Consider the following 55,349-nt stretch of genomic DNA (forward strand, 5'->3'; position numbering starts at 1 on the left):
GACCGGCCAGATCCCACTGCAGATGGTCGTGTACGCCGCCACGGCCAGCCCCAGCAGCACGAGCAGCCGGACCGCCGGCACCGACTGCGACAACTCGAACAGCGGCGTGGTGAACAGGGCGAGCGAGGGCACCGTCGCGGTCACCAGGCCCAGCCAGGCCGGTGGCCGCCACGGCCGCCACGCCATCGCCAGCATGGCCGGGACCAGCACGCCCACGATCGCCCACTGCACGAGCTGCGCCGACACCATCGCGCGGGCGTAGGTGCCCAGGCCGCCCACGGTCGCGTAGGCGAACAGGGCCAGGCCCGCCGCCCACATCACCGGACGCCGCCGGTCGGACCAGCGGAAGTAGGCCGCGCAGGCGAGCGCGACGGCCAGCAGCAGGATCGGGTCGGGCCGCCACTCGGTGACGAACCGTCCGGGAGCCAGGATCGGCAGGTAGAAGCCCAGCACGCCGTGGGCCGGCGACTCCCCGGGCGGCGGCGGGGTGCGCGAGAGCGCCACGGCCAGACCCATCGTGGCGGCCATCAGCACGACCTCCCCGGCGGCCAGCCGCAGGAAGGGACGCCTGGTGGTGGTGAAGGCCGCGATGGTGCGGGTCCGGTGGCGCAGGCCGAACCACCCCAGCGCGCCCATCGCGGCCAGCTTGAGGAGCACGAGCACGCCGTACTCCGACGTCCAGAGCAGCTCAACCCGGCCCAGCCGCACCCACGCGTTCAGCAGGCCCGACAGGGCGACCGTCACGTAACACCACAGGGCGAGCGTGCTGAACCGCTCGACCGCCCTGACCGGCGCGCCCCGCATGAACACCAGCAGCCCGAACAGCCCGCCGACCCACAGGACCACCCCGCCGAGGTGGACGAGCAGGCTCGACACCGCGAAGTCGTGGTCGACGGCCGAGGCGGAGTGGCCCGCGTAGGCGGGCGGCAGCACCGCGGCCACCGCCACGGCGAGCAGCACCCACGGCCGCCCCCGCGCCACGAGGCTCAGGAGGACGATCGCGAGCGCCAGGACGTACACGACCAGGAACGACAGGCCCTGCGGGACGTACAGGACGAAGGTCGAGAGCATGCCCGACCGCAGCGCTTCGAGCACCGGCGCGCCGACGAAGTCCGACAGCGTGAGCAGCACGGTCGCCGCCGCGCTGCCCGCCCATGCCAGCGCCCAGCGGGGGACCGCCCGCGCCACGACGTCCTTTTCGCCGAGCAGCACCGCCGCCAGCAGCGACCCGACCGTGCCGACCGCGCACAGGTCGTGGACCAGCCGCATGATCGGCAGCCCCCACGTGGTGAAGGCGCCCGGCGACGGGAGCCCCCGGATGGCGGGCAGGTCACGCGGCCCGCCGAACAACTGGACGAGCACGAGGGCGCCCAGCCCCGCGGCCAGGGCCAGCGCGCACACGAGCACGGGTCGCCTCACGCCCGGAGATACGCCGCCCGGCGCGATCGGGTTCGGCCAACGAAAAGGTAACAATGTGCGATGCCTGCCGCCGACCGGTCCGCGCCCGCATTGAGCTGCGCTTTTCCGCCACGCACAGTGGAGGCATGGTGACCTCCTACCGCGAAGTCGTCGACCGCATCTACACCCTGGCCCGGTTACATGCGCTGTCGGTCAGATGGCGCGAAACGACGACGGCGAGTCGCCTACTCTTGCTGTACGACGGAACCGAGGTGGTCGTGGGGCGGTCGTTGGTCCCGATACGGAACATCACCCGTGCGGCTCTTGACGACGTCGAGCACGACCTTGAACACGTCTTCGGAAGGGGCTGGTTGCGGTGACCACCGCCGTCCACCGGCTGACCGTCAGGGTCAGCAGGGAACGTGCTCTCGACCGGGACGTCGAGGTCTGGTACGCCCGCCCGGTGGATGCCCCGATCCGCTCCGGCGTGTCGGCCGAGACCCTGACCGAGCTCCGCGAGGCCGTCGACGGCGTGAAGCACTTCATCCTCGACGTGTCCGCCGACACCCTGGTCGAGGTCGACTACCACTACGACCTCCCGGGCGTCTCGCCCGAGGTGTGGCAGGCCCACCGCGAACTGCTCGCCCACCTCGACAAGGCCGGTCTGTCGGCCGCCGACAGGGCGGCCCTGCTCGCGGGGTGACCCGGGTGTTTCACGTGAAGCCGAGTCGCCGTCTGATCTCCGTGATCTGCTTCGGCGTCGTGCGGCAGCAGCCGCCCACGTGGGTCGCGCCCGTCCAGTCGCCGACGGGGAAGTCGTCGCCCACACCCTCCCATGTGCGCTCCTGGGCGTTCCAGGTCTCGCCCGAGTTCGGGTAGACGACCCGCGCCCCCAGCGTGATCAGGTTGGCGATGTATGCCGGGTTGGTGCAGTTGGCCCCGACCGGCACGTCCATGGCGGCGGCGGCTTCAATGAACGGGGTTCCGTCGCTGATGGTGTGGTCGTCGCGGCACGAGAAGCTGATCCAGCCGTCGACACCGGTCTCGTGGAAGAGGCGCAGCAGCGCTCTGGCCTCGGGCAGCGAGGGGATGGTCTCGGCCACCACCAGGTCGGCGCCCGCCCCGGCCAGCAGGTGGAAGCGGTCGCGGTGCCAGGTGTACAGCTCGTCTTCGGTCAGGCCGCCGTAGTCGCCCGTGTACTCCTGGCCGTCGGCCAGGTAGGCGCCGTAGGGCCCGACGCTGGCCGCGACCAGGCCCGCGCCGTGTTCGTCGCGGGCCTGCCGGGCCAGCTCGACCGACGACACGATCAGCGCCTTGGCCTCGGCGACGGACGCGCCGTGCCGGGTGAAGCCCTCGACCGTCGCCTGGTAGCTGGCCGTCGTCGCGACGTCGGCCCCGGCGGCGTAGAAGTCGAGGTGGGCCCGGCGGATCACGCCGGGGTCGTCGGACAGGAGCCGGGCCGACCAGAGGTCGTCGCTCAGGTCGGCGCCGAGGGTCTCCAGATGGGTCGCGAGCCCGCCGTCGAGGATCATGCGAGCGCCTGCATGACGGGCGTGTAGACGCGGGAGACGTCGGTGGTCATCGGGGTGCCGTATTCCATGATGGTCGTGCTGAAGGCGGGGGTGAGGCCGTGGTCGCGGGCCCAGCGCGCGGCGGCGGGCAGGAACGCCTCGACGCGGATCGGGCCGGTCGCCTCGGCGGCCAGGTCGGAGAGCAGGTCTTCGGCGTCGGCGGCCGACGCCGCCACCACCGGGCCGAGGATGGTCATGTGGCCGTTGTGCCAGGAGGCGCCGAAGCCGCCCTCGGTCACCCGGAAGCTCTCGCAGAAGCCCGGCAGCCGCGCGAACAACTCGGCCCGGGGAGCGCCGTAGACCTCCTCGTCGAGCTTGACGACCGCCGCGAGGTCGGTCAGTTCCGCGGTGCGCCGGGACGCCGTGCCGGTGAACGTGCCGGTGTAGACGTCGCAGACGCCGGTCGCGCGGAAGCCGAGGCGTTCGTACAGGGGGCGGCCGTAGGCGGTGGCGGTCAGGGTCGCGGTGTCGGTGCCGGCCACGTCGAGGGCGTGGCGCATCAGCCGGCCGCCGAGGCCCTGGCGTTCGTAGCGGCGGGCCACCAGCATCATGCTGATCGCGGTCACGCGGGTGCCGAACCGGACCAGCGCGACCGTGGCCGCCAGGCCGTCGCCGTCGGGGGCGTCGACGCCGTGGACCTCGCCGATCTCGTAGAGGAGACGGCACTTCTCGCGTTCGGGCGTCCAGTCGCGCTGGACCGCGAGGTCGAGGAAGTCGTCGAGCCGGTCGACGCCGAGCCGGTGGATCGAAAACGTCATTCGTCAATCAATCGGTCGAAATAGACACGGTCCGCACCCGGGCCATCGTAGTCGGCGATCGGTTCGCTCACGCGGAACCCCATCGCGGTGTGGAAGGCGATCGAGCGTGTGTTGCGCGGCGAGGTGATCGCGGCGACGCGGGTCCGGCCGGCCGAGTGGACCAGGGAGAAGAAACGTCGGTAGAGCTCGCGCCCCACGCCGCTGCGCCGGAAGGTCGGGGCGACCCCGACGTAGTGGATGTACGCGAGGTCGCGCTGCCCCTGCGAGAGGAAGCCGACGAGGAAGGCCACGAGGTGGCCGTGGGCGTACACGACGAAGCTCGTGTTGTGGAAGTGGTCGAGGAACAGACGCGTCAGCCCACCCTGGACCGGCGCGCCCCACCACTCGTCGACGACCGCCTTGATGGCGTCGTAGTCGGAAGGTTTCGCCGGGCGAACCTCTATCTCGGACACGACCCTATTGTGGGGCGCATGCGACAGATCAGGGCCAACGACCTCGGGGTGGCGGCGATCAGCTTCGTCGAAGGGGTGCGCGACGGCCGCCCGTGGGCCGACTACCTGGAGGTGATCGGCCCCGGCGCCGTCGAGGTGATCCTGACGCAGCTCAAGGGCTGGGCGGTCTCCACCGACGTCGACCTCGGCCGCGAACTCCTCGCGCGGGGCGCCCGCAGGCTCCGGCACGCCCACTCCATGTACGCCGACCTCACGGCCCTCCCCTCCGCCCCCGGCACCCCGCCCGAGGGGGTGCGGTTCACCACGGTCGACCGCTCGCCGGAGGACATCTATCCCGCCATCAGCGCGGCCTACCCGCCCGGCCACGTCGACCACCACGCGCACGACCGCGACCAGGCCATCGCGACCGAGCTGATCCCGCTCCTCGACGGCACCATGGTCGGCCCGCTGATGCCGTGCAGCGCGCTGGCCGTGAACGACGCGGGCGCGGTCGTCGCGGGCGTGTTCGTGAACGACTTCAAGACCGTCCCGTGGGTGACCGAGGTCTTCCGCCACCCCGGCCTGTCGGTCCCGGGCACCGGCGGGCGGCTGCTCCGGCACGTGCAGCTCAAGGCCGCCGCCGACGGGCTCGACCGGCTGGGCCTGGCCGTCAGCGACGGCAACCCGGCCCAGCGGGTCTACAGCCGGCTCGGGTTCGCCGTCACCCACACCTCGTTCACCGTGGTGATCGGAGAAAGTCCCTGACCGCCCGCTCGTAGGCGTCGGGGTCGACGTTCCACGACCCGGTGTGGCCGCCGCCCTTGGTCTCGACCAGCGTGGTGAGGTCGGGCCTGGCCCGCGCGAACGCCTGCGCCCGGTCGACCGGCACGGTCGCGTCGTCGTGGTCGACGAAGATCAGGATCGGCAGGTCGAACTCGGCGGCGTGCTCGACGTGGTCGAGGTCGTCGAAGCTCAGCCCGGTACGGGCCATGATCACCCACTGGCCGACCGTGGTGAGGAAACCGGGCACCCCCATCTGCCGCGCGCCCAGCGCGATCGGCGAACGCCAGTCGAGGACCGGGCTGTCGAGGATCAGCGCCGTGACGCCCGCGCCGGGCAGCCGCCTGGCGGTCATCGCGGAGATGCCGCCACCCATCGACCAGCCGTAGAGGACGAACTTCTTCGCGCCATGGCTGCGCGCGTAGTCCATGGCCGCCCGAACGTCCTCCCACTCGGTGTCGCCGAGGTGGAACCGGCCGTCGGGGCTCGCCGGGGCGCTCTCGTCGTTGCGGTAGGTGATCGCGAGCACCGGATGGCCCAGGTCGTGGAGCGTGGGCAGGATGCGCAGCGCCTCGCCTCGGCCGCCGTTGCGGCCGTGCACCGCGATCACCCACGTGTCCGACGTGCCCTCGGTCCGCCAGGCGGGGAACACGCCCAGCGGCGACTCCACCCCGACCTCCTCGTAGGGCACCCCGACCGACTCGGGGGTGCCCGCACCCCACATCCAGCGGTCGAGATAGGCCGACACGCCCGGCCGCAGGTCGCCGCTGCGCACCTTCTCCACTTCGCGGGTGACCGTGCCGGCCCCGACGGAGATCGCCTCGCCGAGCACCGCGTTGCCGCCGGCCCAGGTCAGGCCGTAGGTCCCCGGCGCGTCGGTGTCGCCGCCGCCCTTCAGCGTGACCTGGCCGTCGCCGACGGCGGTGACCTCGATCGGATAGTTCGAGGTGTGGACGGGATCGATCACGAGACCCGAGTAGTAATAGCCGGCCGCGCCCAGGGCGAGCGCCACGACGACGACCGTGCCGGTCGTGCCCAGCAGCACGCGGCGCCGCCATTTCGTCCGCATGGGTGCAATTTATACGTGGGCCTAGCATCGCTGGCATGGAAAAGCACGAGACCAGAGCCTTCTTCGCGGCCCGCGCCGCGACCTGGGACGACACGTTCCCCGACGACGGCCCGGCCTTCGCCGCGGCCATCGCGCACCTGGGGCTGCGACCCGGCCAGGTCGCTCTGGACGCGGGCTGCGGCACCGGCCGCGCGATGCCGTTGCTGCGCGAGCACACCGGTCGGGTCGTGGGGGTGGACCTGACGCCGGAGATGGCCTCCAAGGCTCGGGAACGCGGGCCGGCGCTGATCGGCGACGCCTCCGAACTGCCCTTCGCCGACGCGACGATCGGCGGCATCCTGGCCGCCGGTCTGATCGGTCACCTGGGCGACGCCCGGGTGACGCTGCTGGAGTTCGCCCGCGTCGCCCGCCCGGAGGCCCGGCTGGCCCTGTTCCATCCGGTCGGCCGCGCCGTGCTCGCGGCCCGGCGGGGCCGCGAACTGTCGCCGGACGACATCCGCGCCGAACACCGGATCACCCCGCTGCTCCGGGCCACCGGCTGGGAACCGGTGCACTTCCACGACGACGACGACCACTACCTGGCCGTGGCGCGCAGGGCCGCCTAGACGTCGGCCGCCGACGCCGGAGCGGCCGGTTGGCGCCGGACACGGCGCGGGCGGAGCCGTAAACGGATGACCTCGCAGAAGCGAGGCTATCGCTCGATTAGTGTGGCAATTGCGACGCATCCACGTAATCTTGGAAGGATTCCTCCGGTAGGGAGTGCTCGGTGCTGAAGCGTCTGGTCGTCGTCGTGTCGATGTTCGTGCTCGCGGCCTGCGGGTCGTCGTCGGCGCCCGCCGAGACCGAGCTGACGGTCTTCGCGGCGGCGTCGCTCACCGGGACCTTCACCGAACTCGGCAAGCGGTTCGAGGCCGCGAATCCCGGCACGAAGGTGACCTTCAACTTCGGCTCCAGTGCCACGTTGGCCCAGCAGATCACCCAGGGCGCGCCCGCCGGCGTGTTCGCCGCCGCTTCGCCTGCGACGATGAAGACCGTGGCCGACGCCGGCCTCGCGGGCACGCCGACCGTGTTCGTGAAGAACAAGCTGGAGATCGCGGTGCCGCCGGACAACCCCGCCAAGGTCGAGAACCTCAAGGACCTGACCGATCCCGAGGTCAAGGTCGCCCTGTGCGCCGAGCAGGTGCCGTGCGGCGCCGCCGCCGTCAAGGCGCTCGACGCGGCCGGGCTGAAGGTCACGCCGGTCACGCTGGAGCAGGACGTCAAGGCCACCCTCACCAAGGTCGAACTCGGCGAGGTCGACGCGGCGCTCGTCTACAGGACCGACGTCATCGCCTCCGCCGGGAAGGTCACCGGCATCCCGTTCCCCGAGGCCGACCAGGCGGTCAACGACTACCCGATCGCCACCCTGAAGGACGCCTCGCCCCTCGCTCGGCGGTTCGTCGACCTCGTGTTGTCCAAGCAGGGCGAGGACGTGCTGACGAAGGCCGGATTCGAAGCGCCGTGAGAAGCCGTGTCCCCTGGCTGCTGGTCGTCCCGGCCGTACTGGGGATGGCGTTCCTCGTCCTGCCGCTGGCGGGGCTGCTCGTCCGGGCGCCGTGGTCGACGTTGCCGCAGCGGCTCTCCGAACCCCAGGTGCTGGAGGCGCTGCGGTTGTCGCTGGTCACCGCGTCCGTCGCGACGGCGGTCTGCCTGGTGCTCGGGGTGCCGCTGGCGTGGTTGCTGGCCCGCACCGACTTCCCCGGCCGCCGGCTCCTTCGTGCGCTGGTGACCGTGCCGCTGGTGCTGCCGCCGGTGGTCGGCGGGGTGGCGCTGCTGCTGGTGCTCGGGCGGCGCGGGCTGGTCGGGCAGTGGCTGGAGTCGGTGTCCGGGTTCTCGTTGCCGTTCACGACGGCCGGGGTGGTCGTCGCGGAGGCGTTCGTGGCGATGCCGTTCCTGGTCATCGCGGTCGAGGGGGCGCTGCGCGCGGCCGACGTGCGTTACGAGGAGGCCGCCGCGACCCTGGGCGCCTCCCGTTTCACCGTGTTCCGCCGGGTGACGCTGCCGCTGGTCGCGCCCGGCGTGCTGGCCGGGGCGGTGCTCTGCTGGGCGCGGGCCCTGGGGGAGTTCGGCGCGACGATCACGTTCGCGGGCAACTTTCCGGGCCGCACCCAGACGATGCCGCTGGCCGTCTACCTCGCGCTGGAGACCGAGCCCGAGGCGGCGATCGTGCTCAGCCTGGTGCTGCTGGCCGTGTCGGTGTTCATCCTGGTCGCGTTGCGCGACCGGTGGGTGGGGGCGGCGGCATGACGCTGCGCGCCCGGATCGTGGTGCGACGACCGGCCTTCCGGCTCGACCTCGACCTGACGGTCGGCCGCGGTGAGGTCGTCACGCTGCTCGGCCCCAACGGCGCCGGCAAGACGACGGCCCTGCGTGCCCTCGCCGGTCTGATCCCGCTGACCGAGGGGTCGATCGAGCTCGACGGTGTGCGCATCGAGCGTGAACCGGCCGAGCGGCGTCCCGTCGGCGTCGTCTTCCAGGACTACCTGCTCTTCCCCCACCTGTCCGCGCTCGACAACGTCGCCTTCGGCCCCCGCTGTCAGGGGAGGTCGAAGGCCGAGGCCCGGTCGCTGGCCCGGGAACTGCTCGACCGCATGGGGCTCGCGGAGTTCTCCTCGGTACGCCCCCGCCGCCTCTCCGGCGGACAGGCCCAGCGGGTGGCCCTGGCCCGCGCCCTCGCGGTCGAGCCGCGCCTGCTGCTGCTCGACGAGCCGCTGGCCGCCCTCGACGCCCACACCCGCCTGGAGATCCGCTCCGAGCTCCGCCGCCGCCTGACCGGCTTCGACGGCGCGACCGTGCTGGTCACCCACGATCCGCTCGACGCGATGGTGCTGGCCGACCGGCTCGTGGTCGTCGAGAACGGCGCGGTGGTCCAGGAGGGCACGCCGGCGGAGATCGCCCGCCGTCCCCGGACCGACTACGTGGCCCGGCTCGTCGGCCTCAACCTCTTCCGGGGTGAGGGCGACGGCGACCGGGTGAGGGTCGGCGACCTGGTCTTCGCCGCCGAGGAACGGGTGAGCGGCCCGGCGTTCGTGGCGTTCGCGCCGGGCGCGGTGGCGCTCTACCGCACCCGTCCCGACGGCAGCCCCCGCAACCTGTGGGAAGGCCGGATCGACGGCATCGAACGGCACGGCGACCACATCCGCGTCCACGTCGACGGCCCGGTGCCGGTCGCCGCCGACGTCACCCCGGCCGCCGTGGCCGAGCTCGACCTCACGCCCGGCCGTCGCATCTGGGTCTCGGTCAAGGCCACCGAGACGCACGCCTACCCGGCCTGAAGCACCTCGTCGGCGAGCCGCTCGGCGGCGTCCGGACGACCGTGCAGCCGCGCCTGGGCGGCGAGCGCCGCACGGTGTGCGGGGTCGGCCAGCAGCGGGGCGACCGCCGCCTGCAGCTTCTCGGGCGTCACCTCGCCGAGCAGCGCGACCGCGGCCCCGGCCCGCTCCAGATAGGAGGCGTTGTGGGCCTGCTCGTTCCCGGCCGAGGTGGCCAGCGGGATCAGCACGGCCGCCTTGCCGAGCGCCGTGACCTCGGCGATGGTGCCGGCGCCACTGCGGGAGACCACCACGTCGGCGAGCGCCAGCACGTCGGGCAGCTCCGCGCCCACGAAGCCCTTGACCTGGTAGCGGGCCGCCAGGGCGGGCGGCAGGGTGCGCGCCGCGGCGGCGACCTGCTCCTCCTCGGCCGGGCCGCACTGGTGGATGACGTTCGCCCGCTCCAGCAACCACGGCAGGATCGCGGTGACGAGCCCGTTGATCTGGCGGGCCCCCTGGGCGCCGCCGGTGACGTACACGGTCGGCAGGGCGCGGTCGAAGCCGTCGACCGGCGCGCGGTCGGCCCGACCGGTGAGCACCTCGGCCCTGACGGGGTTGCCGGTCACCACGGCCCGTCTGCGGGCCGGGCCTGACAGCAGCTCCAGCGACGCCTCGGCCGTCACCGCGACGCGGGCCGCGCCCCGGGCGAGCACCCGGTTGGCCAGCCCGAGCCGGACCGTCTGCTCGTGGATGACCAGCGGCACCCGGCACACCCGCGCCGCCACGCCGACCGGCACCGCGACGTAGCCACCGGTGCCCAGCACCACGTCGGGACGGAACCGGCGCACGATCGAGACGGCCTGGAAGACCCCGAGCGGCACCCGGAACATGTCGCGCACGTTCTCGGCCGACACCATCCCCAGCACGCTCCGGGCCCGGCGCACCTTGCCCGTCGCCACCGGGGCGAACGGGATGCCCTCGGCGGTGGCGACCCGCTCCTCCAGGCTCCCGGCCGCGCCGACCCAGAGCACCTCCAGCCGCCCGCCGGTCCGGGCCCGCAGCGCCCGGACGGTGGTCAGCGCCGGGAAGGTGTGCCCGCCGGTGCCGCCCCCGGAGACGATCAGGCGGAACGGTTCTGCCTCGAAGATCACGACCTGGGACGATAGCAGTCAGATCCGCCAGAGTCGGTCATCGGCCCGGATCCCTGTCCGGGTGGTTCTCGGCTCGCAGAATGGACGAACGGCGGCCACCAGCGCAGGCGGCCGCCGTCCGTCGGGTCGGTCACTCCTCTTCGAAGACGTCCTCGAAGACCTCTTCCACGACCTCGCCGAGGATCATGCCGCCGACGACGCCCGCCGCGGCCCCGGCGACCACGCCGCCCATGCCCATGCCGCCACCGTGGCTGTAGTGACCGCCGTGGTGGCCGTAGGAGCGCTGGGCCAGCCAGTCACCGAAGACCGACGTCCAGTCGGTGCTCAGGGCCTCCTGGTGGGTGGTGGGGAAGCGGCCGATCGTGTCGTGGCCGCCTTCGATCACGATCTCCAGGTGGTGGGGGTCGGAGATGAAGGTCACCTCGATCTCGCCGTACTGGTGGGAGGTGAACTCGATCTCCTGGTAGAACGGCAGCGTCTGGCGGGAGCCGGCGATGTGCCCGGCCTCCAGGTCGGCCGAGCGGAAGTGGAATCCCAGCCGCGACAGCGACTCCAGCACGTGCACCTGCGCGGGCAGCGGCGCGACCTCGATCATGTCGAGGTCGCCCTTGTCGACCGCCTTGGCGATGGCCAGTTCGGTGCGCACGCCGACCGCCATGCCGCGCAGGCCCTCGCTGATCGGCGTCTCCCACGGCACCGGGAGCTGGAACGGGATCGTCCGCTCCTCGCCGGTCCGGAGGGTGAACGGCCCGGAGACCGGGAATCCGAAGAACTCGCGCAACCCGCTGCTCTCGCCTTCGCTGTGCTCGATCTCGACGCGGGCGACGAGGCTGAGGGTGATGTGCTCGATCTCCGCGTCGACCTCTCCACCCTTGATCCGCACCTCGCCGGAAAGGGCGCCGCCGGGCTGGGTGCGGGGGGTGTGCAGAACGGTGTCCACCGAGGGGGCGCCGACGCCGAATGCGCTCAGCATCCGTTTGAAGACCACGATTTCTCCTGTCGAGTTGGACGTCTCGGCCGCACGCCAGAACGCTCAGCGGCGGCGTACGGTTCCGCGTTCGAGAAGAAGATCGAGTTTGGCGTGGAGTGCGGCGACCTCTTCGCGAAGTTCGACCAGCTCGGCCTGGGCCAGCTCCTCCGACGGCGACGGTTCGGCGTCGTTCATGGCGTTGACCACGACGGCGATGAAGAGATTCAGGGCGACGAAAGTCGAGATCAGGATGTACGAGATGAAGAACACCCAGGCCCACGGCTTGTGCTCCATGACCTCCTTGGCGACCGTGCCCCAGTCGTCGCCGGTCATGATCTGGAACAGGGTGAACAGCGAGTCGGGCAGCTCGTCGAACCGCACGGGCGCGATCTCGCCGAACAGCTTGGTCGCGATCACGGCCGCGATGTAGATCATCAGGAGCAGCAGCCCGATGATCGACGCCATCCCCGGCACGGCCGTGAGCAGCGCGCTCACCACCCGCCGCATGCTCGGCACGGCCGACACCAGTCGCAGCGCGCGCAGGATGCGCAGCGCCCGGAGCACCGATGTCGGCCCGGACGCGGGGACCAGCGCGACCACCACGATGATCAGGTCGAACCAGTTCCACGGGTCGGTGAAGAAGTCGCGGCGGTAGGCGTAGAGGCGGGCGAGGATCTCGACGGCGAAGACGGCCAGGGCGATGTGGTCGATCGTGACGAGCAACCAGCCCACCTGGGCCATGAGGGTGGCGCTGGTCTCGCAGCCGATGGTTATGGCGTTGACGACGATGAGGACGACGACGGCACGCTGGACGGCCGGGCGTTCGAGGAACCGGCGAACACGTTCATGTCTGGCTAATTCCACGCGAAAGATCATCCCACCGGACGGGTCGGTCAACCCTGCCGGGTCAGAGCGCGGAGCCGCCGCCGTCCACGGGCACCACGGCCCCGGTCATGTACGACGCCTTGTCGGACGCCAAAAACGCCACCACCTCGGCGATCTCCTTGGGCGCCGCGGCGCGGTGCAGCATCGTGCCCTCGTCGAACTCCTTGGCCCGCTCGCCCAGGCTGTGGTACATCGAGGTCTCCACCGGGCCGGGCGCGACGGCGTTGACCCGCACGCCCCGGTCGGCGAACTCGGCCGCCCAGGTGCGGGTGAGCTCGTTGATGGCGGCCTTGGTGGCGCCGTACACCGACAGGAACGGCACGGCCACCACGGCGGCGATGGTCGAGATGTTCACGATCGCGCCGCGCCCGCGCTCCATCATCCCGGGGACCAGCGCCTGGGTGAGGAAGTAGGGCGCCCTGAGGTTGAGCGCGAGGGTCTTCTCGAAGACCTCGGGATCCTGGCCGACGGTCGCGGAGACCGGCGCCATCCCGGCGTTGTTGACGAGAACGTCGACGTCGCCCGCCTCGGCGGCCAGGTCATGGAGCTCGTCGAGGTCGGTCAGGTCGGCGGGCACGAACCTGGCCGAGCCCCCGTTCTGCACGATGTCGTCGACGACCATGGCGCCCTTGGCGGCGTCGCGCCCGGACACGATCACGTCGTCGCCCTGGGCGCCGAAGACACGGGCGCTCTCGGCGCCGATGCCCTCGGTGGACCCGGTGATAAGCACAGATCTCATAACAGACATAACCGGCAAATCGGTCAGCTCAGTTCCGTCCGGATAAGTGTTGGCACCCGATCTCCCGTCTCAATACCCTCGACCGCATGGCCCACGTCGAGATCGCCCATATCACCCATGTCCTGCCCGACGGCCGGCCATTGCTCAACGACGTCTCCTTCCGCATCGGCGAAGGCGTCAAGGCCGCCCTCGTGGGCCCCAACGGCGCGGGCAAGACGACGCTCATGCGGCTGATCGCGGGCGACCTCCAGGCGGTCGAGGGCACGGTCGCCAGTTCCGGCGGCCTCGGTGTGATGCGCCAGTTCATCGGCAGCATCCGCGACGGCCGGACCGTCCACGACCTGCTCCTGTCGGTCGCCCCGACCCGCGTCAGAGACGCCGCCGAGCACCTCGCCAAGATCGAGCTCCTGATGATGGAGCGCGACGACGAGAAGACGCAGATGCGCTACGCGCAGGCGATCACCGACTACACCGACGCGGGCGGTTACGACATCGAGGTCCTCTGGGACACCTGCACGATGGCGGCGCTGGGCATCCCGTACGACAACTGCAAGTACCGCGAGGTCAACACCCTCAGCGGCGGGGAGCAGAAACGGCTGGTCCTGGAGGCCCTGCTGCGCGGCCCCGATCAGGTCCTCCTCCTCGACGAGCCCGACAACTACCTCGACGTGCCGGGCAAGCAGTGGCTGGAGCAGGTCCTCCGGGAGACCCCGAAGACGGTCCTGCTGGTCTCGCACGACCGCCAGCTCCTCGCCAACGCCGCCGACCGCATCGTCACGGTCGAGTCGGGCAACATCTGGGTGCACGGCGGCGGCTTCACCACCTACGCCCAGGCCCGCAGGGAGCGCAACGAGCGCCTCGACGAGCTGCGCAGGCGCTGGGACGAGGAGCACGCCAAGCTGAAGCGCCTGGTCAACATGCTCAAGCAGAAGGCCACCTACAACGACGGCATGTCGGCCGCCTACCACGCGGCCCAGACCCGGCTCCGCAAGTTCGAGGAGGCGGGCCCGCCCGAGATGGCGGCCAAAGACCAGAACATCAACATGCGGCTGCGCGGCGGCCGCACCGGCAAGCGGGCGGTCATCTGCGAAGGCCTGGAGCTGACCGGCCTGATGAAGCCGTTCGACCTGGAGGTCTGGTACGGCGAACGGGTGGCCGTGCTGGGCTCCAACGGCTCCGGGAAGTCCCACTTCCTGCGGCTCCTCGGCGGCGAGGAGGTCGCCCACACCGGCGTCGCCCGGCTGGGCGCCCGGGTCGTCCCCGGGCACTTCGCCCAGACCCACTCGCATCCCGAGCTGATGAAGCGCACCCCGTGCGAGATCGTGATGACCGAGCACGCCCGGCTGAAGAACGAGGCCATGAAGATCCTGGCCCGCTACGAGCTGGCCGGGACCATCGCCGAGCAGCGCTTCGAGACCCTGTCGGGCGGCCAGCAGGCCCGTCTCCAGATCCTCCTGCTGGAGTTGTCGGGCGCGACGCTGCTGCTGCTCGACGAGCCGACCGACAACCTCGACCTGGCCAGCGCCGAGGCGCTCCAGGAGGGCCTCGACGCCTTCGACGGGACCGTCATGGCGGTCACCCACGACCGCTGGTTCGCCGCCGACTTCGACCGCTACCTCGTCTTCGGCGCCGATGGGAAGGTCTACGAATCGTCAGAGCCCGTCTGGGACGAGGGGCGGGTCGTCCGCGCGCGTTAAAGATTGGGTCCGCTGTTGGCGGGTCGAGGTGAACGGGGCCGCACGTACGCGTTATCACGGCCTGGTGACGCACCGTATGACAGCCCTGGCCCTGTCGTTCCTCTCCGTGACGCTCCTGGTCTCCGGGTGCTCGGGGGACGAGGAGACCAAGAAGACCGAACTCGCCCCGCTCGCACTGAAGGAGCAGACCTCCTCGGTCGTGCAGGCCAGCGGGGGCTACCTGGTCAACTGGGCCGCCGTGCTCAACAACGGCAACAAGTGGCACTTCGGCGAGAACGCGGTCGCCACGATCACCGGGAAGGACGCCGCCGGCAAGGAGGTCGTCCGGATGGAGCAGCCGCTCGACGCGGTCGCGCCCGGCGGGTCGCTGGCGTTCACCGGTGAGGCGCTGGCGGTCGAGAAGCCGGTCAGCGTCAAGATCGACTACAAGCCGGCCTCGTGGCACCAGGCGGCGCGGGTGCCGTCGGCGTACAAGACGTTCCCGGTGACCCGGGTGTCGACCGAGAAGCTGGGCGCCTCGTCCTACCTGATCACCGGCTACGTCGAGTCGCCCTACACGCGGCCGGCCGGGAGCCTGGTGGTGACGGGGCTGCTGCGCGACGCCGCTGGCAAGCTGATCGGCGGGGGCACCGCCTTCGTCGACGACGTGCGGCCGGGGGCGAGCCGCCGGTTCATCATCACGGTCGAGAGCGTCAGCGCCGGGGTCGCCGCCGCCACCGCCGTCACGGCGCGCACGTGGGGCGCCACCGCCAAGCCCTACGAGGACCTGGCCGCCGGCGGGGCCGCGCCGATCTTCACCCAGGCCCCCAAGACCGCGCCGTTCGCCAAGGACCGGGGCTACACCGTCATCACCGAACAGAAGCCGTGAACCGCTGAGGTTACGGTAATGGCATGACCACCCCCCGTATCGTCCTGTTCGGCGCCACCGGCTACACCGGGCGGCTCACGGCGAAGGCGCTGGTCGCGCTGGGCGCCGAGCCTCTCCTGGCCGGGCGGGACCCCGCCCGGCTGGCGGATCTCGCCGCCTCGCTGCCGGGCACGCCGCCCACGGCGGTGGCCGACGCGACCAGGCCGCGCTCGGTGGCGCGCCTGCTCGAACCCGGCGACGTGCTGGTCTCCACGGTGGGACCGTTCCTGCGGTGGGGCGACGCGGCGGTCATGGCGGCCGTCGAGGCGGGCGCGGTCTACCTCGACTCGACCGGCGAACCGCCGTTCGTCAAGCGCGTCTTCCAGCGCCACGGCCCCGAGGCGGCCGCGGCGGGCGCGACCCTGATCCCCGCCTTCGGGTACGACTACGTCCCCGGCAACCTCGCCGCCGCCCTCGCCCTCCGTAAGGCCGGCAACGACGCGGTCCGGGTCGACGTGGGCTACTTCCTGCGCGGCAACGTGGCCAAGAGGGCCAGTGCCGGAACCCGCGCCTCCGCGCTGAGCATGATCCTCGAACCCATGTACGGTTTCCGCGACGGCCGCATCGTCCGAGAGACGGGCCGGACCCGGGCCTTCGCCTTCGGCGCGCGCAGACGTCACGGCATCGCCATGGGGGCCAGCGAACACTTCGCCCTGCCGCGCACCCACCCCCGGCTGCGCGAGGTCAACGTCTACCTGGGCTGGCTCGGCGGCCTGACCCGCGCGGCCGGCGTCTTCGCGAGGGCCACCCCGATCCTGAGGGCGCTGCCCGGGTCGAGGCGGCTCATGGCGGCCATGGCCGAGCGGGCGGCCCGCTCGGCGAACCAGGAGGCCCAGCCGATCGCCTCCCAGACCATCGCCGAGGCCTACGCCCACGACGGCACCCTCCTCGCCACCGTCCGCCTCAACGGCGGCGACCCCTACGACCTCACCGCCAGGCTGCTCGCCTGGGGCGCGACGAACGCCCTGGTCGGCGGGGTGGGCGGCATCGGCGCGCTCGGCCCGGCCGAGGCGTTCGGCCTCGACGCGCTCACCGAGGGGTGCGCGTCCGTCGGGCTGACTCCGTGAATCACCAAGAAACCGCGCGTCGCGGAGGTATCACTCAGCGTTCGTGATATTCCCCCGAATAAGGCTCGATCTTTCTTCCGGGGGCGATTGCCATGAAGAACCTCAAAGTACGGCCTACACCGCGATTCGGGCGTGGCACCGCCTCCACGAAGGACCTCATGACCTCCTGGGCCCTCGTCGAGGCGGCGGTGGCGCGGCGCGACGCCCCGTACACCTCGGTCGTCTGGACCGCCCGGCTCGGCTACCTCTCGCTCCCGCTGCTGTTCCTGGGCGGCGTGGGCGTCTTCCTGGCGATCGGCGCACTGGTCATGGGCGTGCGGGCGCTGCGCGAGATCGCCGACGACCACCCCCGGTCGATCAACCGGGGCGTGGTCGAGACCGCCATGGTCTGCGCCGGGGTGACCCTCGCGCTGGGCGCCTCGGCCGCAGCCGCGGCGGGCCTGGCGATCGTGGCCGGCGGGCTGGCGTGAGACCTCGCCCATGGGCTGGGGCGGTGTCTTACAGGCGGATTCGCCGCGCGTGCCACGGCCGTGCTCCGGCCGTCCGGGTCTCGCTGGCCCTCGCCATCGTGGTGGCGCTCGGCTGCGGGCCGGTCAGCCACGTCGAACCGCCCCCGCCGAAGCCGGTGCCGAAGGTCCTGGTGATCGGCGTGGACGGGGTGCGCACCGACCGCGTGCTCACCACCGGGGCGACCTATCTGCGCGCCCTGATGAGCGAGGGCCTCTACGCCACCGGGCAACTCGATCTGGCCCCCGGCGTGAAATCGCTGAGCGGCCCGGCGTGGTCGACCATTCTCACCGGCGTCAATCCGGAAAAGCATGGCGTACGCGACAACACCTTTGCCGGACGCCAATACACGAGATATCCCGATTTCCTGACCCGGCTGGAAAGGTTGCGGCCCGACCTCGACACCCTGGCGGTCACCCTCTGGCGGACCTTCTTCGACACCGGCCTGCTCCACCAGGTCGACTGGCACGCCACCCTGCGCCCCGGCGTCGACTACGCCGAACACCTCAAAGACGAGATGATCATCCGCCGGATGACCGACCTGATCTCCCGCCACCGGGTCGACGTCGTCTTCCTGCACCTGGTCAACCCCGACAAGGTGGCCCACAAGCACGGGCCTCTCGGCCCCGAGTACGTCACCGCGCTCGACACCATGGACCTCGGCATCGGGCGCCTCGTCGACGCCGTCAGGCGGCGGCCGACGTACCGGAACGAGAAGTGGTCGGTCATCGTGGTGACCGACCACGGGCACCGCGACGAGGGCGGCCACGGCGGCCTCTCGCCGGAGGAGCTCCAGATCTTCCTGCTCGCCGCGGGCCCCGGAATCCGGCACGAACGCCGCCACGAGGCGAAACTCGTGGACGTCGCGCCGACCGTTTTCGCCCAATTGGGGATGCGAATTCCGGCCGACTTCGAAGGCGTTCCGCTCGGTGGAGAATTGCCGGGAAAATAGCGGCGGAGAATGCAACGGAAAGCCTGAACTCCAAGTTACGGATCCATTACCTTCGGTGACATGACCGATCGCGATCTGGTTCAGGCCCTGCGCGCCCGCGATCCGGGTGCTCTCGCGGCTCTCTACGACGCCCACGCCGAAGGCGTCTATCGCTTCTGCTGGTTCATGCTCGGCCCCGAGGGCGCCCAGGTGGCCTTACGCGACACGATGATCGCCGCCGAGGCCCACGTCGACGCCCTGCGCGACCCCGACCGCCTCTACGTCTGGCTGCTCGCGCTGGCCCGCGCCGAGTGCCGCCGCAGATGGCAGGCCGGTTCGCCGGCCGAACCCGAGGAGGCCCCCGACGCCGCCGCCTGGCACGCCGTCCACGGCCTGCCCCCGGACGACCGGGAGATCCTCGAACTGTCCCTGCGCCACGGCCTGGCCGCCGCCGACCTGGGCACGGTGCTCGGGCTGAGCGCCCGCCACGCCGAGGCCCTGCGCGAGTCGGCCTCGCTCCGGCTGCAGGACGCGATCACCGCCGAGGTGCTGGCCCGCCGCGACCCCGGCGACTGCCCGGCCCGGTCGGTCCTGGTCGCCGACGCCGAGGGCGGCGACCCCGACGAACGTCGCGCCCGCGTGGTCAACCACATCTTCAGCTGCGAGACCTGCCGCCCCCACCGGGCCCGCCAGGTCTCGGCCGGCAAGGTCTTCGCCCTGCTGCCCCTCCCGGTCATGCCCGACACGGTCCGCGTACGGGTGATGAGCTGCTTCATCGACCCCGAGCTGCTGGCCTACCGCCGCTACGTCGCCCGCCGGGCCGGGCCCCTCGATCCCGACGGCTTCCCCGGCACCCGGGTCCGGCGCGGGCGCCACCTGGCCGTGGGCGCGCTGGCCGCCGTGGCCGCCGCGGCCGTGGTGGTCGTGCTGGTCATGCAGGTCACCGGTGAGCCGATGGAGAACCGCGCCGGCGTGGCCGCGCCGACCGCCCGGCTCTACACCCCCGCCGCGACGGTCAGCGACTATCCGCCGAAGGTGCCGCCCAAGGTGCCGCCGCCGGTCCGCACCCTCGACCCCGTCGAGGAGTCGCCGGAGAGCGCGACGGCCCGTCCCCGCCCGACCGTGCTCGGCGTCCGCTACCCCAGGCCCGCCCGCGCCGTGGTGCCCCGACCGCGTCCCACCAGGACCGCCCAGGGCGAACCTCCGCACACCCGCCCGCCGGGCCCCCGCCCGTCGCCGACCCCGGTCGCCACGGTGACCCCGGCGCCCGAACCGGTCGACCTCGAACTGGCCTCCACCACCCAGACCGACGACAGCGACCATGAGCACGAGCACGTGAAGGACGAACGCCATGGCCGCCGACGGCTTTGCCGTTCGTGATCGCCGGGTCTACCCCGATCTGCCGCCCGCGCGCCTGGCCGATCTCGTCACCAAGGCCCACGAGGCGGCCTGGCCGGTCTGGCTCGACCCGGGGCCCCGGATGCTCCGCGACGTGCTCGACCTCAGCCGCCTCCAGGCCGCCAGGGCCCTGGCCATCCTGACCTGGCTGGCCGAGGCCCACACCCCCGACGACGTCGCCTGGCTGCTCTCCCCGCGCCGCCTGACCGGCCCCCGCCAGGACCGCATGTACGGCGAGGCCGCCCGCCTCCCCGACCCCGTGCTCAACCTGGTCGTCGCCAACTGGACGTGGGTGCAGAGCACCCCCCACGGCGGCAGGGTCACCGCCCCCTACCTGGCCGGCACCGCCTACCCCGACGACGGCTATGCCGCCGCCCACGCCGCCATCACCCTGGCGCAGATCCACGAACGCCACCCGGAGGCCCGTCCGGCCCTGTCGGTCGCGTGGGCGGCCTGCCGGACCGCCGCCGACTGGTGCAAGGCGGCCGAACTGAGGGCCACCCACGGCGGCGACGCCCCGGTCTTCGCCTATCCGCGCGGCCCCGACCCGGTGACCACGGGCATGCGCCCCTGGATCGCGCGGTTGCTGAAACTCATGTGAACGTATTTGCAATTGGGGCCGGTGTTCCTTGAGTGACCTGCGGGAATGGGCTTGCGCATGCCGAATCGCAGGTCACGGGCGCTGCCCGCGACACTCGTGGTCGCGGGTCTGCTGGCCGGGACGCCGGGCGCGGCCGCCGCGACGCCGGGCCCCCGCGACACGATCAGCGCGCAGGTCCGGGAGCTCGCCCGCCACCAGGTGAAGCTGGCGCGGGCCAAGGAGCGCCGCCGCGAGCTCGTCAGAGACGCCGAACGCCTCATCGAGGCCTACAACGGCGAGCTCGTCACGGTACGGCGGGCCCAGGCCGAGCACGCCGAGGTCACCAGTGACCTGAAGACGGCGGAGCAGGCCGTCGAGGAGGCCAGGAGCCGGGCCGCCGCCCTCGCCGCGGACGCCTACGGCGTCGACCTCGCCAACCCGATGATGGCCCTGCCGGGCGCCCCCGACGCGTTGATGCGCCGGGCCAGCCTGGTCACCCAGATCGGCGACGAGCGCGCGGCCGTCATCGACCGCCTCGACGACAGCCGCGAGGTGCTCCGGATCCTGCAGAACCAGGCCGCCGACATGCTCGACGAGGCCCATCGGGCCGCGGCGGAGGCCGAGCGTCTCAAAACGGCGGCGGAGGAGGCCGTGAAGACGCAACTGGCGGAGACCAGGGAACTGCGCAGGGAGCAGCGGGAGATCGAGGAGCGGCTCGACCTGGCCGGGTTCCGGCTCGGGGCCGCCAGGGCGGCTCCCGCCTGGGCGCTCACCGCCGGGGGCGCCGGTGGGGAGGCGGCCCGGTGGGCGCTGGCCCAGCTCGGCAAGCCCTACGTGTGGGCGGCCGACGGCCCGGAGAGCTTCGACTGCTCAGGCTTGACGATGCGGGCCTGGGAACGGGCCGGGGTGCCCCTCGACCACTGGACCGGCACGCAGTGGACCGCCGGGCCGCACGTCGAGTCCGACGACCTGCGCCCCGGCGACCTGGTCTTCTTCGGCGACCCGATCCACCACGTCGGCCTGTTCATCGGACGCGGCCTGATGGTCCACGCCCCCCAGACGGGAGACGTGGTCCGCATCGCGTCGATGTGGCGGCCCGACTACGTCGGCGCCACGAGACCGGGCTGAATCAGTGCTTGGCGCGCTTGTAGGAGCGCTCGATCTCGGCCTCGGCCTCGGTCCGGCCGACCCAGTTGGCGCCCTCGACCGACTTGCCGGGCTCGAGGTCCTTGTAGACCTCGAAGAAGTGCTGGATCTCCAGCCGGTCGAACTCCGGGACATGGTGGATGTCGCGGATGTGCTCCTGGCGGGGGTCACGTGAGGGAACGCAGAGGACCTTGTCGTCGCCGCCCTTCTCGTCGGTCATCCGGAACATCCCGACGGCGCGACAGCGGATGAGACACCCGGGGAAGGTCGGTTCCTGGAGGAGGACGAGGGCGTCGAGGGGGTCGCCGTCCTCGCCGAGGGTGTTCTCGATGAAGCCGTAGTCGGCAGGGTACTGAGTGGACGTGAAGAGCATCCGGTCGAGTCTGATCCGGCCGGTCTCATGATCCACCTCATATTTGTTGCGTTGCCCTTTGGGTATCTCAACGACAACGTCGAACTCCACTGCCATTTCCTCCGCTCAAGCCATCCGAGTGGTCCCGGAGTGGCGTTAGTGTCTCGTAGGCGTAACTAGGGAGAGGTCACGTGGTGCGACGCGAGCGTTGGGTGGTTGTCGCCACCCTCGCGCTGCTACAGATGTTCGTCATCGCCGCTGGCGTCTACCTCGTGGTCAACGGCACCGAGCGGATTCCGATACAGGCCGCGGCCCCCAAACCGGCCCCCACACCGATCGTCACGGCACCGCCTGTTCTGGTCGCCGCGCTCGACGGCCCTCTCCCGGCTAAGAGTACTTTGACCACCCTCCTTCGTGACGCCATGGGTGACCCGGGAATCGGTGGCAAGGTCGCAGGTACCGTCATCGACACCGAAACCGGGCAAACGCTGTTCGATGAGGGTTCGACCACCGCGCTGACCCCGGCGTCCACCACCAAAGTGGTCACCGGCGCCGCGGCGCTGGCCTCGATCGGCGCCGATGTGACGTTCGCCACGACGGTCGTCCAGACCGCCCCCGGCAAGATCGTTCTGGTCGGCGGCGGCGATCCGACCCTGGCCGGACCCAAGGCCGACCCCCGCGACCACTATCCGCGCGCGGCCAGCCTCCAGACGCTGGCCTCCCGCACCGCCAAGGCCCTGAAGGCCGCCGGGGTCAAGTCGGTCACCCTGTCCTACGACGCCTCGCTCTTCCAGGGCCCGGTGACCGCCCCCGGCTGGAAGCCGACCTACGTGCCCGAGGGCAGCGCCTCCCCGGTGACCGCGCTGGCCATCGACGAGGGCCGCGTGGTGCCCCGCCAGGACGCCCCGCGCTCGGCGAACCCGCCGGCCGACGCGTCCAGGGCGTTCGGCGACCTCCTCGCCAAATACGGCATCAAGGTCGGCAAGACCATCAAGCCCGTCAAGGCCGCGCAGCCCGGCCAGGAGCTCGCCCGGGTCGAGTCGGCCCCGGTCTACGCCCTGGTCGAGCGCATGCTCACCGAGAGCGACAACGACCTGGCCGAGGCGCTGGGCCGCCACGTGGCCATCGCCGAGAAGCAGCCCCACACCTACGCCGGCCAGGCCAAGGCCTACCGGGCTGTGCTGACCCGCCTCGGCGTCACACAGGGCGTGGAGGTCCACGACGGCAGCGGCCTGTCGACCGCCAACAAGATCACCCCGGCGGCGCTGGCGAAACTCGTCGCGCTCGGCGCCTCCCCGCAACACCCACAGCTCCACTCGCTGATCAGCGGAATGCCGGTCGCCGGCTTCACCGGCACCCTCCACGGCCGCTACGGCGACGGCGACTCGAAGGCCGGCGCCGGATTGGTCCGGGCCAAGACGGGCACGCTCGACGGAGTGAACACACTGACGGGCCTGGTCCACACCGCCGACGGAAGGCTGCTGAGCTTCGCGTTCATGGCCAACGGCGTCACCGACCCCGGCAAGACCGTCAAGGCGCTCGACCGGCTGGCGACCCTGGTCTCGCGCGCCGCCTGAACCGACGACATACGGTGGTGAACATGCAGGTGATCGACTGGGATCTCGCCGTCGCTACCGGAGTCCGGCTCGTCCGCCCGGGGCCACAGGTGAGTCGTGAAGAGGCCAGACAGGCCGTCAGCGAGCTTCGGCGCCTGTCGCGCGAGGCCGAGGTCCACGTCAAGGAGTTCACCGGGATCGACTCGGCGCCTCCTGAGGAGGCCACCGTCGTCGACCGCCCCGGCTGGATCCGGGCCAACGTCGAGGGGTTCAAGGTCGTCCTCGAACCGCTGTCCGAGAAGGTCGGCAACATGCCGGCCATCGTCAGCGCCGTCGGCTCCCGGATCACCGGCGTCGAGGTGGGCGCCGTCCTGGCCTTCCTGGCCAGCCGGGTCCTCGGGCAGTACGAACTGTTCCTGCCGCCCGACCCCGAGGGCAACGCCCCGACCGGCCGCCTCACCCTGGTGGCCCCCAACATCGTCAACACCGAGCGCGAGCTGCGTGTCGACCCGCGCGACTTCCGCCTCTGGGTCTGCCTCCACGAGGAGACCCACCGGGTCCAGTTCACCGGCGTCCCGTGGTTGCGCGAGTACCTCCAGGCCCAGATGAAGGAGTTCCTCACGATCTCCGACATGGACCTGTCGACCCTCCTCGGCCGCATGCGCGACGTGACCGACGCGGTCGCCGACGCCTTCCGCGGCGGCGAGGGCAACCTGATCGAGGCCATCCAGACCCCCGAGCAGAAGGCCGTGCTCGACCGGGTGACCGCCGTGATGACCCTGGTCGAGGGCCACGGCGACTACGTGATGGACGCCGTCGGCCCCAGCGTGGTGCCCTCGGTGGCCGACATCCGGGCCAAGTTCCAGCAGCGGCGCGCGGGCGGCTCCCGCGTCGACCAGGTGATCCGCCGCCTGCTCGGCGTCGACCTGAAGATGAAGCAGTACGCCGAGGGCTCCACCTTCGTGACCACCGTGGTCCAGGAGGCCGGCATGGACGGCTTCAACCGGGTCTGGACCTCCCCCGAGACCCTGCCCACCCGCCAGGAGATCGCCGATCCCCACGCGTGGATGCGCCGGGTCCTCGCTACCAACACGCTGGAGCCCGACCACAAGTCCGCCTGATGGGTCCTCATCCGGCGGTCGCCGACGTCCGCCGCGCGATCCGCGAATCGCTCTCCGACCTCGACGAGGGCAGCCTGGTGCTCGTCGCCTGCAGCGGCGGCGCCGACTCCCTGGCCCTGGCCGCCTGCCTCGGCTTCGTCGCTCCGCGACTCGGCCTCCGCGCCGGGCTGGTCACCGTCGACCACGACCTCCAGCCCGGTTCCCGGTCAAGAGCCGATGATCTTGTACGGCTCTCGCCCAGCCTGGGCCTCGACGTCGCCGAGGCGGTGACGGTCCAGGTCGGCACCCTGGGAGGCCCCGAGGCGGCGGCCCGGATCGCCCGCTACGCCGCCCTCGACGAGGTGTCGGCCCGCCTCGGAGCCGTCGTCCTGCTGGGCCACACCCGCGACGACCAGGCCGAGACCGTGCTGCTGCGACTGGCCCGCGGCAGCGGTGCCCGCTCGCTCTCGGGGATGGCCGAGGTCTCGGGCGTCTACCGGCGGCCGCTGCTGGGCGTCAGCCGTACCAGAACCGAGGAGGCCTGCGCGGCGCTCGGCCTCATCCCCTGGCACGACCCCCACAACGACGACCCGAGGTTCACCCGGGTCAAGGTGCGGCAAACCCTGCTGCCCCTCCTGGAGTCCGACCTCGGCCCCGGCATCGCCGACGCACTGGCCCGCACCGCCCGGCTCTGCCGCGACGACGCCGACGCCCTCGACGACTGGGCCGACCGCGTCTACGCCGAAGCGAGAGACCTCGGCACCGGCCTGTCCACCGCCCTGCTCGCCGAACTGCCCGCCGCCGTACGCCGCCGGGTGATCCACCGGGCCGCTGTCGCCGCCGGGTCGCCGCCCTCGGCGCTCGCGGCCGTGCACATCGAGGAGGCCGAGCGGCTGATCACCCGCTGGACGGGGCAGAAGGGGGTGGACCTACCCGGAGGGGTGGGTGTGGTGCGCCGATATGGCAGGCTGATGTTCACCAGCTCCCTCTCGTAAGGAATTCGCAGGTGGACGCAGCCGACATGGGCAGAGACCTGTCCAAGGTCCTCATCTCCGAGGACGAGCTCCAGACCAAGATCAGGGAACTCGCCGGGAAGATCGACGCCGACTACGCGGGCCACGAACTGCTCATCGTCGGGGTGCTGAAGGGCGCCGTCATGGTGATGGCCGACCTCGCCCGCGCGCTCCACGTGCCGGTCCAGATGGACTGGATGGCGGTGTCGTCCTACGGCGCGGGCACCAAGTCGTCGGGTGTGGTGCGGGTGCTGAAAGACCTCGACACCGACATCGCGGGCCGTCACGTGCTGGTCGTCGAGGACATCATCGACTCGGGCCTGACTCTGTCGTGGCTGCTCAACAACCTCCAGTCGCGCAACCCGGCGTCCGTGGAGATCTGCACCCTCCTCCGCAAGCCCGACGCGGTGAAGGTCCCCCTTGACGTCAAATACGTGGGATTCGACATCCCCAACGAGTTCGTCATCGGCTACGGGCTCGACTACGCCGAGCGCTATCGAAACCTCCCATTCATCGGCACTCTGGCGCCACATGTCTATGGCGGCGAATAAGCCCTGAGCGAAGTGGCCCCTCCGGAGGCTTGATATTTGCTCTCCGCGAAGGGAACACGCCTGTCCCTGACGTACGTTGGATGAGCAATGCCCGAGCCTGCCGGGCGGTGACCCTCACCGGCGGCTCGGTGTACCTTCTGATAACCCGGGGGCGGCCCTGGGTAGTCAGAAGGAGCGGCAAAGGGTGCCGCGACCCCCTTTACCCAAAGGGGGCCAGGCCTTGGTCAGGAAGGGACGGGCCCGCCGGGGTTCCGCATCGGATGGATCTCAAGCGATTTACACGTGGGCCACTGCTGTGGATCCTGGGCATCGTCGTGCTTCTGCTGCTCGTCACGACGTTGATGAACACCGGCGGCAATTACACCACCGCCGACACCTCCACTGTTCTCCAGCAGATCAACAGCGGCAATGTGGTCAGCGCCAAAGTGACCGACAGAGACCAGGTCGCGCAGGTGACCCTGGCCAAGCCCATTCAGGTCGGCACCAAGTCGACCGACCGCATCCAGGCCTCCTGGGTGACCGGTCAGGGCGTTCAGATCACCGAGGCCCTCGCGAAGGCGAACCCGAAGAACGGGTGGACGGTCGAGGTTCCCAAGGAGAACTTCTTCGTCACCCTGCTGTTGAGTTTCCTGCCGATCATCCTGATCGTGCTCTTCTTCTTGTTCTTCCTGAACCAGATGCAGGGCGGCGGCTCCCGGGTGATGAACTTCGGCAAGTCGAAGGCCAAGCTCATCACGAAGGACACCCCCAAGACCACGTTCGCCGACGTGGCCGGCGCCGACGAGGCCATCGAGGAACTCCACGAGATCAAGGAGTTCCTGCAGGCACCCGCGAAGTTCCAGGCCATCGGCGCCAAGATCCCCAAGGGCGTCCTGCTCTACGGCCCGCCCGGAACCGGTAAGACGCTGCTCGCCAGGGCCGTCGCCGGCGAGGCCGGGGTGCCGTTCTACTCGATCTCCGGCTCCGACTTCGTCGAGATGTTCGTGGGTGTCGGCGCGAGCCGCGTCCGCGACCTGTTCGAGCAGGCCAAGGCCAACGCCCCCGCCATCATCTTCATCGACGAGATCGACGCCGTCGGCCGTCACCGAGGCGCGGGCCTCGGCGGTGGTCACGACGAGCGCGAGCAGACCCTGAACCAGCTCCTCGTCGAGATGGACGGCTTCGACGTCAAGGGCGGCGTGATCCTCATCGCCGCGACGAACCGGCCCGACATCCTCGACCCCGCGCTGCTGCGTCCCGGCCGGTTCGACCGGCAGGTCACCGTCGACCGTCCCGACCTCGAGGGCCGCAAGGGCATCCTCAAGGTCCACGGCCGCGGCAAGCCGTTCGACGACAGCGTCGACCTCGACGTCATCGCCCGCCGCACGCCCGGCTTCACCGGCGCCGACCTGGCCAACGTGATCAACGAGGCGGCGCTGCTGACCGCCCGCCAGGACAAGAAGCTCATCACGATGGAGATCCTCGAAGAGTCGATCGACCGCGTGATGGCCGGCCCCGAGCGCAAGTCGCGGGTCATGTCCGACCAGGAGAAGAAGATCATCGCCTACCACGAGGGCGGCCACGCCCTGGTGGCCCACGCGCTGCCCAACTCCGACCCGGTCCACAAGATCACGATCCTGTCGCGCGGCCGCGCCCTCGGTTACACGATGACGCTGCCGATGGAAGACAAGTTCCTGGCCACCCGCTCCGAGATGAACGACCAGCTCGCGATGCTGCTGGGCGGACGCACGGCCGAGGAGCTCGTCTTCCACGAGCCCACGACCGGCGCGTCCAACGACATCGAGAAGGCGACCTCCATCGCCCGCCGCATGGTCACCGAATACGGCATGAGCGAGAAGCTCGGCGCCCGCAAGTTCGGCTCCGGCAACGGCGAGGTCTTCCTCGGCCGCGAGATGGGCCACGAGCGCGACTACTCCGAGCAGATCGCGTCGTCGATCGACGACGAGGTCCGCCGCCTGATCGAGTCGGCACACGACGCGGCCTGGGAGATCCTGGTTGAATACCGTGACGTGCTCGACAACCTGGTCCTGGAGCTGATGGAGAAGGAGACCCTGTCCCGCGAGCAGGTGCTGGAGATCTTCAGCCCGATCGTGGTCAGGGAGAAGCGCCCCTCCTACGCCGGCTACGGCAAGCGGCTGCCCTCCGACCGTCCTCCGGTGATCACTCCCAAGGAGGTCGCGGCGGCCAACGGCCACGGCACCCCCGCCATCGCGTCCGGCAACGGCTCCCCTGTGGCGCAGCCCGCCCCCCAAAAGGACGAGGCGTAAAAACAGTGGTTGGCAAGCCTCTCCAGGTCGACAGCGCCCGGATCGAAGCGGCCGTACGCGAGATTCTGATCGCGATCGGCGAAGATCCGGGCCGTGAGGGCCTGGTCGAGACCCCGGCGCGCGTCGCCCGAGCCTACGCGGAGCAGTTCGCGGGGCTCGGGCAGAAGCCGGAAGACGTCCTCACCACGGTGTTCGACGCCGACCACGACGAGATGGTCCTGGTGCGCGACATCGAGATCTACTCCACGTGCGAACACCACCTGGTGCCCTTCCACGGGGTGGCCCACATCGGCTACATCCCCAACGACAAGGGCCAGGTGACGGGGCTGTCCAAGCTGGCCCGGCTGGCCGACCTCTACGCCCGCAGGCCCCAGGTTCAGGAGCGGCTGACCTCCCAGGTCGCCGACGCCCTCATGGAGGTCCTGAAGCCCCGTGGCGCGATCGTGGTCATCGAGGCCGAGCACATGTGCATGACCATGCGCGGCGTCCGCAAACCGGGCGCGAAGACGATCACCTCGGCGGTCCGCGGCATCTTCCGCGAAGACGACAAGACCCGCGCCGAGGCGATGTCCCTGATCATCGGCCGCTAGTTTTCGATCGTTATCCACAGGTGCCCCCCGGGCGGCGGATCGTGCTGCCGGAACGCCTAGGCTTGATCCCGATCGACCACATGAGGAGCCGTTGATGAGCGCGTTCACCGTGCCGGGGCTGCCCGACGCCGGGCGCTGCCTCGTCATGGGCGTGGTCAACGTCACCCCCGACTCCTTCTCCGACGGCGGTCGCTGGTTCGACCCCGAGATCGCCATCGCCCACGGGCTCGCCCTGGTCGAGCAGGGCGCCGACATCGTCGACGTGGGCGGCGAGTCGACCCGTCCCGGGGCCGCGCGGGTCTCCCTCGACGAGGAACTGCGCCGGGTCGAGCCGGTGATCCGCGCCCTGTCCGCCGAGGGTGTGGCCGTGAGCGTCGACACGATGCGCGCCGAGGTCGCCGAGGTGGCCGTGGCCGCCGGGGCCCGGCTGGTCAACGATGTGAGCGGCGGCCTGGCCGACCCCGTGATGCCCCGGGTGGTGGCCGCCTCCGGCGTCGCCTATGTGGTCATGCACTGGCGGGGCCACAGCAGAGACATGGAGAGCCGGGCCATCTACGGCGATGTGGTCACCGAGGTGAGCGAGGAGCTGCGCAAGCGCGTCGACTCGGTGCTCGCCGAAGGTGTCCGCGAGGAGCAGCTGATCCTCGACCCCGGCCTGGGGTTCTCCAAGCAGGCCGACCACAACTGGGCGCTCCTGGCCGGTCTCGACCGGCTTCAGGAGCTGGGCCGTCCCCTGATCATCGGGGCGTCCCGCAAACGTTTCCTCGGCCGGCTGCTCGCCGGTCCCGACGGCGAACCCCGCCCGTTCGCCGAGAACGACGACGCGACCCTGGCGGTCACGGCGCTCGCCGCCCGAGACGGCGCCTGGTGCGTTCGCGTCCACGACGTCCGACCCAACGCCGACGCCGTACGGGTTGCCGCGGCGTGGAGGACAGCCGATGAAAGAGGTTGAAGACCTCAACCAGGCCTTTTACGCCGCGATCGAGAGCGCCGACCTGGATCGGATGTCGGAGATCTGGGTGGAGGACGTGCCCGACCACCTGGTGGCGATGTGCGTCCATCCCGGGTGGCCGATGTTGTCCGGGCGTGGCGAGGTGCTGCGGTCGTGGGCGCTGATCATGGCCAACACGCCTTATATCCAGTTTGTGCTCACTGACGTACAGACGACGGTTTTAGGGAATGTCGCGGTGCTGACCTGCGCAGAGAACATCCTCACGGCGGCCGACGCCGAAGACGTGGGAGACACCGGGTTCGCGGCCGGGCGGGTGGTGGCGACCAACACCTTCGTGAAGACGGCCGGCGGCTGGCGGTTGTGGCACCACCACGGCTCGCCGGTGCTGCAGACGAGCGACGACGACGAAGAGGAAGAGACGTCCTGACCTGGGGCACCACCTAGAGGGTGCTTGACGCCTGTGCTGCTCCGTGCGGAGGCAGGTACTCCGACGGCGCGAGACGAGGTCCCAGACGCGGATGGTGTTCAGAGGTAGTCGGGCCAGAACGGGACGGTGGCTCGGGGTGCCCAAGCCGGAGGTCGACGCCGTAGTAGATGATGTCGCCGCCCCATATCGACAGCACGGGGTGGCCGAAGGTGCCGTGTCCTGCGTGCAGGAACCTGTGCGCATACACGGGGACCATCCGGGGCGTCCCGGCCAAGTGCGACCGTGCGAGGTCCACGGCCGCGTCGCCGGAATCCGGCCGCTCGCCCCAGGCGGGGTGCCAGTGCCCGTGCCGGACGTCGTGGAGCAGGAAGTCGGTCGGCCAGTCGAGGTGTCGGCGGAGGTCGCCGGAGTCGCCAGTCCGGCCATGGTCTTCCCCAGGCGTAGCTGGTGCCTGGCTCCTCTTCCCGTGGTTCGTGGACGGGCAGTCCGGCGGCGAGGAAGGCTCGGTGGTCGTCGGCGAACTCGAAACCGTATTCGTGCTCGATGCGAGCGAATCCCGCGTCGGTGAGGCCCTTCTCGATCACGCAGTTCAGTTGGGTCAGGCGCTGCGCGGCTCGTCTGCCAAGCCGGGCCGCCCCCGCGCTGATCATGTTCGGACCGTATCGCCCATGCCCGGCCGGCGGGCGGGTGTCGTTCGGTGGAATGTGCGTTCGGGTGGGGGGCGTTGTGATCGGCGGAATCGGTTGGTTGTAGAAAGTGATCTCGGACGTGGGATCGGTGCGGAGGTGTCGTGGGCCTCGATACGGTGAGCCTGAAAGGGCTTCGGGCCAGGGGGCGGCATGGTTGCCTGCCCGCTGAGCGTGAGCTGGGACAGGAGTTCGTCGTCGACGCGACGCTGTTCCTCGACGTGAGGCCGGCGGCGGCCGGTGACGATCTGAGCAAGACCGTCGACTACGGGGCGCTGGCGCTGGAGCTGGTGGCCGTGGTCGAGGGGGAGCCGGTCGATCTCATCGAGACGCTGGCCGAGCGGCTGGCCGCGGTCTGTCTGCGCCATGAGCTGGTGGAGAATGTCGAGCTCAGTGTGCACAAGCCGGCGGCGCCGATTCCGTTGCCGTTCGACGACGTGGTGGTGACGGTCAGGAGGTCGCGGTGAGGGTCGTCTTCTCGCTGGGCTCCAACCTCGGGCGGCGGATGGACTATCTGCAGAGCGGCCTCGACGCGCTGTTCGACGCGCCCGGCATGTCGTTCGTGGCGCTCTCGCCGGTCTACGAGACCGACCCCGTCGGCGGGCCCTCCCAGGGGGCCTACCTGAACGCCGTCGTCATCGCCGAGACCTCGCTCGACCCTCGCACCCTGCTCGACCGGGCGCTCGGGGTGGAGGACGCGTTCGGGCGGGTCCGGAAGGAGCGCTGGGGGCCGCGCACGCTGGACGTCGACATCATCATGGTCGGCAACCTGATGTCCGACGAGGCCGAGCTGACCCTGCCCCATCCGCGTGCCCACGAGAGGGCCTTCGTGCTGGTGCCGTGGGCGCAGGCCGACGCCTCGGCGGTGCTGCCGGGGCGCGGGTCGGTGGCGGCGCTGCTGGCCGGTCTCGACCAGAGCGGCGTGCGGCTCCGGGCCGACCTGTCGCTGCAACCCCCGCTTTAGGAGTCGTGTCGTGAAGCCCAGCAATCCCGGTCTGCTCGTCGGCGTCGTGGTCGTCTTCGCCGTCGTGACCTGGGCGTTTCTGCAGGGCGCCTACGCGAGTCTGCCGCAGGTGCCCTGGACGGCCATTCCGACGTTCCTGCTGCTGGCGATCGGCGAGGCGTACACGGGGTGGCTGACCCGGGGGCGGATCATGCGGAAGGAGGACACCACCCCGCCCGAGCCGCTGGTGGTGGCGCGGCTGGCCGCGCTGGCCAAGGCGACCGCCCTCGCGGGGGCGGCGTTCGCGGGGGTGTTCGCCGGGTTCTTCATCCACACCCTGGGGATGTTCGACATCCCCGGGCCACGGCAGGACGCGCTCGTGTCGGCGGGGTCGCTGATCTCGGCGGTCCTGCTCGTCTGCGCGGCGCTGTTCCTGGAGTTCTGCTGCCGGATCCCGGACGACAAGCACAACCAGAACCAGCGGCCCGCCTGATCACTTGTCGATGTCGCCCACGACGAAGAACATCGAGCCCAGGATGGCGACCATGTCGGCGACCAGGTGGCCGGGCAGCATCTCCCTCAGCACCTGGATGTTGTTGAAGCTGGCGCTGCGCAGCTTCAGCCGCCACGGGGTCTTCTCGCCCCGGCTGACCAGGTAGTAGCCGTTGATGCCCAGCGGGCTCTCCGTCCAGGCGTAGGTGTGGCCTTCGGGCACCTTCAGGATCTTGGGCAGCCGCTGGTTGATCGGGCCCGGCGGCAGGTCGGCGAGCCGGTCGAGGCAGGCGTCGGCGAGGTCCAGCGAGACCTTGACCTGGTCGAACAGGACCTCGAAGCGGGCGTGGCAGTCGCCCGCCTCCCGGGTCACGACCTTCACGGGAAGCTCGCCGTAGGCCAGGTAGGGGTCGTCGCGGCGCAGGTCCCAGTCGACGCCGGAGGCACGGGCGATGGGGCCGCTGACGCCGTACTGGCGGATCGTCTCGGGGGTCAGGACGCCGACACCCCGGGTGCGGGCCAGGAAGATCTCGTTGCCGGAGATCAGGTTCTCGATGTCGGGGAGGCGGCGGCGGACGTCGGCGACCGCCTGGCGGGTGCGGGACATCCAGCCTTCGGGGAGTTCCTCCTTCAGGCCGCCGACGCGGTTGAACATGTAGTGCATGCGGCCACCGGAGATCTCCTCCATGACCGCCTGGAGGGTCTCGCGCTCGCGGAAGGCGTAGAAGAGCGGGGTGATGGCGCCCAGTTCGAGGGGGTAGCTGCCGAGGAACATCAGGTGGTTCAGCACGCGGTTCAGCTCGGCCAGCAGTGTGCGGGCCCAGACCGCGCGTACGGGGACCTCCATGCCGAGCATTCGCTCGACCGCGATGACCACGCCGAGTTCGTTGGCGAAGGCCGAGAGCCAGTCGTGGCGGTTGGCCAGCACGATGATCTGGCGGTAGTCGCGGACCTCGAAGAGTTTCTCGGCGCCGCGGTGCATGTAGCCGATGATCGGTTCGGCGGTGCCGATGCGTTCGCCGTCGAGGGTGAGGCGGAGCCGCAGCACCCCGTGGGTCGACGGGTGTTGCGGGCCGATGTTGAGGATCATGTCCTCGGTCGCGAGCTCTTTGGCGCCCGCGCCCATGCCGACCACGATCTCGCTCATGGTGTCATCGTGCCACGACCCGTTTAGCATGTGAAATGTGCGGTTTGACCCTTGGAACCCGGATTTCGTGGCCCATCCTTACGACGTCTACGCCGATCTGCGCGCCGACGGGCCGGTTCACTACTTCGACAAGACCGACCAATATCTGATCCCGCGCTACGAGGACGTCAACGCCCTGCTGCGGGATCGCCGCCTCGGGCGGTCGTACCTCCATCTCGAAGACCACTCCGTCTTCGGGCACGAGCCGGAGCCGGAGTTCCAGGAGCCGTTCTGGCGGGTCGTGCGGGCGGGCATGCTCGACGTCGAGCCGCCCGTCCACACGCGGCTGCGGCGGCTGGTGTCCAAGGCGTTCACGCCGCGCATGGTCGAGGGGCTGCGGCCCCGGATCAGGGTGATGGCCGCCGAATTGGCCGACGCCCTGGCCGCCAAGGGCGGCGGCGACCTGATCGCCGAGGTCGCCGAGCCGCTGCCGGTGACGGTGATCGCCGAGATGCTGGGCGTGCCCGAGCAGGACCGCCCCTGTCTGCGGCCCTGGTCGGCCGACATCTGCGGCATGTACGAGCTCAACCCGTCCCTCGAAGCGCAGCACACCGCCGCGCGGGCGGCCGAGGAGTTCGCGTCCTACCTGCGCGACCTCGCCCGCGTCCGGGCCGAGAACCCCGGCGACGACCTGATCAGCGCGCTGACCCAGGTCGGGCTCACCGATGACGAGCTGATCGGCACCTGCGTGCTGCTGCTCAACGCCGGGCACGAGGCGACGGTCAACGTGACCGGCAACGGCTGGTGGTCGCTGTTCCGCAACCCCGGCGAGCTGGAGCGGCTGCGCCAGGACCGGTCGCTGCTGCCGACGGCGGTCGAGGAGATGATGCGCTGGGACACGCCGCTGCAGATGTTCGAGCGGTGGGTGCTGGAGGACATCGAGGTCGGCGGCACTCCGATCCCGCGCGGCAGCGAGGTCGCCCTGCTGTTCGGCTCGGCCAACCGCGACCCGTCGGTGTTCGCCGAACCCGACCGGTTCGACGCCGGGCGCAGCGACAATCCACACATCTCGTTCGGGGCGGGCATCCACTTCTGCCTGGGCGCGCCGCTGGCCCGCATCGAGCTCATCGAGTCGTTCGGCGCGCTGCTGGACCGGGGGATCGACCTGGTGGAAGAGCCGACGTGGAAACCCGGCTACGTGATCCGCGGCCTCACCGAACTGCGGGTCTCCACAAGCTGATTCCGTTACGGCTCCGCCCACCCCGCACCGACCACCGCCCCCGGCACCCGCCGCATCCGGCGCTCCGCAGCCGCTCCCGGCCCACATCCAACGACCACGGGATCCCGGTTATCCACAGGCTGTGGACAACCGGGATCCCGTGGTCAGTGCGTGGCGGGCGCCGACTTGGTCAACGCGGCCACCAGCGGCGCCGTCAACCGCGCCGCGAGCGGCCCGAAGGCGGCCAGGATCAGCACATAAGCCGCGGCGAGTGGTCCCAGGTCGGGATGGGCCCCGGCCGCGACCGCCAGACCGGCGATGACGATGTTGAACTCGCCCCGGGGGATGAGCGCGATGCCGGCGCGCACCCGTCCGGCCTTGCCGATGCCGGCGCGGCGGGCCGCGAAGGCGCCCGTGGCGAGCTTGGTCACCATGCTGACGAAGGCCAGGATCGCGGCCAGCCACAACACCGGAACGATCTTCGCGGGGTCGGTCTGGAGACCGAAGAACACGAAGAACACGGCCGCGAACAGGTCTCTGATGGGCATCAGGAGCGCCCGGGCGTCGTGGGCCAGCTCGCCCGACAACGCGATGCCGACCAGGAACGCGCCGACCGCCGCCGAGACCTGGAGCTGCTGGGCCAGACCGGCGACCAGCATGGCCAGGCCGATGACCTTGAGCAGCAGCACCTCGGAGTTCGGGCTGGCGACGAACTTCTCGATCCAGTCGCCGAACTTCAGCGCCACGACCAGAACCACCGTCACGGTCGCCAGGGCGATCGCGACCGTGAGTGCGCCGCTCAGCAGCGACACCCCGGCCAGCAGGGCCGTCAGGATGGGCAGGTAGAGCGCCATCGTCAGGTCTTCGAACACCAGCAGCGACAACACGACCGGCGTCTCGCGGTTACCGATCCAGCCCAGGTCCGACAGGACCTTCGCGGTGATGCCCGACGACGTCGCGTAGGTGACGCCGCCCATCGCGACCGCCGCGACCGGGCCCCAGCCGAGCAGCAGCGCGGCGATCACGCCGGGGGCCGCGTTGAGGATCAGGTCGACCAGGCCGCTGGGCGCGTTGCTCTTGAGGCTGGTCATGAGCTCGTCGGCGTTGTACTCCAGGCCCAGGGTGAGCAGCAGGAGGATCACGCCCAGTTCGGCGCCGGTGGCGATGAACTCCTCGCTGGTCGCGAGCGGCAGGATGCCGCCCGTGCCGAAGGCGAGGCCGGCGACGAGGTAGAGGGGGATCGGCGAGATGCCGACACGGAGGGCCAGGGCCCCGAGGATGCCGAGCGCGAGAATGACCCCGCCGAGCTCGAGGAAAAGTATCGCGGTGTGGTGCACGCGCCCTACCCGTCAGCCAGGATGTCGGCGACCGCCGCGGTGTTCTCGGCGTCGCCGACCACCACGACCACGTCTCCGGCCCGGAACCCGAAATCGGGCGTCGGGCTGGCGTGCACCTGATCACCGCGCACCACGGCCACCACGGAGGCGCCGGTGCGGGTGCGGATGCGGGCGTCTCCGAGCGTGCGGCCCTCGTAGGGGGAGCTCGGGGTCACCGGGATCTGCACGCTGACCAGGCCTTCGACCTCGCGGTGAAGGGCGTTGAGACGCTGGACGATGCGGGGAGCGCCGAGGAGCTCGACGAGGGCGTCGGCCTCCTCGTCGGTGAGCTGCACGCTCTCACATGCCCGATCAGGATCGTCGCGGTCGTAGATGATCAGATCGCGTCTGCCGGAACGGTGCGACACGATTCCGATGCGACGACCTGTGTGGGTCGTGAACTCGTGTTTGAGGCCGATTCCTGGCAATGCGGTCTGCTCGATCTCCACGCCCTTTACCGTACCTGTTCTAACCAGCCGAAACCTCCCAGCCCTCGAGGGTCGATGAGCTCGGCTTCGGCCGAGGCGCGGGCCAGCGCGCGGAGGTAGCCGGGCGGGTCTTCCGAGGCCAGCGCCAGCGGCGGGCGGGCGCCGGTCAGGCCCAGGTCGCGCAGGGCCTCGCGCTGGGTGGTGAGCAGGCCCTCCCCCCGGGCGCAGGCGTCGAGGGCGACGTGGGCGGTGATGTCACAGGTGCCGTCCGGTACGGGGGGCACCGCGTGGCCGTCGCGGTAACCGGTCAGGGTGCCCAGAGCGGGGCGGTCGGCCAGGGTGTGGGCGTAGTCGACGGCGACGCACGTGCCGCGCGAGAGGCGGGCGAGCAGGGCGTCCCACGCCTCGTCGCGCGGCCGGCCGATCTCGGCCCGCAGTCCGACGCGGGGGAGCGGCCACCAGGCGGCGAGCCAGGCGAGGTCGGCGGGGTCGGTGAGCAGGGGCCCCAGGCGCTCCGCGCCGGTCTCAGGGTCGACCAGGACGACCCGGGGGCCGTCGTGGGTCTGCTCGACCACGTCGAGCGGCACGTTGTCGAGCCACTCGTTCGCCACGACCAGGCCGGTGATCTCGGCGGGGGGCTCGCCGGCCCACTCGATCTCCGCGGGGAGATCGGCCGGCCGCGGCGCCACCTCGACCGCGGTCACCCGGAGCCGGGCGTCGCCGAACGCCGCCAGCACCCCCGCCGCCAGGCGCCCGTCACCGGCCCCCATGTCGACGAAGTCGAGCCGCGCCGGACGCCCGAGCCGCGCGTCGACCCGGCCGAGCAGCCGCGCCACCGCCTCGGCGAAGATCGGGGAGGCGTGGACGGACGTGCGGAAATGCGCCGAAGGGCGCTCCTTCAGGTAGAACCCGCCGGCTCCGTAGAGCGCCCGATGGGTCGCCTCCCGCCACGAAACCCACATCCGCACGACCTTACCCACGAAGCGGTGTCCGAATGTGGACACTCGTGATCGCCGCGACCCCCCGACCCTTACGGCTTCCAGTAACTCCCCGCCGTTACTCTGGCGGTCGGGAGGACGGCATGGACACAAGCGATCGCCCCGCGCGGCTCAGCGTGGGGGTGCTCGGAGCCGGACGGGTGGGTTCCGTTCTCGGTGCCGCTTTGGCCCAGGCGGGACACCGGGTGGTGGCCGCCAGCGGGGTATCCGACGCGTCCCGGCGGCGGGCCGACGACCTGCTGGGCGTCGAGCTGAGCAGACCCGACGAGGTCATGCGCAGGGCCGAACTGATCCTTTTGACGGTGCCCGACGACGTGCTGCCCGGCCTGGTGTCGGGGCTCGCGGCCACCGGCGCCGACCTGCGCGGCAAGCTGCTGATGCACGCCAGCGGGGCCTACGGCCTGGGCGTGCTGCAGCCCGCGACCGACGTGGGCGCGCTGCCGCTGGCGCTCCACCCGGTGATGACCTTCACCGGGCGCGGCGACGACTTCGGCCGGCTGAACGGCTGCACCTTCGGGGTGACCGCGCCCGACCAGCTGCGGCCGGTGGCCGAGGCGCTGGTGATCGAGATGGGCGGCGAGCCGGTCTGGATCAACGACCGCGACCGCCCGCTCTACCACGCGGCCGTCGCGGGGGCGGCCAACCACATGGTCACCCTCATCGCCGAGTCGCAGGACCTGCTGTCGCGCATCGGGGTCGAGCACCCCGGCCGGATGCTGGGGCCGCTGCTCGGGGCCGCGCTCGACAACGTGCTGCGGCTGGGCATCACCGGGCTGACCGGGCCGGTCGTCCGGGGAGACGCCGAGACGGTGCGCAAACACGTCGACGCCCTGATCCTGGCGGCGCCGGAGGCGGCCGACGCGTACATCGCGCTGGCCCGGCTGACCGCCGACCGCGCCCTGGCCGCGGGCCTGTTGAAGCCCGAGGCGGCCGAACGGCTCCTCGACGCGCTGGGAGGCAACATATGGACCTGACGGTCGCCGGGAACCGCGCGGAGCTGGCGGCCGCGCGTCGGCCCGGCACCTACGCGCTGGTGCCCACGATGGGCGCCCTGCACGACGGGCACCGGTCGCTGATCCGGCTGGCCCACGAGCAGGCCAACCACGTGATCGTCAGCGTCTTCGTCAACCCGCTCCAGTTCGGGCCGGGCGAGGACTTCGGGCGTTATCCCCGCACCTTCGACCACGACCTCGAAGTGTGCGGCGAAGAGGGTGTGAGCGTGGTGTTCGCGCCCGCGGTCGAGGACATGTACCTGCCCGACCGGCAGGTCTCGGTGTCGGCCGGGGCGATGGGGACGGTCGCCGAGGGCGCGTTCCGGCCGGGGCACTTCGACGGAGTGCTTACGGTGGTGCTGAAGCTGTTCAACCTGACCCGGCCCGACGTGGCCGTGTTCGGCCAGAAGGACGCCCAGCAGCTCGCCCTGATCCGCCGGATGGTCGCCGACCTCGACGTGCCGGTGACGATCGTCGCGGGTCAGACGGTGCGCGAACCCGACGGCCTGGCCCTGTCGAGCCGCAACCGCTACCTGTCGGCCGACGACCGGGCCACCGCGCTCTACCTGTCCAAGGCGCTCAGGGCGGGGGCGGCCAACCCCCACCGGGCCAAGGAGGCCGCGAAGGCGGTGCTCGAAGAGGCCGCCCGGCTCAAGCCCCCGCTGCTGCTCGACTACCTGACGCTGGCCGACCCCGCCACGTTCGACGAGGTCCCCGCGGGCCACCGGGGGGAGGCGATCCTCGCGGTGGCGGCCAAGGTCGGGACGACCCGCCTGATCGACAACGTTGTGGTGACTGTCTGAAGGGATTGCGATGCTCAGGACCATGCTCACGGCCAAGATCCACCGGGCCACCGTGACCCAGGCCGACCTCCACTACGTGGGGTCCCTGACGGTCGACGAAGACCTGCTGGACGCGGCCGGCCTGCTGCCCGGTGAGCAGGTCCACGTCGTCGACGTCGACAACGGGGCGCGGCTTGTGACGTACACCATTCCGGGCCCCCGGGGCTCGGGGGTCATCGGCATCAACGGGGCCGCCGCCCGCCTGGTCTCGCCGGGAGATCTGGTGATCATCATCGCGTACGGGCAGCTCACCGACGCCGAGGCGCGGGTGTTCACGCCCAGGGTGGTACACGTCGACCGCGACAACCGCATCGTCGATCTGGGCACGGATTTGGCCGAAACGTTGCTTCCCGGTTTGGAAAGGGGCGACGAAGTGACCACCCGGGGATGAGCCCTTCGATCGCGGGCGTTATCGTCATATTGACGAAAGGGGCTCGCGATGACCGACACCACCCTCCCCCGCAGACTGACCGCGCCGCCTCCCGGCTGGACGACGTCCGCCGACGTGGTCGTGGTCGGCTCCGGGATCGCGGGCCTGACCGTGGCGCTGCGCTACACCGAGCTCTCCCCGGCCGGTCGTGTGCTCGTCGTCACCAAAGACGTCCTGTCGGCCGGATCGACCCAGTGGGCCCAGGGCGGCATCGCCGCCGTGCTCGCCCCCGGCGACACCCCTGACGAGCACCTGAGCGACACCCTCCTGGCCGGGGCCGGGCTATGCGACGAGGAGGCGGTGCGGGTCCTGGTCACCGAGGGCCCCGACGCGCTCAAGCGCCTCATGGAGCACGGCGCCCGCTTCGACCGCGACGACCGGGGCGAGCTCCAGCTCACCCGCGAGGGCGGCCACCGCCGCAACCGGATCGTGCACGCCGGCGGCGACGCAACCGGCGCCGAGGTCCAGCGGGCCCTCATCGAGGCGGCCGGCCAGGAGCCGCGCATCGAGATCATCGAACACGCGCTGGTCCTCGACCTGCTCACCGACGCCCAGGGCCGGGCCTGCGGCATCACCCTCCACGTCATGGGCGAGGGCGCCCGCGACGGCGTGGGCGCGGTCAGGGCGGGCGCGGTGGTCCTGGCGAGCGGCGGCATGGGCCAGGTGTACGCCTCCACGACCAACCCCCTGGTCTCCACCGGCGACGGGGTGGCGCTGGCGCTGCGCGCCGGGGCGGTGGTCCGCGACCTGGAGTTCGTCCAGTTCCATCCGACGGTCCTGTGGCTCGGCCACGAGTCGACCGGTCAGCAGCCGCTCGTCAGCGAGGCGGTCAGGGGCGAGGGCGCGGTGCTCGTCGACTCCGCCGGCGAACGCTTCATGCTCGGCGTGCACGAACTGGCCGACCTCGCCCCCCGTGACGTCGTGGCCAAGGCGATCATGCGGCGGATGGCCGAGACCGGCGACGACCACGTTTACCTCGACGCGCGGAGCTTCGGCGAGGAGAAGTGGCAGGCCCGCTTCCCCACGATCCTGGCGATCTGCCGGGAGCACGGCATCGACCCGGTGACCGAGCCGATCCCGGTCGCTCCGGCCGCCCACTACGCCAGCGGCGGCGTGCGCACCGACCTGTTCGGCCGCACCAGCGTGCCCGGCCTCTACGCGTGCGGCGAGACGGCGTGCACGGGGGTCCACGGGGCCAACCGCCTGGCGTCCAACTCCCTGCTCGAAGGGCTCGTGTACGCCGAACGCATCGCCTCCGATCTGATCACCCCCCGCGGGGAGCCGGGGCCCGACGTCTTCGACGGACGGAGCGGACTCGTCGACCCGCGCACGCGCGGCCGGGTCCAGGCGTTCATGAGCCGGGGCGCCGGGGTACTGCGGAGCGTGGAGAGCCTCTCCGGAGTCGCCAAGGCGCTGCGCGACGCGCAGTGGACCCCGATCGCCGTCGAGCCCTGTCTGGAGGCGTGGGAGGCGACCAACCTGCACACCGTGGCCACCGCCCTGACGCGGGCCGCCGCGGCCCGGCAGGAGACGCGGGGCTCCCACTGGCGGGAGGACTTCCCCGACCGCCGTGACGACACGTGGCTCGGCCACCTCGACATCACGCTCACCGAGAAGGGCGAACTGGTCATGGAGCACGTACCGCACGTCAGCGCCGACGCCGACCTGCTGGCCGCCGGGCTCGACCCGGCCGAGATCCACACCCTCATCGAGACCGCCTTCCGCGAGGACCTGGCGACCGGCGAGGACGTCACCTCGGCCGCCACGATCCCGGCCGGGCAGAAGGCCGTCGGCGACATCGTGGCCCGCCGCTCCGGCGTGGTCGCCGGATTGCCGGTCGCCGCCGCCGCGTTCCGCCACGCCGGCCTGGAGGTCGAGCTCCGCGCCAAGGACGGCGACCAGGTCTGCTACGGCGACGTGCTGATGACCGTCAGGGGCGAGACCAGGGAGCTCCTCACGGTCGAGCGCACCGCGCTGAACCTGCTCACCCACCTGTCGGGCGTCGCCACCGCCACCGCCCAGTGGGTGAAGGCGATCGACGGCACCGGCGCCCGGGTCAGAGACACCCGCAAGACCCACCCGGGCCTGCGCTCCCTGGAGAAGTACGCCGTCCGCTGCGGCGGCGGCGTCAACCACCGCATCGGCCTCTACGACGCCGCCCTGATCAAGGACAACCACGTCGTGGCCGCCGGCGGCGTCGCCGAGGCTTTCCGCGCGGTGCGCAAGGCCTACCCCGGCCTCCCGATCGAGGTCGAGGTCGACCGCATCGACCAGATCGAGCCGGTGCTCGCCGAGGGCGCCGAGGAGATCCTGCTCGACAACTTCACCGTGCCGCAGCTCAAGGAGGCCGTGGAGCTGGTCGCCGGGCGCGCCCGCCTGGAGTCGAGCGGCGGCCTGACCCTCGACACCGCGCGGGCGGTGGCCGAGACCGGAGTCGACTTCCTGGCCGTCGGAGCGCTGACCCATTCGTCCCCCGCGCTCGATATTGCACTAGATCTTCGTGGTGCATAATCGGGGCATGCTCCTCACCATCGACGTCAGCAACACCCACACGGTGCTTGGCCTGTTCGAAGGTGAAGAGGTCATCGAGCACTGGCGCATCGCCACCGACGCCCGCCGGACGGCCGACGAGCTCGCGGTGATCCTCCAGGGGTTGCTGGCTCAGTCGGCCATCCTCAAGAACACCGACATCTCGGGCATCTCCATCTGCTCGACCGTGCCCTCGGTCCTCAACGAGATGCGCGAGATGTCCCGCCGCTACTACGGCGACGTGACCTCGGTGGTCGTGGAGCCCGGCGTCCGCACGGGGGTGCCCGTGCGGATGGACAACCCGAAAGAGGTCGGCAGCGACCGCATCGTCAACGCGCTGGCCGCCATCAGCCTGTTCGGCGGCCCCTGCGTGGTCGTCGACTTCGGCACCGCGACCTCGTTCGACGCCGTCTCCGCGAGGGGTGAGTACGTCGGCGCGGTGACCGCCCCCGGGCTGGAGATCAGCGTCGACGCGCTGGCCGAGGCGGGCGCCCAGCTCCACAAGGTCGAGCTCGTCCGGCCCCGCTCGGTGATCGCCAAGAACACCGTCGAGGCCCTCCAGTCGGGCATCATCTACGGCTTCGCCGGGCTGGTCGACGGCATCGTCGACCGCATGACGGCCGAGCTCGCCGCCGACCCCGACGAGGTGACCGTCGTCGCGACCGGCCCCGGGGCGCCCCTGGTGGTCAGCGAGGCGCGCACGATCGACGTACACGAACCCTGGCTCACCCTCATCGGCCTGCGGCTGGTCTACGCCCGAAACACCGCCTAAACGCCGCTAATCTGTAGTGCCGTGAGCGAAGAGCTGAACGAGCTTCCGGAGCAGATGCGCGTCCGCCGCGAAAAGCTGGACCGTCTGATCTCCGAAGGCGTCGACCCCTATCCGGTGAACTACCCGCGGACCGCGACCAACGCGGAGGTCCGCGCGAAACACGCCGGCCTCGAGGCGGGCGCCGCGACCGGCGAGACCGTCGGCGTGGCCGGTCGCGTGATGCTCTCCCGGATCGGCGGCAAGCTCTGCTTCGCGACCATCCGCGACGGCTCGGGCGACCTCCAGATCATGTTGTCGCTCGACCGGCTCGGCGAAGAGTCGCTGGCGGCCTGGAAGCGCGACGTCGACCTGGGCGACCACGTCGGCATCACCGGCGAGGTCATCACCTCCAAGCGCGGCGAGCTGTCGATCATGGCCGACTCGTGGGCGATCACCGCCAAGTGCCTGCGCCCGCTGCCCGAGAAGCACGCCGGGCTCAGCGACCCCGAGGCCCGTGTCCGGCTGCGCTACGTCGACCTCATCGTCAACGACGAGGCCCGCAAGATGGCCCACATCCGCAGCGCCACCGTGCGCGCGGTGCGCGACTTCTGGCACGAAGAGGGCTACCTCGAGGTCGAGACGCCGATGTTGCAGCCGATCCACGGCGGCGCGGCGGCCCGGCCGTTCAAGACCCACATCAACGCCTACGACATGGAGCTCTACCTTCGCATCGCGATCGAGCTCTATCTCAAGCGGCTGGTCGTCGGCGGCATCGAGAAGGTCTTCGAGATCAACCGCAACTTCCGCAACGAGGGCGCCGACTCGACCCACAACCCCGAGTTCACCATGCTCGAGGCCTACGGCACCTACCTCGACTACAACGACATGGCCGACCTGACCCAGCGCATGTACCAGAAGGCCGTCGTGGCCGCGCTCGGCACCAGCGTCGTCCGCCACGGCGACCAGGAGATCGACCTCGGCCTGGCCGAGTGGCCGCGGATCACCCTCTACGGCTCGGTCTCCCAGGCCCTCGGTGAGGAGATCACCACCGAGACGCCGCTTGAGGCGCTGCGGAAGCTGGCCGACCGGCGCGAGATCCACTGGGACCCGAAATGGGGCCAGGGCAAGCTCGTGCAGGAGATCTTCGAGGCGCTCGTCGAGCACACCCTCGTCCAGCCCACGTTCGTGATGGACTATCCGCTGGAGACCTCCCCGCTGACCCGTCAGCACCGGGAGAATCCGCTGCTGACCGAGAAGTGGGATTTGATCGGCTTCGGCACCGAGCTCGGCACCGCCTACTCGGAGCTGGTCGACCCGATCGAGCAGCGCCGCCGCCTCACCGAGCAGTCGATCCTGGCGGCCGGCGGCGACGCCGAGGCGATGCAGCTCGACGAGGACTTCCTGCAGGCCCTGGAGTACGCGATGCCCCCCACAGGCGGTATGGGAGCGGGCATCGACCGCATGATCATGGCCTTCACGGGAAAAAACATTCGCGAAACAATCCTGTTCCCGCTGGTACGCCCCAGCCATTGATTTCACGTTCAGCAGCAGGTGAGGCCCCCACGGAACGTGGGGGCCTTGTGTTACCAGGCCTTCACATACGCCTGAGCGTGTCAATACCGCTGCTTGACGTCCTTTCTCCCCGACGTTTACCTTCCCTGAGGGGTGGCGAGAATCATCCGTCGTGGGAGAGGGGCTCACGATGTCAGTTTCCGAGACCGAGCGCGTCGGCCTGACCGACGACGAGTTGCTGCTGCTGGCCGAACTGGCCAAGGGCGTGACCGTCGACCGTGTCGGGCGAAGCCTTGATGTCAGCGGCCGGACGGTTCGTCGTCGGCTGCGCGGCATCTGCGACCGCATCGGCGTCGCCACCGCCATCGAGGCCGTCGCATGGGCGGCCCGACGGCGTTTGATTTAGTCGGCGATCCTCACGGCACCCGCGAACGGCCTGTTGCCGATCGCCGCGACCCGCACGACGTCACCCGTGCGAGGAGCGTGGATCATGTAGCCCCCTCCGATGTAGAGGCCCACATGGTGCAGGTCGTTGTAGAAGAACACCAGGTCGCCCGGGCGCATGTCTTCGCGTGAGACGTGCGTGCCCGCCGTCCACTGGCTGCCGGTGTAGTGGGGGATGCTGATGCCGACCGTGGCGTAGGCCGCCATGATGAGGCCGGAGCAGTCGTAGGAGTTGGGGCCTTCGGCGCCCCACACGTAGGGCTTGAGCTGCTGGGTGAGCGCCCACCTGACCGCCTGGGCGGCCTTGCCGTCGCCGACGACCGGCAGGCTGAGCCGCTTCGCCACCGACACCTGGCCGGCGACCTGGGCGTACAGCCGGCTCTCGGTCTTCTTGATCAGGCCGCGGATCGTGTTCTCGCGCTTGTCGAGGCTCTTGATGAGCTTGCTCACCTCGTCCTGGCGGGCCTTGGCGCTGACGCGCGCCCGCTCGGCGGCCTTGCGCGCCTTGGTGAGCTGGACGACCTCCTCGCCGCTCTGCAACTGGAGCGCGTAGGTCGTGGAGGCGACGTCCATGTAGGCGTCGGGATTGGGGGCGTTCATCAGCGAGATCCCGCTGGCGCCGCCGGTCATGTAGGCGTTGGTGGCGAACACCATCGCGCGCTTGCGGCGGGCCTCCAGATCGGCCTCGCTCGTGTCGAGCGTCTTCTTGGCCGCCGCGGCCGAGCGCTTGGCCTCGTCGAGCCTGACGCGCTCACCGTTGTACTGCTCGGTGAGCGACTCGATCTCCTCGTGCAACTTCTCGACCTCGGCGGTGAGCTCTTTCAGCGTGGGCTCGGGGTCGGCGGTGGCGGAGACCACCGGGGCGCAGATGGTGATGAGGGCCAGCGCCGAGCCCACGAACACGACCCTGCGGACGGTTCGACGAAACAACCATGCTCCTTCCAGAGGGCCTGCCGGGTTAGCTGACGGGTTCGGACGGAAGCAGCCCTACCTTGCGGATTCACCCCGTCGGGCCGCGCGGAGGCGGCCCGGGTGGTTCCCCGGCTCCTCCGCCTCAGGCGGAGGACTCGGCCGCCTGGACATTAGTGCACGTCATGTTCGTGCTCAACCGGAACTGCGATTTCTGTCTAGGTTCGACAACCGAACAATCACGGACAGATCACGCAAGAGACCACTGTAACCCAGGTGACCACGGGGGTTTCGGTCGCCACGTGTGACCGGGAGCTTCGTCGATTTGTGCGAGACCGTTAAGGTCCTTGCATGGTCAAGGTCCGCCGCGCGCGTACCCCCGACGTCCGGGCGATCCGCCGGTTCGTCGACTCCTACTCCGGGTCGGGTCCCCGGCTGCTCAAGAAGAGCACCGTCACGCTCTATGAGGACGTCCAGGAGTTCTGGGTGGCCGAGCTCGACGGCGCGGTGGTGGGCTGCGGCGCGCTCCACGTGTTGTGGGAGGACCTGGCCGAGATCCGGACCGTCGCGGTCGACCCGGCCTGCCGCGGCATGGGCATCGGCCACGAGATCGTCGGGGCCCTCATCGCGACCGCGCGCGAACTCGGGGTGCGCCGCGTCTTCTGCCTCACCTTCGAGGTCCCGTTCTTCGAACGCCACGGCTTCCGGGAGATCAACGGCACCCCCGTCTCTCCCGAGGTGTACGCCGAACTGCTCGCCTCCTACGACGAAGGCGTCGCGGAATTCCTCGATCTTGAACATGTGAAACCCAACACTTTGGGCAATACACGCATGATCCTGCACTTGGAACCGCGTGCTTGACGGTGGTCATAACGGGCCGGGAAGGTGACTGTAGATCCGGCTATCGATACTTTTGGCTATGTCAAGCGTGCGTGTCTCACGTGTACCGCATGCGTACTCGAAGTGAGGTGACACGGTGAGCGCCCAGCCGCCATACCGCCCGGACGACCGTGAAGGGCAGCAAGGCCAGGACAAGCCCGCGCAGGACTATGACCCGGACATGACGATCGTGAGCCGTAACCCCACCGGGGGTACCGGCCAGCAGCCCGTCTACGGCCAGCAGCAACAGGGCTACGACCCCTACGCCCAGCAGGGCCAGCAGGGCCAGCAGGGATACGGTCAGCAGCCCCAGCAGGGATACCCGCAGCAGGGCTACGGCCAGCAGCCGGGTTACGGCCAGCAGCCTCAGCAGGGCTACGGGCAGCAGCAGCCCGGCTATGGGCAGCAGCCTGGTTACGGCCAGCAGCCCGGTTATGGGCAGCAGCCCCAGCAGGGCTACGGGCAGCAGCCTGGCTATGGGCAGCAGCCCCAGCAGGGCTACGGCGAGCAGCCCGGCTATGGGCAGCAGCAGCCCGGATACGGCCAGCAGCCCGGCTATGGGCAGCAGCCTCAGCAGGGCTACGGCCAGCAGCCGGGTTACGGTCAGCAACCCCAGCAGGGCTACGGCGAGCAGCCCGGCTATGGACAGCAGCAGCCCGGATACGGTCAGCAGCCCCAGCAGGGCTACGGCCAGCAGCAGGCCCCGTCATACCAGCAGCAGCCCGGCTACCCCGGCCAGCCCCAGGGCACCTACGGCCAGCAGCAGTACTCCGCCCCCGCCTACAACCCCGGCTACCCGGCCCACGCCCTTCCCCCGGGCGTGCCGGCCCCCCTCGCCGACTGGTGGCAGCGGCTCGTGGCCCGCATCGTCGACGGCCTCATCATCGGCGTCGTGTTCGCCGTGTTGTCGTTCGCCATCACGGCCCTGGTGGTCACGCAGCCGTCGTTCAACCCCGACGACCTGACGTCGCTCGAGGGCAGCGGGTTCACCCTCGCGACGATCCTGATCACGCTCGTGAGCGCCACGGCCTGGTTCGCGTACGAGTTCTTCATGCTGAAGTCGCGCGGACAGACCCTCGGAAAGATCGTCATGGGAATCCGCGTCATTCCGGTGGGCGGCGCCCTCTCGACGCCCGGACTTTCCGTCGAGACCGCCGGCAAGCGCGCGGCCGTCATGTACGGCCCGCAGTTCATCCGCGCGTTGGCGATTGTTCCGGTGGTGGGCCCCATCATCAACCTTGTGGCGGGCCTGTTCTCGCTCCTGAACGTTCTGTGGCTGCTCTGGGACAAGCCTCTGCAGCAGGCGCTTCATGACAAGGTGGCGAATACGATCGTCGTCAAGGTCAAGTAGTGACATAGCGCATCGAACTAACGGTGCCCGGGGTCGATGGATCGCGCCATCGGCCCCGTTTCATGTACACAGCGTGTTCGGTCCGTTCTATCCGAAATAACTTCCTAAAGCGGTAAGCGGTTGGTGCTAGCGTGCCTTGGGACCATGAACACTCATGTCCCCACTTAGAAGTGACGAGAGGTAACCAATGCACCCGGAACCGCCCCCCGGTCAGAACCCATATGGTTCCGTCCCGCCGCCGCAGCAAGGCGGTTACCCCCCGCCCCAGGGTTACCCGCCGCAGGGCGGTTACCCTCCGCCGCAGCAGGGCGGCGGATACCCCCCTCAGGGTGGATACCCGCCCCAGGGTGGATATGGTGCGCCCCAGGGTTCGCAGGGTTATGGCGCACCGCAGGGTTATGACGCCGCCCCCGCATATGGCACGCCGAAGGGCGCGCCCCTTCCTCCCGGAGTTCCGGCGCCTCTTGCCGAGTGGTGGCAGCGTTTGGTCGCCCGCATCATCGACGGCCTAATCCTGGGCGTCGTGGTCAACCTGCTTATCGGCAACCTGATCACCGGCGCGTTCACCACGACGACGACCAGCGAGGTCGCCGGCATTACGCTCGAGATCCCGTCGGTCTCGTTCGTCGGCCTTCTGATCCAGGCCGTGGTCTCCTTCCTGCTGTACGCCGCGTACGAGTTCTTCCAGATCTCGCGCGACGGTCAGACAATCGGCAAGAAGGTTATGAAGATCCGGATCGTTAAGCTCGGCCACCCCGCCATGGGCGGCATCGACGCCGAAAGCTCCATCAAGCGCATCGGCGTCATGTGGGGCCCGCAGCTGCTGGCGTTCAACACGATCCTCAGCTTCATCGGCGGCGTGTTCAGCCTGGTCAACGTGCTGTGGCCGCTGTGGGACAAGCCCCTGCAGCAGGCGATTCACGACAAGGTCGCCGGAACTGTGGTGGTCAAGCTCTGAGGCCCGCGGAAGCGTTCCAAACAGAGGGGCGGTCGCTCGGCGACCGCCCCTCTCGCTTTTCATCGGTACGATTCATAAGCATCGGGTAAGCGGCCTGACCACCCCGCGCGACCCACCGGTCACGGACTCCGCTATCGTCAGGGACGTCGCCGTGGCCCATCTGACACGAAAGCCCCGATTTCATAGGGGTTCCCGGCGTTTTCCCAGGGAAGGAGTGAGGTCGAATGTCAGAGGTATTGTCCGCCCTCATACCACCTCTCGTAGTCGGTGCGGCGGTCGTCTACGGCGTCGTAAAGTTGCTGCGTTCTGATGCGGCGGGGCTCCGGGGAAGGCACGAACCGGACGAGAAGTCTTCCGACAACGCCTGAACCTGAACGCCTCCTGGGAATCGTGAATTGTCAGCGGCGGAAACCGGGTATATGTTTGGCTGACGAATCAAACTTTGCTCTGCGAAAGGATTGCCGGATGGCCAAGCACACGCAGGTGATTCTCATCGACGATCTCGATGGCGGCGAGGCCAATGAGACTGTCACCTTCGCGCTTGACGGCACGTCATATGAGATTGACCTCAGCGACTCGAACGCCAAGAAGCTCCGCGAAGCGGTCCTGCCTTTCGTCAACGGTGCCCGTCGTGCGGAATCGACTCCTTCACGTGGCCGTCGTCGTGGCGGCGGTGGCTCGCAGCGCGCGATGACCCGCGAGAAGAGCGCGGAGATCCGCGCCTGGGCCAAGGCGAACAACCACCCCGTGAGCGAGCGCGGCCGCATTGCCGCCTCGATCGTGGAGGCCTACGAAGCGGCTCACTAAGTGCCGGGACACGGACGGCACAGACGGCCGTGGCTCGCGCGTTGTGAACCCGCATCAAAATCACGAGACGCGGACGGCGCCTGCCGGCCGCGGCTCGCGCACGTGAACCTTCCTCGAATACGGGAGACGCGGACGACCGAAGGCCGTCCGGGGTTCACGCTGCCAATCTGTCCCAAAGAAGCGATCGTGCGGTTATACCGGTCGCCGGGCGTCCTGAAGTCGACGGGATGTCACGGCCATCGGGATGATCGCACGATCGTGTTTTGTGTCACATAAACGTCGTTCGCTTGCGGCGTATCGGGAACACCGCACCCTCCGGCAGTAGTTGGATGGAGGGTGAACGCCCTGCGCCCGGGGAACGCCTACTCCAATAGACTTGACTGTTCTCCGTGCCGGGGCTGGCATGCGGAACGACGGAGCCGGAACTCCCGGTCCGCCCGACCGCTCGTGAGGAGCGACGAATGTTCGAGAGGTTCACCGACCGTGCGCGGCGGGTGGTCGTCCTGGCCCAAGAAGAGGCCCGGATGCTCAACCACAACTACATCGGTACGGAGCACATTCTTCTTGGTCTGATCCATGAGGGTGAAGGTGTGGCGGCCAAGGCTCTCGAGAGCCTGGGCATCAGCCTTGAGGGGGTGCGCCAGCAGGTCGAGGAGATCATCGGCCAGGGCCAGTCGGCCCCGTCGGGGCACATTCCCTTCACGCCCCGTGCCAAGAAGGTCCTTGAGCTGTCGTTGCGTGAGGCGTTGCAGCTCGGTCACAACTACATCGGGACCGAGCACATCCTGCTGGGCCTGATCCGTGAGGGCGAGGGTGTCGCCGCTCAGGTTCTGGTGAAGCTGGGCGCCGACCTGAACCGGGTCCGCCAGCAGGTGATCCAGTTGCTGCACGGCTACCAGGGCAAGGAGCCGGCGGCCGCGGGCGGCCCCCAGGAGGCCGCGCCGTCCACGTCACTCGTTCTCGACCAGTTCGGCCGCAACCTCACGCAGGCCGCTCGCGAAGGCAAGCTCGACCCGGTCATCGGGCGCGAGAAGGAGATCGAGCGGGTCATGCAGGTGCTGTCCCGCCGCACCAAGAACAACCCCGTCCTGGTGGGTGAGCCCGGCGTCGGCAAGACCGCCGTCGTCGAGGGCCTGTCGCAGAAGATCGTCAAGGGCGAGGTGCCCGAGACGCTCAAGGACAAGCAGCTCTACACCCTCGACCTGGGCGCGCTGGTGGCGGGCAGCCGCTACCGCGGTGACTTCGAAGAGCGCCTGAAGAAGGTGCTCAAGGAGATCCGCACCCGCGGCGACATCATCCTGTTCATCGACGAGCTCCACACCCTGGTGGGTGCGGGCGCGGCCGAGGGCGCCATCGACGCCGCCAGCATCCTCAAGCCGATGCTGGCCCGTGGTGAGCTGCAGACCATTGGCGCCACGACGCTCGACGAGTACCGCAAGCACCTGGAGAAGGACGCCGCGCTGGAGCGTCGTTTCCAGCCGATCCAGGTCGCCGAGCCCAGCCTCAGCCACACGATCGAGATCCTCAAGGGTCTGCGTGACCGCTACGAGGCCCACCACCGCGTCTCGATCACCGACGGCGCGCTCGTGGCCGCGGCGACGCTGGCCGACCGGTACATCTCCGACCGGTTCTTGCCCGACAAGGCGATCGACCTGATCGACGAGGCCGGCTCGCGCATGCGCATCCGCCGCATGACCGCGCCCCCGGACCTCCGGGAGTACGACGAGAAGATCGCCGTCGTCCGCCGCGACAAGGAATCGGCGATCGACGCGCAGGACTTCGAGAAGGCCGCCGCGCTCCGCGACTCCGAGAAGCAGCTCATGCTCAAGCGTGAGCGCCGCGAGAAGGAGTGGAAGGCCGGCGACATGGACGTCGTCGCCGAGGTCACCGAGGAGCTCATCGCCGAGGTGCTCGCGACCGCCACGGGCATCCCGGTCTTCAAGCTGACCGAGGAGGAGTCCCAGCGCCTGCTGCGCATGGAGGACGAACTCCACAAGCGCATCATCGGCCAGGACGACGCCATCAAGGGCCTGTCGCGGGCGATCCGGCGTACCCGCGCCGGTCTGAAGGACCCGCGCCGTCCCGGTGGCTCGTTCATCTTCGCCGGTCCGTCGGGTGTCGGTAAGACCGAGCTGTCGAAGGCGCTGGCGGAGTTCCTGTTCGGCGACGAAGACGCGCTGATCATGCTGGACATGTCGGAGTTCATGGAGAAGCACACCGTCTCCCGGCTGTTCGGTTCGCCTCCCGGCTACGTCGGTTACGAGGAGGGCGGGCAGCTGACCGAGAAGGTGCGGCGCAAGCCGTTCTCGGTGGTGCTGTTCGACGAGATCGAGAAGGCCCATCCCGACATCTTCAACAGCCTGCTGCAGATCCTGGAGGACGGTCGCCTGACCGACGCCCAGGGCCGGGTGGTCGACTTCAAGAACACGGTCATCATCATGACCACCAACCTCGGCACCCGTGACATCAGCAAGGGCATCGGGGTCGGGTTCGCCAAGAACAACGACGTCGAGGGCAACTACGACCGGATGAAGGCCAAGGTTCAGGAGGAGCTCAAGCAGCACTTCCGGCCCGAGTTCCTCAACCGCGTCGACGACACCGTCGTCTTCCACCAGCTGACGATGACCGAGATCATCCGCATCGTCGACCTGATGCTGGCCCAGGTCGACGCGCGCCTGAAGGACCGGGACATGGGCCTGGAGCTGACCCCGGCCGCCAAGCAGGTGCTCGCCGACCGTGGTTACGACCCGGTGCTCGGCGCCCGGCCGCTGCGCCGGACCATCCAGCGTGAGCTGGAGGACTCGTTGTCGGAGAAGATCCTCTACGGCGAGCTGCGTCCCGGCCAGGTCGTCAAGGTCGACGTGGAGGGTGAGGGCGAGGCCGCCAAGTTCACCTTCGTCGGCGAGGCGAAGGCCGAAGGCGTGCCCGACAGCGCCGCCGCGATCGTCGACGCGATTACCAAGGGCGCGTAGGCATCACGTTTCACCAGCGGGCCGTCCCTCCGGGGGCGGCCCGCTGTTTTACGTTCACGTCACAACTGGGTGAAGTGACGTGGCAGCGCCACCAAAGGTAGTACTACACTGCGTAGAGCGAAGGGACGTCCTCCTGCAGGCGTACCTCCGAATCAACTGCGGGGTGGACGCTCCGGAGTGCCGTACGACGGCATGCTTCGGAATCCCGGCGTCCCGGGACTCAGGGCCCATGTGCTCAGGACAACTGACATGGGTGGATTTGAGTCGGACCTTTGGAGGCATCGATGCGGCTGCGCCACGACGACGGAACCGTCGTCCACCTGGCCTACAACGCGGGCGTTCACCCGGCGGAAGACCTGGAGAACCTGATCGCCCACCTGACCCGCTACGCCGTTCCGGTCCGGAAGAAGCTCGGCGTCGACCGCCTGGGCATCGGCCTCTGGCTGGCGCCCACGGTCGCCGACCACCTCGTCTCCGACCGGATCGAACTGGTCCGCCTCCGGCGGTCGCTGGAGGAGCGCGGCCTGGAGGTGGTGAGCCTCAACGGAACCGGAGGCCGCCACCAGGAGACGCCCGGCCCCGACTGGGCCAAGCCGGAGCGCTACCGCTACACGATGTCGCTGGCCAAGATCCTCGCCTTCCTGCTGCCGGAAGACGTCCGGTTCGGTTCGATCTCCACGATTCCGATCGGCTGGCGCCGCGACTGGCCCGCCGACCTCCACGCCATCGCCTCCCGACGGCTGGAGCGCCTGTCACGTGAACTGCGCGGCATCTACAGCGTGACCGGCAAGCACATCCGGGTCGGCTTCGAGCCGTGGCCCGGCTGCGTGCTGGAGACGACCGAGCAGGCCCTGGAGCGGGTCTGCGGCATCGACTCCGAACACCTCGGGGTGTGCCTGGACGCCTGTCATTTGACCTGTGGCGGCGCGGAGGAGGCCGGGAAGGCCCTGCGTGGTCTGGCGCAGGCGGGGGCGCCTGTGGTCAAACTGGGGCACGTACACAACAACATGGACGAGATCCCCAACACGCTCAACGCGCTGTTGTCGGGCGCGGTGCACGGCAGCGCCCATCTTGAGGTCGAGGCCCACGAGTGGGTCGCCCCGAAGACGAAGGGCCCGGCCGCCCTGGTGGCCCGCCTGGCCGACGACCTCGACTGGACCAGGCGCAACCTGACGGCGTTGGGTCTGAAGCTCGCCGCCTGATCCTTCCCGGGAGGTTGCGGTGCCGCCGAACCTCGACGCCTATGTGTGGGTCGCCGATCCGCAGCCGAGCCTGCTCGGCGGGTTCATCGCGCGCTACGCGGCCGAGGGCGGCCACAGCGCGCGTCACCTGGCGGCGTTCCGGCGTGCCTATGTCCTGGGAGAGGCCGACGGCGACGACTCGGCCTTGCTCGACGAACTGCGTTCCGGCGACGGTTCGTTCACCCTCTACCTCAAGGGCCGAGGGCCGCAGGACCCGATCATCGCCCTCACCTGCGAAGGCGCCGCTGTTCTCGGCCTCAGCGTCCACGCCGAAGACGATCTACCCCTGGTGATCGCCCAGGCGGAGCAGCTTCTCGATCGTCTCCGTGAGGAACTCTCCGCTGAAGCGGGGATCGCTGGTGTCGAGCTGCCACCACCGCGCAACCGCGCCGAGTGGGACGAGCAGGACCCCACGGTCCTGCTGCGCTTCCCGGATCCCGCCGGACGAACGTCGCGTCAGCCGGGTAGGGCGTAGAGGTCGTCGTCGACCAGTTCGGCCAGGCCGTCGGCCAGCAGGCCGTCCAGAGCGCGTTCTCGCTGGACCGCGTCGGCCCACACCGCGTCGAGCAGCGCCTTCTCCACCGGTCCCGGCGCGTCGCGCAGGACGGCCAGGAGGCGGCCGCGGCACTGGCGGTCGGTCCCGGCGTAGGTCTGGCCCTTGCGCTCCGGGCCGTCGTGGGCGGGTTTTCCGGCCAGCAGCCAGGCGCAGCGGGAGGCGACCGGGCAGTCGGCACAGCGGGGCGAGCGGGCGGTGCAGATGAGGGCACCGAGTTCCATGACCGCCACGGCCCAGCGGGGGGCGCCCACAGGCGGGATCAGCGACTCGGCCAGGCGCTTCTCGGCGGTGGTGGTCGCCTTGGGGGGATACTCCTCGCCGCGGATCGTGCGGGCCAGAACACGGCGGACGTTCGTGTCGAGGACGGCGTGGCTCTTCCCGTAGGCGAAGCTGGCGACCGCGGCGGCCGTGTAGTCGCCGATGCCGGGGAGGGTGCGGAGTTCGTCGTAGGTGGCGGGGACCGTACCGGAGAAATCGGCCGTGATCGCCTTGGCGCAGGCGTGCAGGTTCAGCGCCCGCCGGGGGTAGCCGAGGCGGCCCCAGTGCCGCACCGCCTCGCCCGGCGCCTCCTTGGCGAGGGCCTCGGGGGTCGGCCAGCGGGCCATCCACTCCTCCCAGATCGGGAGGACACGCACCACGGGCGTCTGCTGGAGCATGATCTCGCTGACCAGGATGCCCCACGGGGTCGCCTCGGGGCGGCGCCAGGGGAGGTCGCGGTTGTGCTCGGCATACCAGTCGAGGATGGGGGAGTGAAGCGGATGAGCCACGTTTCGGCACTGTAGTTGACCTCGCTCCCCGGCGAGGCGCGTAAGCCGAGACCATCGA

General features: G+C 70.2%; 57 protein-coding genes and 1 riboswitch (1 of these 58 running past the window's edge). Of the genes, 41 read left to right on the plus strand and 16 right to left on the minus strand.

Annotated features, from left to right (window positions below; all coding sequences use genetic code 11):
* A protein-coding gene (locus GT755_RS41185; RefSeq protein WP_161480927.1) for a CopD family protein crosses the window boundary here: on the minus strand, nucleotides 1–1,419 show its 5' portion. 282 nt of this gene lie to the left of the window's left edge; the window shows 1,419 of its 1,701 coding nt (coding positions 1–1,419); its start codon is at nucleotides 1,417–1,419; the stop codon falls past the left edge of the window.
* A gap of 125 nt (nucleotides 1,420–1,544) precedes the next feature.
* Here GT755_RS41185 and GT755_RS18435 point away from each other — a divergent pair, with 125 nt between their 5' ends.
* Entirely contained in the window at nucleotides 1,545–1,778 is a 234-nt protein-coding gene (locus GT755_RS18435; protein WP_030452918.1) for a hypothetical protein, read from the plus strand.
* The gene (locus tag GT755_RS18440) at nucleotides 1,775–2,101 is read left to right on the plus strand and encodes a hypothetical protein (protein ID WP_161480928.1); all 327 of its coding nucleotides are present in this window, start codon (nucleotides 1,775–1,777) and stop codon (nucleotides 2,099–2,101) included. Before GT755_RS18435 ends, GT755_RS18440 begins: the two co-directional genes overlap by 4 nt.
* Nucleotides 2,102–2,111: 10 nt before the next feature.
* Here the strand turns inward: GT755_RS18440 and mmuM are convergent, their stop codons facing one another.
* Genes mmuM through GT755_RS18455 form a run of 3 tightly spaced genes read right to left on the minus strand, consistent with a single transcriptional unit; the run spans nucleotide 2,112 to nucleotide 4,179 of the window.
* Entirely contained in the window at nucleotides 2,112–2,930 is an 819-nt protein-coding gene (mmuM, locus tag GT755_RS18445; RefSeq protein ID WP_161480929.1) for a homocysteine S-methyltransferase, read from the minus strand.
* Nucleotides 2,927–3,727, minus strand: coding sequence for a GNAT family N-acetyltransferase (locus GT755_RS18450; protein WP_161480930.1), 801 nt, complete (start codon nucleotides 3,725–3,727; stop codon nucleotides 2,927–2,929). Before GT755_RS18450 ends, mmuM begins: the two co-directional genes overlap by 4 nt.
* Nucleotides 3,724–4,179, minus strand: a complete 456-nt coding sequence (locus tag GT755_RS18455; RefSeq protein ID WP_030452922.1) for a GNAT family N-acetyltransferase — start codon at nucleotides 4,177–4,179, stop codon at nucleotides 3,724–3,726. Before GT755_RS18455 ends, GT755_RS18450 begins: the two co-directional genes overlap by 4 nt.
* 18 nt (nucleotides 4,180–4,197) lie before the next feature.
* Here GT755_RS18455 and GT755_RS18460 point away from each other — a divergent pair, with 18 nt between their 5' ends.
* Nucleotides 4,198–4,923 (plus strand): GNAT family N-acetyltransferase, encoded by a 726-nt coding sequence (locus GT755_RS18460; protein ID WP_161480931.1) that lies wholly within the window; start codon nucleotides 4,198–4,200, stop codon nucleotides 4,921–4,923.
* Here GT755_RS18460 and GT755_RS18465 read toward each other — a convergent pair.
* On the minus strand, nucleotides 4,895–6,007 hold the full coding sequence (locus tag GT755_RS18465) for an alpha/beta hydrolase (protein ID WP_161480932.1): 1,113 nt from the start codon (nucleotides 6,005–6,007) through the stop codon (nucleotides 4,895–4,897). The genes GT755_RS18460 and GT755_RS18465 overlap by 29 nt on opposite strands.
* A gap of 35 nt (nucleotides 6,008–6,042) precedes the next feature.
* Between GT755_RS18465 and GT755_RS18470 the strand changes: the two genes are divergently transcribed.
* The 4 genes from GT755_RS18470 to GT755_RS18485 all read left to right on the plus strand — a co-directional run bounded on the left by GT755_RS18470 (nucleotide 6,043) and on the right by GT755_RS18485 (nucleotide 9,321).
* On the plus strand, nucleotides 6,043–6,612 hold the full coding sequence (locus GT755_RS18470; RefSeq protein ID WP_161480933.1) for a class I SAM-dependent methyltransferase: 570 nt from the start codon (nucleotides 6,043–6,045) through the stop codon (nucleotides 6,610–6,612).
* Nucleotides 6,613–6,803: 191 nt separating this feature from the next.
* Nucleotides 6,804–7,511 (plus strand): molybdate ABC transporter substrate-binding protein, encoded by a 708-nt coding sequence (gene modA / locus GT755_RS18475; protein ID WP_161481197.1) that lies wholly within the window; start codon nucleotides 6,804–6,806, stop codon nucleotides 7,509–7,511.
* Nucleotides 7,512–7,555: 44 nt separating this feature from the next.
* Entirely contained in the window at nucleotides 7,556–8,293 is a 738-nt protein-coding gene (locus GT755_RS18480; RefSeq protein WP_161481198.1) for an ABC transporter permease, read from the plus strand.
* Nucleotides 8,290–9,321, plus strand: a complete 1,032-nt coding sequence (locus GT755_RS18485; protein ID WP_161480934.1) for an ABC transporter ATP-binding protein — start codon at nucleotides 8,290–8,292, stop codon at nucleotides 9,319–9,321. The genes GT755_RS18480 and GT755_RS18485 overlap by 4 nt, the downstream gene beginning before the upstream one ends.
* Here GT755_RS18485 and murG read toward each other — a convergent pair.
* From murG to GT755_RS18505, 4 genes are all read right to left on the minus strand, one after another.
* Nucleotides 9,309–10,448 carry an undecaprenyldiphospho-muramoylpentapeptide beta-N-acetylglucosaminyltransferase gene (gene murG / locus GT755_RS18490; protein ID WP_328794402.1) on the minus strand — a complete coding sequence of 380 codons (1,140 nt, stop codon included), beginning with the start codon at nucleotides 10,446–10,448 and terminating at the stop codon, nucleotides 9,309–9,311. The two genes, GT755_RS18485 and murG, sit on opposite strands and share 13 nt — an antisense overlap.
* 130 nt (nucleotides 10,449–10,578) lie before the next feature.
* A complete protein-coding gene (locus tag GT755_RS18495) occupies nucleotides 10,579–11,436 on the minus strand; it encodes a sporulation protein (protein ID WP_161480935.1) in 858 nt (285 codons plus the stop codon).
* A 45-nt stretch (nucleotides 11,437–11,481) separates the two neighbouring features.
* Nucleotides 11,482–12,282 (minus strand): ion transporter, encoded by an 801-nt coding sequence (locus GT755_RS18500; RefSeq protein WP_328794403.1) that lies wholly within the window; start codon nucleotides 12,280–12,282, stop codon nucleotides 11,482–11,484.
* 43 nt (nucleotides 12,283–12,325) lie between these two features.
* Nucleotides 12,326–13,042: an SDR family NAD(P)-dependent oxidoreductase gene (locus GT755_RS18505; protein ID WP_202610192.1), complete on the minus strand. Its 717-nt coding sequence runs from the start codon at nucleotides 13,040–13,042 to the stop codon at nucleotides 12,326–12,328.
* An 86-nt stretch (nucleotides 13,043–13,128) separates the two neighbouring features.
* On the opposite strand from GT755_RS18505, the gene GT755_RS18510 reads away from it, so the two are divergent.
* The 8 genes from GT755_RS18510 to GT755_RS18545 all read left to right on the plus strand — a co-directional run bounded on the left by GT755_RS18510 (nucleotide 13,129) and on the right by GT755_RS18545 (nucleotide 21,257).
* Complete coding sequence (locus GT755_RS18510; RefSeq protein WP_161480938.1) at nucleotides 13,129–14,739, plus strand: ABC-F family ATP-binding cassette domain-containing protein; 1,611 nt, start codon at nucleotides 13,129–13,131, stop codon at nucleotides 14,737–14,739.
* Between the two features lie 64 nt (nucleotides 14,740–14,803).
* Nucleotides 14,804–15,607: a hypothetical protein gene (locus GT755_RS18515; RefSeq protein ID WP_328794404.1), complete on the plus strand. Its 804-nt coding sequence runs from the start codon at nucleotides 14,804–14,806 to the stop codon at nucleotides 15,605–15,607.
* A 23-nt stretch (nucleotides 15,608–15,630) separates the two neighbouring features.
* Nucleotides 15,631–16,713: a saccharopine dehydrogenase family protein gene (locus GT755_RS18520; RefSeq protein ID WP_161480939.1), complete on the plus strand. Its 1,083-nt coding sequence runs from the start codon at nucleotides 15,631–15,633 to the stop codon at nucleotides 16,711–16,713.
* 158 nt (nucleotides 16,714–16,871) lie between these two features.
* The gene (locus GT755_RS18525; RefSeq protein ID WP_161480940.1) at nucleotides 16,872–17,183 is read left to right on the plus strand and encodes a hypothetical protein; all 312 of its coding nucleotides are present in this window, start codon (nucleotides 16,872–16,874) and stop codon (nucleotides 17,181–17,183) included.
* 23 nt (nucleotides 17,184–17,206) lie between these two features.
* Complete coding sequence (locus GT755_RS18530; protein WP_161480941.1) at nucleotides 17,207–18,172, plus strand: alkaline phosphatase family protein; 966 nt, start codon at nucleotides 17,207–17,209, stop codon at nucleotides 18,170–18,172.
* A 60-nt stretch (nucleotides 18,173–18,232) separates the two neighbouring features.
* Nucleotides 18,233–19,531, plus strand: a complete 1,299-nt coding sequence (locus GT755_RS18535; RefSeq protein WP_161480942.1) for an RNA polymerase sigma factor — start codon at nucleotides 18,233–18,235, stop codon at nucleotides 19,529–19,531.
* The gene (locus GT755_RS18540; RefSeq protein ID WP_161480943.1) at nucleotides 19,503–20,150 is read left to right on the plus strand and encodes a hypothetical protein; all 648 of its coding nucleotides are present in this window, start codon (nucleotides 19,503–19,505) and stop codon (nucleotides 20,148–20,150) included. The genes GT755_RS18535 and GT755_RS18540 overlap by 29 nt, the downstream gene beginning before the upstream one ends.
* Before the next feature lie 57 nt (nucleotides 20,151–20,207).
* Complete coding sequence (locus GT755_RS18545) at nucleotides 20,208–21,257, plus strand: C40 family peptidase (RefSeq protein WP_161480944.1); 1,050 nt, start codon at nucleotides 20,208–20,210, stop codon at nucleotides 21,255–21,257.
* Between the two features lies 1 nt (nucleotide 21,258).
* On the opposite strand, the gene GT755_RS18550 is transcribed toward GT755_RS18545, so the two are convergent.
* Complete coding sequence (locus GT755_RS18550; RefSeq protein WP_030452941.1) at nucleotides 21,259–21,738, minus strand: inorganic diphosphatase; 480 nt, start codon at nucleotides 21,736–21,738, stop codon at nucleotides 21,259–21,261.
* An 83-nt stretch (nucleotides 21,739–21,821) separates the two neighbouring features.
* On the opposite strand from GT755_RS18550, the gene dacB reads away from it, so the two are divergent.
* From dacB to GT755_RS18605, 11 genes are all read left to right on the plus strand, one after another.
* Nucleotides 21,822–23,204 carry a D-alanyl-D-alanine carboxypeptidase/D-alanyl-D-alanine endopeptidase gene (gene dacB / locus GT755_RS18555; protein ID WP_328794405.1) on the plus strand — a complete coding sequence of 461 codons (1,383 nt, stop codon included), beginning with the start codon at nucleotides 21,822–21,824 and terminating at the stop codon, nucleotides 23,202–23,204.
* 23 nt (nucleotides 23,205–23,227) lie between these two features.
* Nucleotides 23,228–24,304: a zinc-dependent metalloprotease gene (locus GT755_RS18560; RefSeq protein ID WP_202610194.1), complete on the plus strand. Its 1,077-nt coding sequence runs from the start codon at nucleotides 23,228–23,230 to the stop codon at nucleotides 24,302–24,304.
* Entirely contained in the window at nucleotides 24,301–25,278 is a 978-nt protein-coding gene (tilS, locus tag GT755_RS18565; protein ID WP_161481202.1) for a tRNA lysidine(34) synthetase TilS, read from the plus strand. Before GT755_RS18560 ends, tilS begins: the two co-directional genes overlap by 4 nt.
* A gap of 11 nt (nucleotides 25,279–25,289) precedes the next feature.
* Complete coding sequence (hpt, locus tag GT755_RS18570) at nucleotides 25,290–25,847, plus strand: hypoxanthine phosphoribosyltransferase (protein WP_030452945.1); 558 nt, start codon at nucleotides 25,290–25,292, stop codon at nucleotides 25,845–25,847.
* A 260-nt stretch (nucleotides 25,848–26,107) separates the two neighbouring features.
* Nucleotides 26,108–28,114 (plus strand): ATP-dependent zinc metalloprotease FtsH, encoded by a 2,007-nt coding sequence (gene ftsH, locus GT755_RS18575; protein ID WP_161480945.1) that lies wholly within the window; start codon nucleotides 26,108–26,110, stop codon nucleotides 28,112–28,114.
* Nucleotides 28,115–28,119: 5 nt separating this feature from the next.
* Nucleotides 28,120–28,704, plus strand: a complete 585-nt coding sequence (folE, locus tag GT755_RS18580; protein ID WP_030452947.1) for a GTP cyclohydrolase I FolE — start codon at nucleotides 28,120–28,122, stop codon at nucleotides 28,702–28,704.
* 94 nt (nucleotides 28,705–28,798) lie between these two features.
* Complete coding sequence (gene folP / locus GT755_RS18585; RefSeq protein ID WP_161480946.1) at nucleotides 28,799–29,656, plus strand: dihydropteroate synthase; 858 nt, start codon at nucleotides 28,799–28,801, stop codon at nucleotides 29,654–29,656.
* A complete protein-coding gene (locus tag GT755_RS18590) occupies nucleotides 29,643–30,083 on the plus strand; it encodes a nuclear transport factor 2 family protein (RefSeq protein WP_161480947.1) in 441 nt (146 codons plus the stop codon). Before folP ends, GT755_RS18590 begins: the two co-directional genes overlap by 14 nt.
* A gap of 790 nt (nucleotides 30,084–30,873) precedes the next feature.
* On the plus strand, nucleotides 30,874–31,236 hold the full coding sequence (gene folB, locus GT755_RS18595; protein ID WP_161480948.1) for a dihydroneopterin aldolase: 363 nt from the start codon (nucleotides 30,874–30,876) through the stop codon (nucleotides 31,234–31,236).
* Nucleotides 31,233–31,733 carry a 2-amino-4-hydroxy-6-hydroxymethyldihydropteridine diphosphokinase gene (gene folK / locus GT755_RS18600; RefSeq protein ID WP_161480949.1) on the plus strand — a complete coding sequence of 167 codons (501 nt, stop codon included), beginning with the start codon at nucleotides 31,233–31,235 and terminating at the stop codon, nucleotides 31,731–31,733. The genes folB and folK overlap by 4 nt, the downstream gene beginning before the upstream one ends.
* Nucleotides 31,734–31,743: 10 nt before the next feature.
* Nucleotides 31,744–32,205 carry a DUF3180 domain-containing protein gene (locus tag GT755_RS18605; RefSeq protein WP_161480950.1) on the plus strand — a complete coding sequence of 154 codons (462 nt, stop codon included), beginning with the start codon at nucleotides 31,744–31,746 and terminating at the stop codon, nucleotides 32,203–32,205.
* Here GT755_RS18605 and GT755_RS18610 read toward each other — a convergent pair whose 3' ends face one another.
* On the minus strand, nucleotides 32,206–33,351 hold the full coding sequence (locus GT755_RS18610; protein WP_161480951.1) for an NADH-quinone oxidoreductase subunit D: 1,146 nt from the start codon (nucleotides 33,349–33,351) through the stop codon (nucleotides 32,206–32,208).
* A gap of 37 nt (nucleotides 33,352–33,388) precedes the next feature.
* Here GT755_RS18610 and GT755_RS18615 point away from each other — a divergent pair, with 37 nt between their 5' ends.
* Nucleotides 33,389–34,570, plus strand: a complete 1,182-nt coding sequence (locus GT755_RS18615; RefSeq protein WP_161480952.1) for a cytochrome P450 — start codon at nucleotides 33,389–33,391, stop codon at nucleotides 34,568–34,570.
* Between the two features lie 143 nt (nucleotides 34,571–34,713).
* Here GT755_RS18615 and GT755_RS18620 read toward each other — a convergent pair whose 3' ends face one another.
* The 3 genes from GT755_RS18620 to GT755_RS18630 form a co-directional block, all read right to left on the minus strand.
* Nucleotides 34,714–35,886 (minus strand): cation:proton antiporter, encoded by a 1,173-nt coding sequence (locus GT755_RS18620; protein ID WP_161480953.1) that lies wholly within the window; start codon nucleotides 35,884–35,886, stop codon nucleotides 34,714–34,716.
* A 5-nt stretch (nucleotides 35,887–35,891) separates the two neighbouring features.
* Nucleotides 35,892–36,293: a cation:proton antiporter regulatory subunit gene (locus GT755_RS18625; RefSeq protein ID WP_407929414.1), complete on the minus strand. Its 402-nt coding sequence runs from the start codon at nucleotides 36,291–36,293 to the stop codon at nucleotides 35,892–35,894.
* 86 nt (nucleotides 36,294–36,379) lie between these two features.
* Entirely contained in the window at nucleotides 36,380–37,315 is a 936-nt protein-coding gene (locus GT755_RS18630; protein WP_161480954.1) for an SAM-dependent methyltransferase, read from the minus strand.
* A gap of 119 nt (nucleotides 37,316–37,434) precedes the next feature.
* On the opposite strand from GT755_RS18630, the gene GT755_RS18635 reads away from it, so the two are divergent.
* The 7 genes from GT755_RS18635 (at nucleotide 37,435) to GT755_RS18665 (ending at nucleotide 44,813) form a co-directional block, all read left to right on the plus strand.
* Nucleotides 37,435–38,325, plus strand: a complete 891-nt coding sequence (locus tag GT755_RS18635; RefSeq protein WP_161480955.1) for a Rossmann-like and DUF2520 domain-containing protein — start codon at nucleotides 37,435–37,437, stop codon at nucleotides 38,323–38,325.
* Nucleotides 38,316–39,146 carry a pantoate--beta-alanine ligase gene (gene panC, locus GT755_RS18640; protein ID WP_161480956.1) on the plus strand — a complete coding sequence of 277 codons (831 nt, stop codon included), beginning with the start codon at nucleotides 38,316–38,318 and terminating at the stop codon, nucleotides 39,144–39,146. Before GT755_RS18635 ends, panC begins: the two co-directional genes overlap by 10 nt.
* A 10-nt stretch (nucleotides 39,147–39,156) precedes the next feature.
* A complete protein-coding gene (panD, locus tag GT755_RS18645; protein ID WP_161480957.1) occupies nucleotides 39,157–39,576 on the plus strand; it encodes an aspartate 1-decarboxylase in 420 nt (139 codons plus the stop codon).
* 48 nt (nucleotides 39,577–39,624) lie between these two features.
* Nucleotides 39,625–42,126: an L-aspartate oxidase gene (locus GT755_RS18650; protein ID WP_161480958.1), complete on the plus strand. Its 2,502-nt coding sequence runs from the start codon at nucleotides 39,625–39,627 to the stop codon at nucleotides 42,124–42,126.
* Nucleotides 42,127–42,133: 7 nt separating this feature from the next.
* Nucleotides 42,134–42,916, plus strand: coding sequence for a type III pantothenate kinase (locus GT755_RS18655; protein WP_030452962.1), 783 nt, complete (start codon nucleotides 42,134–42,136; stop codon nucleotides 42,914–42,916).
* Between the two features lie 54 nt (nucleotides 42,917–42,970).
* Entirely contained in the window at nucleotides 42,971–44,428 is a 1,458-nt protein-coding gene (lysX, locus tag GT755_RS18660) for a bifunctional lysylphosphatidylglycerol synthetase/lysine--tRNA ligase LysX (RefSeq protein WP_202610285.1), read from the plus strand.
* Between the two features lie 169 nt (nucleotides 44,429–44,597).
* Nucleotides 44,598–44,813, plus strand: a complete 216-nt coding sequence (locus GT755_RS18665) for a LuxR C-terminal-related transcriptional regulator (protein ID WP_030452964.1) — start codon at nucleotides 44,598–44,600, stop codon at nucleotides 44,811–44,813.
* On the opposite strand, the gene GT755_RS18670 is transcribed toward GT755_RS18665, so the two are convergent.
* Nucleotides 44,810–45,781 carry a C40 family peptidase gene (locus GT755_RS18670; RefSeq protein WP_235966848.1) on the minus strand — a complete coding sequence of 324 codons (972 nt, stop codon included), beginning with the start codon at nucleotides 45,779–45,781 and terminating at the stop codon, nucleotides 44,810–44,812. The two genes, GT755_RS18665 and GT755_RS18670, sit on opposite strands and share 4 nt — an antisense overlap.
* Before the next feature lie 2 nt (nucleotides 45,782–45,783).
* Nucleotides 45,784–45,934, minus strand: a riboswitch (cyclic di-AMP (ydaO/yuaA leader).
* Between the two features lie 177 nt (nucleotides 45,935–46,111).
* Between GT755_RS18670 and GT755_RS18675 the strand changes: the two genes are divergently transcribed.
* The 7 genes from GT755_RS18675 to GT755_RS18705 all read left to right on the plus strand — a co-directional run bounded on the left by GT755_RS18675 (nucleotide 46,112) and on the right by GT755_RS18705 (nucleotide 54,443).
* A complete protein-coding gene (locus GT755_RS18675) occupies nucleotides 46,112–46,621 on the plus strand; it encodes an amino-acid N-acetyltransferase (RefSeq protein WP_030452966.1) in 510 nt (169 codons plus the stop codon).
* 199 nt (nucleotides 46,622–46,820) lie between these two features.
* Complete coding sequence (locus GT755_RS18680; RefSeq protein WP_161480960.1) at nucleotides 46,821–47,990, plus strand: RDD family protein; 1,170 nt, start codon at nucleotides 46,821–46,823, stop codon at nucleotides 47,988–47,990.
* 187 nt (nucleotides 47,991–48,177) lie between these two features.
* Entirely contained in the window at nucleotides 48,178–48,948 is a 771-nt protein-coding gene (locus GT755_RS40625; protein ID WP_268903345.1) for an RDD family protein, read from the plus strand.
* A gap of 465 nt (nucleotides 48,949–49,413) precedes the next feature.
* Nucleotides 49,414–49,755 (plus strand): histone-like nucleoid-structuring protein Lsr2, encoded by a 342-nt coding sequence (locus GT755_RS18690; protein WP_161480962.1) that lies wholly within the window; start codon nucleotides 49,414–49,416, stop codon nucleotides 49,753–49,755.
* Between the two features lie 461 nt (nucleotides 49,756–50,216).
* On the plus strand, nucleotides 50,217–52,727 hold the full coding sequence (locus tag GT755_RS18695; RefSeq protein WP_062336952.1) for an ATP-dependent Clp protease ATP-binding subunit: 2,511 nt from the start codon (nucleotides 50,217–50,219) through the stop codon (nucleotides 52,725–52,727).
* Nucleotides 52,728–53,011: 284 nt separating this feature from the next.
* Nucleotides 53,012–53,929 (plus strand): TIM barrel protein, encoded by a 918-nt coding sequence (locus GT755_RS18700; RefSeq protein WP_030454844.1) that lies wholly within the window; start codon nucleotides 53,012–53,014, stop codon nucleotides 53,927–53,929.
* Nucleotides 53,930–53,948: 19 nt separating this feature from the next.
* Nucleotides 53,949–54,443 carry a hypothetical protein gene (locus GT755_RS18705; RefSeq protein WP_161480963.1) on the plus strand — a complete coding sequence of 165 codons (495 nt, stop codon included), beginning with the start codon at nucleotides 53,949–53,951 and terminating at the stop codon, nucleotides 54,441–54,443.
* Here the strand turns inward: GT755_RS18705 and GT755_RS18710 are convergent.
* The gene (locus tag GT755_RS18710; protein WP_161480964.1) at nucleotides 54,425–55,291 is read right to left on the minus strand and encodes an HhH-GPD family protein; all 867 of its coding nucleotides are present in this window, start codon (nucleotides 55,289–55,291) and stop codon (nucleotides 54,425–54,427) included. The two genes, GT755_RS18705 and GT755_RS18710, sit on opposite strands and share 19 nt — an antisense overlap.
* Nucleotides 55,292–55,349 lie beyond the last annotated feature (58 nt).

This window comes from Herbidospora solisilvae, assembly GCF_009901565.1.
Lineage (GTDB): Bacteria > Actinomycetota > Actinomycetes > Streptosporangiales > Streptosporangiaceae > Herbidospora > Herbidospora solisilvae.

What these genes read in the sequence shown, in the direction of transcription:
- folP (WP_161480946.1), top strand. Translation starts at nt 28,799, where the DNA reads ATGAGCGCGTTCACCGTGCCGGGGCTGCCCGACGCCGGGCGCTGCCTC.
- GT755_RS18630 (WP_161480954.1), bottom strand. Translation starts at nt 37,315, where the DNA reads ATGTGGGTTTCGTGGCGGGAGGCGACCCATCGGGCGCTCTACGGAGCC.
- GT755_RS18545 (WP_161480944.1), top strand. Translation starts at nt 20,208, where the DNA reads ATGCCGAATCGCAGGTCACGGGCGCTGCCCGCGACACTCGTGGTCGCG.
- GT755_RS18690 (WP_161480962.1), top strand. Translation starts at nt 49,414, where the DNA reads ATGGCCAAGCACACGCAGGTGATTCTCATCGACGATCTCGATGGCGGC.
- GT755_RS18665 (WP_030452964.1), top strand. Translation starts at nt 44,598, where the DNA reads ATGTCAGTTTCCGAGACCGAGCGCGTCGGCCTGACCGACGACGAGTTG.
- GT755_RS18560 (WP_202610194.1), top strand. Translation starts at nt 23,228, where the DNA reads ATGCAGGTGATCGACTGGGATCTCGCCGTCGCTACCGGAGTCCGGCTC.
- GT755_RS18435 (WP_030452918.1), top strand. Translation starts at nt 1,545, where the DNA reads ATGGTGACCTCCTACCGCGAAGTCGTCGACCGCATCTACACCCTGGCC.
- modA (WP_161481197.1), top strand. Translation starts at nt 6,804, where the DNA reads ATGTTCGTGCTCGCGGCCTGCGGGTCGTCGTCGGCGCCCGCCGAGACC.
- mmuM (WP_161480929.1), bottom strand. Translation starts at nt 2,930, where the DNA reads ATGATCCTCGACGGCGGGCTCGCGACCCATCTGGAGACCCTCGGCGCC.
- GT755_RS18540 (WP_161480943.1), top strand. Translation starts at nt 19,503, where the DNA reads ATGGCCGCCGACGGCTTTGCCGTTCGTGATCGCCGGGTCTACCCCGAT.
- GT755_RS40625 (WP_268903345.1), top strand. Translation starts at nt 48,178, where the DNA reads ATGCACCCGGAACCGCCCCCCGGTCAGAACCCATATGGTTCCGTCCCG.
- GT755_RS18505 (WP_202610192.1), bottom strand. Translation starts at nt 13,042, where the DNA reads ATGAGATCTGTGCTTATCACCGGGTCCACCGAGGGCATCGGCGCCGAG.
- GT755_RS18460 (WP_161480931.1), top strand. Translation starts at nt 4,198, where the DNA reads ATGCGACAGATCAGGGCCAACGACCTCGGGGTGGCGGCGATCAGCTTC.
- GT755_RS18650 (WP_161480958.1), top strand. Translation starts at nt 39,625, where the DNA reads ATGACCGACACCACCCTCCCCCGCAGACTGACCGCGCCGCCTCCCGGC.
- GT755_RS18680 (WP_161480960.1), top strand. Translation starts at nt 46,821, where the DNA reads ATGACGATCGTGAGCCGTAACCCCACCGGGGGTACCGGCCAGCAGCCC.
- ftsH (WP_161480945.1), top strand. Translation starts at nt 26,108, where the DNA reads ATGGATCTCAAGCGATTTACACGTGGGCCACTGCTGTGGATCCTGGGC.
- GT755_RS18590 (WP_161480947.1), top strand. Translation starts at nt 29,643, where the DNA reads ATGAAAGAGGTTGAAGACCTCAACCAGGCCTTTTACGCCGCGATCGAG.
- GT755_RS18520 (WP_161480939.1), top strand. Translation starts at nt 15,631, where the DNA reads ATGACCACCCCCCGTATCGTCCTGTTCGGCGCCACCGGCTACACCGGG.
- GT755_RS18450 (WP_161480930.1), bottom strand. Translation starts at nt 3,727, where the DNA reads ATGACGTTTTCGATCCACCGGCTCGGCGTCGACCGGCTCGACGACTTC.
- GT755_RS18480 (WP_161481198.1), top strand. Translation starts at nt 7,556, where the DNA reads ATGGCGTTCCTCGTCCTGCCGCTGGCGGGGCTGCTCGTCCGGGCGCCG.
- GT755_RS18695 (WP_062336952.1), top strand. Translation starts at nt 50,217, where the DNA reads ATGTTCGAGAGGTTCACCGACCGTGCGCGGCGGGTGGTCGTCCTGGCC.
- panC (WP_161480956.1), top strand. Translation starts at nt 38,316, where the DNA reads ATGGACCTGACGGTCGCCGGGAACCGCGCGGAGCTGGCGGCCGCGCGT.
- GT755_RS18510 (WP_161480938.1), top strand. Translation starts at nt 13,129, where the DNA reads ATGGCCCACGTCGAGATCGCCCATATCACCCATGTCCTGCCCGACGGC.
- GT755_RS18525 (WP_161480940.1), top strand. Translation starts at nt 16,872, where the DNA reads ATGACCTCCTGGGCCCTCGTCGAGGCGGCGGTGGCGCGGCGCGACGCC.
- GT755_RS18465 (WP_161480932.1), bottom strand. Translation starts at nt 6,007, where the DNA reads ATGCGGACGAAATGGCGGCGCCGCGTGCTGCTGGGCACGACCGGCACG.
- panD (WP_161480957.1), top strand. Translation starts at nt 39,157, where the DNA reads ATGCTCAGGACCATGCTCACGGCCAAGATCCACCGGGCCACCGTGACC.
- GT755_RS18610 (WP_161480951.1), bottom strand. Translation starts at nt 33,351, where the DNA reads ATGAGCGAGATCGTGGTCGGCATGGGCGCGGGCGCCAAAGAGCTCGCG.
- GT755_RS18700 (WP_030454844.1), top strand. Translation starts at nt 53,012, where the DNA reads ATGCGGCTGCGCCACGACGACGGAACCGTCGTCCACCTGGCCTACAAC.
- GT755_RS18635 (WP_161480955.1), top strand. Translation starts at nt 37,435, where the DNA reads ATGGACACAAGCGATCGCCCCGCGCGGCTCAGCGTGGGGGTGCTCGGA.
- GT755_RS18535 (WP_161480942.1), top strand. Translation starts at nt 18,233, where the DNA reads ATGACCGATCGCGATCTGGTTCAGGCCCTGCGCGCCCGCGATCCGGGT.
- GT755_RS18655 (WP_030452962.1), top strand. Translation starts at nt 42,134, where the DNA reads ATGCTCCTCACCATCGACGTCAGCAACACCCACACGGTGCTTGGCCTG.
- GT755_RS18485 (WP_161480934.1), top strand. Translation starts at nt 8,290, where the DNA reads ATGACGCTGCGCGCCCGGATCGTGGTGCGACGACCGGCCTTCCGGCTC.
- lysX (WP_202610285.1), top strand. Translation starts at nt 42,971, where the DNA reads ATGCGCGTCCGCCGCGAAAAGCTGGACCGTCTGATCTCCGAAGGCGTC.
- GT755_RS18675 (WP_030452966.1), top strand. Translation starts at nt 46,112, where the DNA reads ATGGTCAAGGTCCGCCGCGCGCGTACCCCCGACGTCCGGGCGATCCGC.
- GT755_RS18470 (WP_161480933.1), top strand. Translation starts at nt 6,043, where the DNA reads ATGGAAAAGCACGAGACCAGAGCCTTCTTCGCGGCCCGCGCCGCGACC.